This window comes from Aeromonas sp. Y289-2 (genome assembly GCF_027705925.1).
Classification (GTDB): domain Bacteria; phylum Pseudomonadota; class Gammaproteobacteria; order Enterobacterales; family Aeromonadaceae; genus Aeromonas; species Aeromonas veronii.
In genome coordinates this window covers 113929-170858 of record NZ_JAPDCH010000006.1, presented here as the reverse complement: position 1 = coordinate 170858, position 56930 = coordinate 113929, and the positions used below count along the sequence as shown (strand labels likewise).

The following is a 56930-nucleotide window of genomic DNA, read 5'->3' as shown; positions in this document are numbered from 1 at the left end:
TACCACGCTTCACATCCATCTCCGTTAGTTCACCGGATCTGTCATCAGGCCAACCTGAGGCACACCCGCATTCTTGAGGGCCACCATCAACAGGATCACCTCTTCGTAGCGCACGGCCTTGTCACCCGCGACCACCACGGGGGCATTCTGGTTGATCGCCAGATAGCCCATGGCTTTTTCGGTGATGTATTGCTGCATCGCCTCTGGCGTGCCGCTTGGCACCGGCTCATCCTCGGCTTCACCAGCCTTGATGACATACTCGCCTTCGGTATTGACGCTGACGATGAAGGGCGGCTTGGCATCTTCCGGCAACTGCTCGGACTCAGCCTGTGGCAGATCCACCTTGACCCCTTGCGTGATCACCGGCGTGACCGCCATAAAGATGATAAGCAGCACCAGCATGACGTCGATATAGGGAACCACGTTGATCTCGGCCACCTTCTTGCGCCGGATCCGCTGATAGGTTTGCATTACTGATCACCCTGCTGCTGTGCAATTTGACGGTTCAGAATGGTGGTGAACTCGTCCATGAAGTTGGCGTAGGCGTTCTCCAGCCGCTCGACCTTGTTGGAGAAGCGGTTGTAGAAGATAACCGCCGGGATAGCGGCAAACAGACCCATGGCGGTAGCGATCAGCGCTTCCGCGATACCCGGTGCCACCATCTGCAGGGTGGCCTGCTGCACCTGACCCAGGGCGATAAAGGCGTTCATGATCCCCCATACGGTACCGAACAGACCGATATAGGGGCTGATGGAGCCGATGGTCGCCAGCACCGGCAGGTTGGATTCCAGATCATCCACCGCGCGAGAGAGGGAGACGCGCATGGCGCGGTAGGTACCATCCATCACCGCATCCTGACCACGGGCACCGGCCTTGAGCAAGCGGGCATACTCCTTGAAGCCGGAGTAGAAGATATCTTCCATGCCTTCGATGTCATCGCGGCGGGAAGAGGACTCCTGATAGAGGCGATTGAGATCGACCCCTGACCAGAAGCGATCTTCAAACTGTTCCGATGCGAGATTGGCCGCCTTGATCGCCTTTGAACGCTGGATAATCAGCGCCCACGAGACAATAGACATGCTCATCAGGGTCATCATGACCAGTTTTACCAACAGGCTGGCTTGCCAAAACAGGCCAATAAACGAAATTTCAGCGTGCACTTAACAGCACTCCCTTGATTTTTTCAGGTATAGCTACAGGTTTCATTTGCGGATGACTGACACAGGCTATCTGTACCATGGCCTGGGTGATCAGTCGTCCATCAGCCGCCAGGATCTGCTGCGAAAAACGCAGGGATGCGCGTTTCACTTCAATCACTTGCGTTAATACATTCAATAGTTCATTAAAACGGGCCGCCGAGCGGAAATCGATCTCAGTTCGGCTCACCACGAAGGCATATCCCTCCTGCAGCCAGACGTCCTGTTCGACCCCTTTGGCACGAAGAAACTCGGTGCGAGCACGTTCCATAAACTTGAGATAATTGGCGTTGTAGACGATGCCCCCGGCGTCGGTATCTTCGTAGTAGACACGCACCGGAAACTCAAAGACTTCCCCCATAACAATCTGTGATCCATTCGACAGTCAGATGGGGGGCTATCATAGCGCAGGGCTGAATAGGAAAGAAGCAGGGGGAGACAGGGAAATCCTGCCTCCCCCCGTTTTTTATGAAAGGAAATATGAATGTGTCAGCCAGAGGCCATACAACAAACTGGGCCAGGCGAGCCAGGGGTTGAACAGCACACGTCCGGGCAGGCTTTTCAGATGAAAGCCAAGCCCGTTAAGTACGCCACAACAGACGGCCCACATCAGCCAGGGAGCAAGCCAGAGACCATGCTCGCTGGTATTGGCCGCGATCAGATTGGGGGCCTGTAAAATAGCGACGGCCAACAAGGCCGCCGCGAGTAACATCAACCCCTGCCACGGCTGCCGCTCCAGTGGAGCGGCCAGGCTGGCGAGTCGATCACTTGTTTTCATCGATCTGACGATCCATGTTCTCGGTGTGTTCCAGCCACAGCGCATTGATGATGCCAAATGCACAGGCCAGCAACAGCCCCAGGATCCAGGTGAAATACCACATTGTCAGCGCACCTCTTAATAGAGAGATTGTTGGTTATCTTCGATGTGCTTGTTGGTTACCCGGCCAAACATCTTGATGTAAGTCCAGATGGTGTAACCCAGCACAATCGGTACGAAGATCGCTGCAGCCACAGTCATCACCTGCAAGGTGTTGAAAGAGGCGGTAGCATCCCACATGGTCAGGCTCAGTGACGGCTCAAGGCTTGAGGGCATCACGAACGGGAACATGGAGAAACCGGCAGTGAGGATGACCCCGGCAATCGCCAGCGAGGAGCTGGTAAACGCCAGCCAGCCGATGTTCATGCGGGCAAACAGCGCAGTCAGCAGGCTCATGGCCAGGCCCAGTACAGGGGCTGCCACCATCCACGGATAGAGGGTGTAGTTGTTCATCCAGGCACCAGCCTGCAGGACAACTTCCTTGTTCATCGGGTTGGATACTGCGTCAGTCGCTGCAGCCTTGACGATGACATACCCTTCCATACCGCTTACCCACCAACCCGCGGCAGCAAACAGCACCAGGGTCAGCAGTGAGCAGATCATGGCGGCAGTGCGGGAACGTGCCAGCACTTCACCGTCGGTCTTCATCATCAACCAGGTTGCGCCCTGGGTGAGCAGCATGAACAGGCTCACCAGACCAGCCAGAATGCCGAACGGGTTAAGCAGACCAAAGAAGTTGCCGTGATAGGTCAACATCATGAACTGGTTAAACTCGAACGGAACGCCTTGCAGCAGGTTGCCAAAGGCCACACCAAAGACGATGGGCGGTACGGCGCTACCGGCGAACAAGGCCCAATCCCAGTTGCTGCGCCATTTGGCATCAGCACGCAGGGAGCGGTACTTGAAACCGACCGGACGCAGGAACAGCGCCATCAGCGTCAGGATCATGGCGATGTAGAAGCCGGAGAAGGTCGCGGCATACACCATCGGCCAGGCGGCGAACAAGGCACCACCGGCAGTGACCAGCCAAACCTGGTTACCTTCCCAGTGCGGCCCCATGGTGTTGAGCATCACGCGGCGCTCGACATCTTTCTTGCCAACGAACGGGAGCAGTGCGCCTACCCCCATGTCGAAGCCGTCAGTGATGGCAAAACCGATCAGCAGCACGCCGACCAGAGCCCACCAGATGACACGCAGAGTTTCGTAATCAAACATGGTCGCTCTCCTTATGCCTTGATCTGTTCAAAGTGATACTTGCCAGTCTTCAGGCTGCTGGGGCCAAGACGGGCATACTTGAACATCAGGTACATCTCGATAACCAGAAGTACGGTATAGAACAGGCAGATACCGATCAGAGAGAACCAGATCTCGGCTGCAGGCAAATTGGATGCAGAGAGGGAAGTCGGCAACACCTCTGCAATGGTCCACGGTTGGCGACCATATTCAGCAACAAACCAGCCAGCTTCGATCGCGATCCACGGCAGCGGGATACCCCACAGCAGACCCTTGAGCAGCCACTTGCGCTTGCCGATCTGGTGACGGGCACTGTCATAGAAGGCCATACCAATCAACACCAGCATCAGCATGCCGACGGCAACCATGATGCGGAAGGCGAAGAACAGCGGCAGTACCTGCGGGATGGAGTCATCCACGGCGGCCTTAATCTGCTCGTCGGTAGCATCGGTTACGTTGCTGGTGTAGCGCTTGAGCAGCAGACCGTAGCCCAGATCCTGCTTCACTTCGTCGAAACGAGCGCGGGTCTCGTCAGACTTGTCACCGGATTGCAGCTTGGTCAGCAGGTCGTAAGCGGTCATACCGTTACGAACGCGCAGTTCGTGCTCGCTCTTCAGATCCTTCAGACCGGTGACCTGACCGTCCAGAGAACGGGTCGCGATAATGCCCAGCGCATAGGGGATCTTGATGGCGTAGTCGGTGCGCATCTCTTCCTGATTCGGAATACCGAACAGGGTAAAGGCGGCCGGAGCAGGTTCAGTCTCCCACTCAGCTTCGATAGCGGCCAGTTTCACCTTCTGCACTTCACCTGTCTCGTAACCGGATTCATCACCGAGGATCAGCACGGACACGATGGAAGCCATACCGAACGCAGCGGCAATGGCGAAGGAGCGACGGGCAAACGCCACATCACGATTCTTCAGCAGGTAGTAAGAGGAGATACCCAGCACAAACATGGCGCCACAGGTATAACCAGCCGCCACAGTGTGGACGAACTTGACCTGAGCAACCGGGTTGAGCACCACGTCAGCGAAGCTCATCATCTCCATCCGCATGGATTCGAAGTTGAACTCGGCACCGACCGGGTTCTGCATCCAGCCGTTGGCGACCAGGATCCAGAGGGCGGAGAGGTTGGTACCCAGCGCCATCAACCAGGTGGCAGCCAGATGCTGATGCTTGCTCAGACGATCCCAACCAAAGAAGAACATACCGACGAAGGTGGACTCCAAGAAGAAGGCCATCAGCCCTTCGATAGCCAGCGGAGCCCCGAAGATATCGCCGACATAATGGGAGTAGTAAGCCCAGTTCGTCCCGAACTGGAACTCCATGGCCAGACCTGTGGTGACCCCCAAGGCAAAGTTGATACCAAACAACTTACCCCAGAATTTGGTCATGTCCCGGTAGATGGTGTTGTTGGTCATCACATAGACGGATTCCATGATCGCCAGGAGAAAGGCCATTCCCAGCGTCAGGGGTACAAACAAAAAGTGATAAAGGGCCGTCGCAGCGAACTGGAACCGCGATAGGTCTACCACATGCTCAGCAATCATGATGTTTCCTCACCGATTATTGGCACGGCTATTTTAAGTTTTAAGCACAAAGCTTCCGTTGGAGGTTATCGAATGAGCCTTATTGGGACGTGTCACAACAAAACGCGTTCAGTAACCACTGGCATTAACAACAAGGCAATACGAGAACACAAACAAAGCTAATGTTTAACAATTCCAAAACAATCAGCCTATATTTATTCTCGCCCATGATGACCGGGTTTTTATATCACCTTTATTTGATTGAAATCAATGTAAAAGGACCCGCCATACATGGCTTTGAAAGGCATTTTTAATCTATTTCACGATTATTGACGCGAGCCAGATCACAAAACACGATAAAGCGTAAAACATTGATTTAAATCAATTTAAGAATTTAACATCCCGCCACTCGGTTTAATTTGAAAAGCGTGAATGACGCGCCTTTTTCCATGTTATCCGAGTCAGGCAATCTGATTCGAAAACTCAATTTAAAATTGCAAAGAATGCATACTCATGCGAACCAATTTCATCAATAAAGACATTAGATAAACTAATTTGAAGAGTGCAATTTTTCTTGTTTGCCGGGGTCGATTCGAACTCCTACAATGCGCCTCGCAGTGAGGGCATACCCTTGGATACAGGCCGGTTAATCCGGGTTCACGGTACGTATTCGACGATCAATTTGAACCTGTCTATTGGAATCGAAGATGAAAAAGTTTGTTGCTAAAACCATCCGTTACTACAAGCTTTCCTTTGTTCAGCTCTATCAACTGAACCGACTCTGAGAGCTCGCGACGGCTCACCTGTTTATTTTCCGGTCTGTGTCCAGACGCACTCACTGTCTGTGAACATCCATCCTGAATTGTCTTTGCCCACCGCATCCGCCGTGGGCTTTTTTTGCCCGGATAATAAAAAACCGCCTTTGACGGCGGTTTCATGTTCAAACGACTGTTTTTACTTCTCATCTGGTCGCTGAAGACCGAAATGAACGTAGGCTCGAGTGGTCGCAATCCGTCCTCTGGGTGTACGTTGCAGATACCCTTGCTGGATCAGATAAGGCTCCAGCACATCTTCGATAGTATCTTTCTCTTCCCCGATCGCGGCGGCCAGATTATCGAGACCCACCGGGCCCCCCATAAACTTGTCTATCACAGCCAACAATAACTTGCGGTCCATGAAGTCAAAACCTTCGTTATCGACATCCAGCATGTCCATGGCGCGAGCAGCAATGGGGCCGTCGATCCGGCCATCGGATTTCACCTGGGCAAAGTCGCGCACCCGCCTTAACAAACGGTTAGCAATCCGCGGCGTGCCGCGAGAGCGACGGGCGACCTCAATGGCACCATCTTCCGTCATGTCGAGCCCCAGACAACGGGCGCTGCGGGAGACGATATCGGTCAGATCCTTGACGTTGTAAAACTCCAGCCGCTGGACGATACCGAAGCGATCCCGCAGCGGGCTGGTGAGTGAACCAGCCCGGGTGGTAGCGCCAATCAGGGTAAAGGGAGGCAGATCCAGCTTGATGGAGCGAGCCGCTGGTCCCTCCCCGATCATGATGTCGAGCTGGTAATCCTCCATCGCCGGATAGAGCACCTCCTCCACCACCGGGCTGAGGCGATGGATTTCATCGATGAACAGCACATCGTTTGGCTCGAGGTTGGTGAGCAGCGCGGCCAGATCCCCTGCTTTCTCCAGTACCGGGCCGGAGGTGGTCTTGATATTGACCCCCATCTCGTTGGCGACGATGTTGGCGAGGGTAGTCTTGCCCAGACCCGGCGGGCCGAAGATCAACAGGTGATCAAGCGCTTCACCCCGCTGACGGGCCGCTTCGATAAAGATCTCCATCTGTTCGCAGACGGTATCCTGACCGGTGTAATCAGCCAGCTTCTTGGGGCGGATAGCCCGGTCAATAATGTCATCCTCACGGGCGGCACTGGCCGAAATGAGGCGGTCTGCTTCAATCATCAACTACCTCATACCAGGCTACGCAGGGATTCACGGATGATATCTTCCACCGACATCCCCTCTTTGGCGATCTTGCTGACAATCTGACTCGCCTGCTGTGGCTTGTAACCGAGGGCCACCAGCGCACTGGCCGCCTCCTCGGTCACATCCGGTGCCCGCAATTCGGGCTCACTGGCTGGCAAGGTGACCATAGCCGGGGAGAAGAGGTCGTGACTGACCCAGCCCTTGAGGCGATCCTTCATCTCCACCACCAGCCGCTCGGCGGTCTTCTTGCCGACTCCCGGCAGTTTGACCAAAGAGCTTATCTCTTCACGCTCGACACTCAGCACGAATTGGGTAGCTGTCATGCCGGAAAGAATCGCCAGCGCCAGCTTGGGGCCGACTCCGTTGGTCTTGATCAGCTCGCGGAACAGCGCCCGCTCCTGTTTGTGGTTAAAACCATAGAGCAGCTGGGCATCTTCCCGCACCACGAAGTGAGTATGGATGGTCGCTTCCTTGCCGATCTCCGGCAAATCATAGAAGCAGCTCATCGGCATCTGTACCTCATAGCCAACCCCGCCCACTTCCAGCAGGACCTCGGGGGGCTGCTTTTCAATGACAATGCCTCTCAAGCGACCAATCACGGCTCTCTCCTCACCAATACAACTATTCGTAAATTGGCTCATAGCATAAAGAATAACTGGATAAGTATCCAGCATAGGGCAGCAACACCCGCGTAGTCAGAGAGGCTTTTTATCCCATTTTCCACCATGCTTGATCGGGTGCAGCCAGTGCACGGGATGTTTCAGCGCCGCACCGGCCCCCGAGCGGGGGATAAACCACTACACTAAACCCGTTCGGAACCGAAACTGGTGCCAATGTCGATACCAAGGAAGGCCATCACATGAAAATTGTTACCACCTCCAATCTGGGTCTTGCCATATTGCTCGGCTGTACGCTGGGCATGGGGGTCGTTGGCTGGTATGGCAGCCAGCGGCTAGCCAATCTGCTCTCCTATGTCCTGGGCGCCGCCTGGCAGACCGCCGACGGTGCCATGGAGGGCTCCATAGAGCTGGGCAACCAACAGCTACAGATTCAGAAGATGCAAAACGGAACCCCGCTCAATCGCGCCGAACTCGATGCTGCCAAGGCGGCGACCGATGATGCGCTGGCACGGGTCAGCCAAGGGCAGCTCATTGATGGTGCAGCCCTTGCCACCATGGAACAGCACAAGCAGGACTATCAACAGCAACAAGAGAAGCTGCTGGCGCTCTATCACGCGTATACAGAGGTAGATCAGGCACTGCATCATAACGCCGATCTGATGGCCCGCCTCTCGACCCAGCTGGAGGTGATCGGCGATGGCGCGGTCGAGGCGCTGACCCAATCCCCCGACCAGACCATCAGCTGGAACAGCGGCCTCTCCACCCGTTGGGAAGCGGCCGACGGGGGGATGGAGTCAAACATCGGCTTTTTACGCCAACTCTATGCGCTGGAGAAGATGCGCAGACAAGGAGTCACAGAGGCGATCAAGGCCGAGCTGAAAGAAGCGACCGAGTTCTACCACGAAGCAATCAACAGCATGCTCGGCACCGGGCTGTTCGATATCGAGGGAACCGGCGAATTTGCCGGCAAGACACTGTCGGCAGAGTATCGCGCCCTGTTGGCCCGGCATCAGCAACTGATGGGACAGTGGGTCGATGCGCTCGGCAGCTATCAGGCCCAGCAGTCCGCCTATGAGGTCAGTGCCGATGAGCTACGACAACAGCTGGTTGCCATCGAGGAGAGCGGCGATGCCACCGTCGAGGATCAGGTGGCCCAGCTCAACGGCATCATCAGCCAGACCCGAACCCTGCTAATGGGTGGCCTGTTACTGAGCCTGATCATGGTCACCCTCTGCGGCTTCTGGCTGACCCGCAAGCTGGTAACCCCGCTGCTGCAAGTGGACAAAAGGATGCAGGATATCGCCGCCGGCGAGGGAGATCTCAACGCCCGCATCAACCTGCAACGGGATGACGAGATAGGTTCGCTGGCCAACAGCGTGGATCGTTTCATTGAGAAATTGCAGAAGATGATCAGCTCCACCATGGACAACAACCAGCACATCAGCGAACACGTTCACACCTCGGTCAACCGGGTGGAGGCAATCAGCCAAAGCAGCCGCCAAACCGCCGAACATGCACTGGCCCTGCACCACGATAGTGAACAGATGGTGCAAGTCGCCACCGGTATCTCGGACAACTGCAGCATGGCGGCCCACAATGCCAATGAGGTGCGCCAGCTGACCACCGAGAGCAGCCAGTATGTCGCCTCCGCCAGCGCGGGCATGCAGCGGGTGGTACAGGAGGTGAGCGAGTGTGCCATCGCCATCAACTCCCTCAAGGAGCAGGCGGGTCAAATTGGCCAGATCATCTCCACCATCAGCGGTATCTCGGAGCAGACCAACCTGCTTGCCCTCAATGCGGCTATCGAAGCGGCCCGCGCGGGGGAGATGGGGCGTGGCTTTGCGGTGGTCGCGGACGAGGTGCGCACCCTGGCCAATCGCACCGCAACATCAAGCGCCGAAATTAGCCAGGTGATCAGCAGTATCCAGCAGCAGACCGAGACCGCCTATCTGATGATGCAACGCAACCTCAAGACGGTGGAGTCCGGCATGCAGGACTCCGAGAACACCAAGCAGATCCTGTTCAAGGTGGAAGGCGCCATCGACCAGCTGGCCGACATGGTGCAGCAGGTAGCCGTGGCTACCGGGCAACTGTCACACACCCTGAGCCACTCCTCTGACAAGGTCTCCGGTATCAGTCTGCAAGCCAGAACCGGCGAACAGGAGGCACAGGAGTGCCTGCAGCTCGCCTCCTCGCTCCATCAAGCCAGCCTGCTGCAACAGCGCCTGCTCTCCCAGTTCAGGGTCTGACCCCTTTCAATAGCAAAGATGCCACTCATATGAGTGGCATCTTTTTGTTACCGGTCGCTCATTCCTGCCGCCTTAACTTCCTCAACCTGCTATGGCCAGTTGAATAGCCAGGCTCAGCATGATGATGCCAACCAGCAGATCGATCCCCTGCTGCACCCGGCTGCGGGCCAACCAGGGCGCCAGCGCCGCGGCCCCCAGCGCCAGCGAGTAGAACCACACCAGCGAGGCTAGCATGGCCCCTGCAGCAAAGGCCGGACGCAGGGACTCACTCACCTGACTGCCAAGGGAGCCGAGCAACATCAAAGTATCGAGATAGACGTGAGGGTTGAGCAGCGTAACTCCCAGCGTCATCGCCAGCACGCTTTTGGCACCCATCTGCTGAGCAGAATCGGCAAGTCCCTCCCCTTTACCGCGCCAGGCACTGAGCAGGGAACGGCCACCAAACCAGCCGAGAAACAGCACACCACCCCAGGTGAGCAGCGCCATGCCGAGGGGGCTGGCGGCCAGCACATTGGCTCCGCCAAATACACCTATGGCAATCAGGATGAGATCGCAGAAACTGCAGAGCGTGGCCGTCAGCAGATGGTGATTGCGATGGATGCCCCGACTCAGCACAAAGGCATTCTGGGCGCCGATGGGGATGATCATGGCCAGACCGATGGTGAAGCCTTGCAGTGTCGTTGCGAGCATCATGGAGAGCACCGTTCGAAATGATGAATGAGCGGCACTATAGCGATGGTAGTTCCTTCTTAGAAATTCATTGATTTACTGATTGATTCATTTTGCTAATAAAAACCGGCATACCCAGCCGCTGTTCCAGCCCTTGTCAATTACCGGATCTGACAATTGTGACCCTCAGAGTGCGGCAGGAGAATCTGTTGCGCCTGTGGGCTCAGCCTACTGCAGCAATCTGGGGAAGTTGGTAACCACAACTTGCTCCAGATTGGGTAGCAACAGCCCCGTACTAACCCCTTTGGCAATGGCCTGATAGCGGTTCATGGAGCCGGTTTTGCGGGTGACCTGATTGAGATGGTAATTGACCGTGCGCTCCGTGATCCCGAGGATGCAGGCGATCTCGCTAGAGGTCTTCCCTTCGCTGGCCCAGAACAGGCACTCGGTCTCGCGCTCGGTCAAGGGGTCTTTACCCGCACTGTCCATCATGCTGAAACGCACCACCCGAATGGCCGCCTCGAAGATGTAATTGGACATCCAGGAGAGGACCGGCGAGGACTCCAGCAGCAGGTCGCTCGAGGCCCGCTCGGAGGTGATGAAGGAGAGAATACCGTTCTCCCCGGCAGCACCGTGCAGAGGGAAGGAGATGCCGTTACGCAACCCGAACTCGGCTGCCAACCCCATCACGTCCATGGTTCCCTCCTGCAGAAAACTGGCCCGCTCATCGAGGCGGTTCCAGTAAATGGGCAGCGTCTGCTTGCGTGCCAGCCGGATCACCGGATCGCACGCCAGCATGTTGTTTTCGGTATAGGCCTGCACCCAGGAATCGGGACACTGGTTGAACAGCACCACCTTGGGCCTTTGCATCGACATCGGCAGGATCAGGGCGAAGCGATAGTAGTCATAGCCCATCCCGAGCGTAAAGCGACCGATCAGTTCGGCCAGACGATTGCCGTCCGTCACCGAAGTGAAATGTTCGAGGTACTCAAGCAGTTGGTCTCTGTTCATATGAAAGCCCCCTTGGCCAGACATGTGATTATAACGGCGAATAGCAAGATAGAGGGTCCATAATGTTGGTTTTTAAAGGAAAATTGAGAGAACATCCACGAAACGAGGTGGAGAATGAACTCTATCGCTTTCGAAATCGCGTCTTTTCCGACCGGCTAGGCTGGGATGTCGAGTCTCATCGGGGCCTGGAGCGTGACAGCTTCGACACGCCAGACACCCATTGGGTTCTGATCGAGGACGAACAAGGGCTGTGTGGCTGTATTCGTCTGCTCAACTGTGCCGATGCCTATATGCTGCCCACCATCTTCCCCACCGCCCTTGCCGGTGAAAGCGCGCCACGCACTCCAGATGTCTGGGAACTCACCCGTCTGGCTATCGATGCCCAGCGCGCACCGCGCATGAGCAATGGCGTCAGCGAACTCACTTGCGTCATCTTCCGCGAGGTATATGCCTTCGCCCATGCCCACGGGATCCGGGAGCTGGTCGCCGTCGTCAGCCTGCCGGTGGAGCGCATCTTCCGCCGACTTGGCCTGCCCATCGAGCGGCTCGGTCATCGTCAGGCGGTCGATCTGGGGGCGGTAAGGGGCGTTGGCATCCGCTTCCATCTGGATGAGCGCTTCGCGCAGGCGGTCTCCCAGCCTCTGCTGGGCCATTATCAAACCAGCCATTATCCACTGCAGCAACCGTCACCGGTGCTGGCAGTTCACTCATAAAAAATCCCGGGAAAACAGACCCGGGATAAAGATGTCGCTACGATCTGCGCAGGGCTACCCCATGCGGCACCAGAGAGTATCCTCCCTCAATGGCCTGACCACTACTGTCAAAAATCACAGCGCAACGTCCCTTCCACCGCCCATTGTTGTCCCCTGCCGAGTGACGTAGAGTCAGCCCTTGGGCAACGGAAGGGAGAGAAGATGAAAGAGCTGGACTACAAACTGCTGCGGGCACTGGATGCGGTACTGCAGGAACAGAACTTCGATCGGGCGGCCAAGTCGCTCCATATCACCCAGTCGGCCATCTCCCAGCGGATCAAACAGCTGGAGCAGCAATTTGCCGAGCCGCTGCTTATTCGTAGCCAGCCGCTGCAGGCCACCGCGCTCGGCCAGAAGCTGCTGGCCCACTATCGGCAAGTACATCAGCTTGAGCTCGAACTGGCGGGGGAGCTGGCCCCCGACCAGCCGCAAGGGCCAATCCGGATCAGCATCGCCGTCAACGCCGACAGCCTGGCCACCTGGTTTTTGCCCGCCATTGCCCCCTTGTTGAAACAGCACCCCATCGAACTCAACCTGCTGGTCGATGACGAGAGCCGCACCCTCGACAAGGTGCGCGAGGGTCAGGCCTTTGGTGCGGTCAGCCTGCATCCCCAGCCGCTGGCGGGTTGCTGCGTCGACGAGCTCGGTGAGATGAACTATCTGCTTACCGCCAGCCCCGCCTTCGTTGCCCGCCACTTCCCTCGCGGCCTGACCCGTGAGGCGCTGGCCAAGGCACCGGCGGTGGCGTTCGATCAGCGCGATGACATGCATGTGAGCTTTATGAGGGAGCACTTCGGGCTGGAGCCGGGCGGTTATCCCTGCCATACGGTCCACTCGTCAGAGGCCTTCGTCGCCATGGCCGAACAGGGGTTGGCCTATTGTCTCATCCCCGAATTGCAGATAAGAGGCCAGCTGGCAGGCGGGTCACAGCTCAACCTCAGTCCCGACCACGTCCTGACGGAACGCCTCTACTGGCACCGCTGGGTACTGGAAAAAGGGGTTCACAAGCAGCTATCCCAACGTCTTATCGACCATGCCAGATCGCAGTTGAAACCACGCTGAGCAGGCCATTCACCTTGGCTTTGCAGGGCTAAAAACGTATAGTGCTGGGCGATCCTTCATCAGGTCTCCACCCAGGTTTTCACTTCAGGTTCCTCACTTATGTTCCAAGACAATCCGCTGCTGGCCCAGCTCAAGCAACAAATCCGCGAAAACATCCCGAAGAAAGAGGGTGTGATCCGCGCCTCGGACCGGGGCTTCGGCTTTCTGGAAGTCGATGAGAAGACCAGCTATTTCGTGCCGCCTCCCTACATGAAGAAGGTGATGCACGGTGACCGGGTGACCGCCCTGATCCGCACCGAAAAAGAGAAGGAAGTGGCCGAGCCGGATACCCTGCTGGAGCAGTCCGTCACCCGCTTCGTGGCCCGGGTCAAGATGTTCCGCGACCGCCTCAACGTGGTGGCCGACCATCCGCTGATCAAGGATGCCATCAAGGCCCGCGTCAAGAAGGGTCTGGATGAGAAAGAGTTCAAGGAAGGTGACTGGGTGGTGGCTACCCTCAAGCGCCATGCGCTGGTCGACGGCAACTTCTCTGCCGAGATCATCCAGAAGATCGCCGCCCAGGAAGATCACAATGTTCCCTGGTGGGTGGTGCTGGCGCGCCACAATCTGGCCCAGGTCGAGCCGGCTGATTTGCCGGAGTGGAAGGTGATCGAAGAGGAAGAGCTGCCCCGTCGTGACCTGACCAAGGTGCCCTTCTTCACCATCGACGGTGCCAAGACCAAGGATATGGACGATGCGCTGGCCATCACCAAGCTGGACAACGGCTGGGAGCTGCTGGTCGCCATCGCTGACCCGACCGCCTATGTGGCCGAAGGGAGCGAGCTGGACAAGGAAGCCGCCCAGCGCGCCTTTACCGTCTACATGCCGGGCCGCAACGTGCCGATGATCCCGCGCACCCTCTCCGACGAGCTCTGCTCCCTGAAAGAGGGTGAGGAGCGCAACACCCTGTGTGCCCGTCTGCTCATCGCCGAAGATGGTCTGCTACTGGAGGAGACCGAGTTCTTCGCCGCCCGCATCTGCTCCCACGCCCGTCTCAACTATGACGACGTCTCCGACTGGGCCGAGCATGGCAAAGAGCTGTCTATCGACGCAGGCGTACTGGCCCAGCTGCCGCTGATGAAGGCGATGACCGAAGCACGCATCGCGTGGCGCACCGAACATGCGCTGGTATTCCCGGATCGTCCCGACTACGACTTCGAGCTGGGCGAAAATGGCGAAGTGCTGGCCATCCACGTCGAGCCGCGCCGCATCGCCAACCGCATGGTGGAAGAGTCGATGATCGCCGCCAACATCTGCGCCGGTCGCGTGCTGGGCAAGAGCGTCGGTTACGGCATCTTCAACGTTCACACCGGCTTTGACGAAGAGTCCCTCGACGGCGCCATCGACCTGCTGAAGAGTGCCGAAGCCCCGTTCGAGCGCGACGAGATCGCCAGCCTCTCCGGCTTCTGTGCCCTGCGCCGCTGGATCGACAACCTCGACACCCGCTGGCTGGATGGCAAGATCCGCCGCTTCCAGAGCTATGCGCTGATGTCCTCCGAACCGGGCGCCCACTACGGTCTGGGTCTGGATGCCTACGCCACCTGGACCTCCCCGATCCGTAAATACGGCGATATGGTCAACCATCGTCTGCTCAAAGCCGTCATCGCCGGCAAGACCCCGGGTGAGCGCCCGAGTCAGGAGCTCACAGAGCATCTGACCGCCTGCCGCCGCCTGCACCGCATGGTGGAGCGTGACATCGGCGACTGGCTCTATGTTCGCTACCTGAAAGCCGCGGCTGGCACCGATCAGGTATTCAACGCCGAGATCATCGACGTGATGCGTGCCGGTCTCAAGCTGCGTCTGCAGGAGAACGGCGCTGTGGTCTTCCTGCCTGCCCGCCATATTCTCGACAACAAGGATCGACTGGAGTGCAACTGGGACAACGGTCGCGTCTATCTGGACAAGACCGAAGTGGTTTATGAGCTCGGCCAGATCATCGAGGTCAAACTGACCGAAGCGGTGGAAGAGACCCGCTCCCTTATCGCCAAACCGGCGGTGGATCTGGTGCCGGGCCCGGCACCGGAAGCCCCGGCGGCCGAGAGTGCGCCAGCCGATAGCAGTGAAACACCCGCTGAGGCTGCCCCCAAGGCAGAATAAGCCGCGCAGAATCATCTGATCTGCCGAGAGCCCGCCATCGTGCGGGCTCTTTTTTGCCCAATACCCCGCCTTACAAGCCGCCATATATACCGTTATGGCACACAGTTCTAGCCACGATTGGCAGAGAACACAGTGAATGTCTCCACCAGCAGGGCTGAAAGCAACCATTATGTGCGCCGCCTCTCCTTTCTGACATATTAATCAAGGAGAAATATGTCTATACTCGCTTGGGTACAATCCAAGGGATATTGGTATGCAGGAATGGGACCCGGAACACTTCACCAACTTCGCTCAGTTATGCGAAGTGAGCCTCGCCACCATCCGTGAAAAGACCGATGCCGAACGCCTCTACCTCTGGCTGAAAGCCCCCGAACCGCAGCTCTACAGTTTTCAGCTCGATCACGGGCTGACCACGCTTGATCTCGCCCATCTCGGTCAACTGACCCTGCCCCACCACCTGATCGACAAGGCGATGGAGAAGGGACAACTGGTGATCGAGCAGCTCCAAGCACCGCCGGATCCCGGCGAAAATGAGGAGCCCGCCCAGCCGCAGTTACGCGCCTGTTTCCCTCTCAAGCGTCACATGAAACTGGAAGGGGTCATCTATCTGGAGACCCGCCGCCGCATCGATCGCCTCTCCTCCCACCAGCGTCAGGGTATCCAGCTCCTTATTCACTATCTGACGGCCGAGCTCAGCAATCACCTGCTCTCCAGCCAGGTCAATCAGGAGCGGGACCAGCGGCTCCATACCCAGACCGATCTGGTACAGAGTCAGGCACTGCAGGGCTCCTTCCTCACCATGTTGCAGGCGCTGCATATGGTCAGCGTCACCCTCTCCCGCAGTCGCAGCGAGAACGATCTGCTGCGGGATGCCGTGCTGCTGGCCCGTAAGGAGCTGCAGTTCGATCGGGTTGCCATCTTCCTGATCGAACCCGATGGCAAGACCATGCGCGGCACCTGGGGCACCAGCGAAGAGGGCGAGCTGATGGATGAACACAACTTCATCAGCCCCATTCCGGATCACCCCACGGTGCAAGAGGCGCTCAGGCGCAAGGACTACGTACTGGTGATGGAAGATACCCCCCTCTACTACGAGAAGCAGCAGGTGGGCCGTGGCTGGAACGCCATGGTATCGCTATGGGATGGCACCACCCCCATCGGCTGGATCGCCGCCGACAACCTGCTCTGGCACCGTCCGCTCAAAGCCTATCAGAGCGAGATCTTCAAACAGTACGCAGCCATCCTGTCGCAACTGCTGATCCGCCAGCGCACCCAGGAGCAGCTAGAAACCCTCAACCGCCAGCTGGAGGCCCGGGTCGCCGAGCGCACCATGCAGCTGGCCGAGACCAACCGGGCGCTGGAGGAGGCCAATCACCGCCTCTCCCTGCTGTCGCTGGAAGATCCCCTCACCGGCATCGCCAACCGGCGCCAGTGGGACATCACCATGCAGCGGGAGTGGGAGTGGGCACGACGCACCCAGAACCTGCTGGCGGTATTGATGATCGACGTCGACGAGTTCAAGGCCTACAACGACCACTTCGGCCATGCCAAGGGGGATCTCTGCCTGCAACAGGTGGCCCATGTGCTGCGGGATGCAGAGCGGCGCTGTACCAATCTGGTCGCCCGTTACGGCGGGGAGGAGTTCGTCATTCTGCTCTGCGCCCCCCAACCCGGTGAGGCCGAACAGCTGGCCGGACGGATCCACGATGGTCTTGCCCGCTTGAAAATGCCCCATCCCGCCTCGCGGGTTGCTGATTTCATTACGGTTAGCATAGGCTTTAGCTATCTGGTTCCCTCCCAGGACGGAGCATGGCAGACCCTGACCGAACAGGCTGACCAGGCGCTCTACCACGCCAAGTCACAAGGGAGGGCCCGCACTCTGGCCTATCGGTGATCCCATGCTGTTGCGTCGCTACCCCATCTTCAATCGTCGCCTGGCTCTGGTGGCCTACGGCATCGACTATCAGCTCAGCTCACCGGCCGAATGGCCTTCACTGGCGCAACATTGCCGCCTGCTGGCGCAGGGGCGTCAATATCTGGTGCCCTTCACCCACGAACAGCTCGATGAACAGCGTCCCATGCTGCTGGATCAGGACGCGATCCCGCTGGTTGAAGCCTCCAGTGAACGCCAGCCCAACTCGTTCCCGGTGCTGGAGCAGTGGCGCGACAGTCGGCGCAGACTGGCGGTACACGGCGCCAACCGGGATCCACGCTGGCTCGGCGCCAGCCGCCTGCTGGTGTACTGGATGGGGGAAGAGGGGATCTGTCAACCCACCGAACACAAGCGGATGGCGCTGAACATCGAAACCTGGGCGGATTTTCTCCCGCTGCGGGAGGCGGGGGTCGACTTCTTTGCCGGCGGCTTTCTCGCCCGTCCCGAGCTGGTCAATCAGCGGGCCAACCAGCCCGATATGGCGCTGGTACAACAGATCCTCCAGCTCATCTGCCACGAAGAGTTCTCCTTCGCCCAGGTAGCCCGCCTGCTGGAGCAGGATGCCTGGCTGCCCGGCCTGCTGCTCACCTACGTCAACGCCCCCGGCTTCGATCATGCCGCCCCCATCACCTCGGTACCCCGCGCCCTCTCCTATCTGGGGGAGCAGGAGATCCGCAAGTTCGTGTTGATCAACGGTCTGGCCCGGGTGAGCCAGCACATGCCGGAGGCCTGCACCCGCATGGCCATCGCCCGCGGCCGCTTCTGCGAGTTGATTGCCCTCACCGCCCTCGGTAAAGCGGAGGCAAGCTGGGCCTTTCTGGTAGGACTGGTGCTCGATGGCTCCCTGCTGTCGGAGCCGCTGATGGCCCACCTGCCCAAGAGCGTGCAGCGCGCCATCGAACTGCACGAAGGGCCACTCTTTCATCTGTTTCAGCTGGTCAGCACCTATGAACAGGGCAACTGGGCCCTGCTGGAACAGCTTGCCCCCAAATATCAACTCGATCCGGCCCAGCTCACCCCCGTCTATTTTCAGTCACAAATGTGGGGGCAAGCGTTTCTCACCAGCTAGGTGATGGCGAGGCGGGGAGCCACTGGCTAGAATGGGTTCCCTTTTTTCAGAGACTGACCCGCACCATGACGCTTTCCGGATTCCAAGGCCTGGTCTTTGACCTTGATGGCACCCTGGTCGACTCCATGCCGCTGCACCTCGCCGCCTGGGAACATACCGCCCGCGAGTTTGGCTTTCACTTCGACGCCGACTGGTTCTATGAGCTGGGTGGCATGCCGAGCCGCAAGATAGCCCTGCTGGTCGCACAGGAGCAGCAGATCCCCCTCGATCCGCTCGAAGTCACCCGCTGCAAGACCGCCCACTATGTGGCCAACCTGCACAAGGCGACCGTCTTTCCGGCCATGCAGGCGCTGGTCGAGCGCTATCATGGCGTCATCCCGATGGGGATCGGCACCGGCTCGCCTCGCGTCAACGCCGAGGCGGTGCTGCGCAACACCGGGCTGGATCGCTACTTCTCTGTGGTGGTCACCGCAGACGATGTGGAGCTGCACAAGCCCAATCCGGACACCTTCCTGCTGGTCGCCAGCAAGCTGGGGGTCGAGCCATCAGGCTGTCTGGTATTTGAAGATACCGGTATCGGGGTACAGGCCGGAGAAGCGGCGGGTATGCAGACCTGCATGGTCAAAGAGGGCAAACCGGTCGGCATAACGGCGTAGTGCGGAAAAAATATCGCCCTGCAAGGGGCGATAACCGGAACCGGCTCTCATACGGGACATGAATGAAAATGAGAGCAGGTTCCGTCAGCCGCTGACGCAGGGCGCATCAACGGGGAGTGCGGGGCAGACGATTACTCGTTGTTGCCGCCGCCCTGATTGTCGTCATAACGACCCGGCGCACCGTGGGGGCGCGGCGCCATGGAGACTCGCGGCTTGCGAGCACGCTGGATGTTCACCTGCGGACGGCCGGTGTGCATGGCGATGGTGGAGATCTTGGCCTTGTAGACCAGCTGCTGGTTACCATGAGCATCGGTCAGCAGCACGCTGTACTGGTCGAACCCGCTGATGGTGCCTTCCAGCTTGATGCCGCTCACCAGAAAAATAGCGACCTGACTGCGGTTCTTGCGCAACCAGTTGAGGGCAGAATCTTGCCCGTTCCCGAGGGAGAAGGCTTGCTCAATCGTGGAGTAGCTGGGGGATTCAGTTGTCATAAATTATTGTCCCGCGGAAAAAAAGTGGCGTTTGATTGTGCTAAATGGGCACTGGCTTGTCAAAGTCATTCTCACTCCCGCCAGCAATAGCGGCCTCCGGGGGCTGGTCGCTGACCAGCACAACTGCGATAATCGCCAGCTCTGGCTCTACCACGGGCCTTATCTGGGGTTTTATCTTGCATCCGGTTTCACACCAACACCACACCACCTATGTCCATGATGCCACTGCCTGCGAAGAGTGTGACCTGCTGATACCGGCCACACCGCTCGAGGTGGGACAGGCCAGCTGCTGCCCCCGTTGCGGACACACCCTGAGTCGCCACCTGCCACAGCAGGAGTTGCGGCCGCTCTCCTACGGGTTCGCGGCACTTATCATGTTCGTGCTCGCCAATGCCTTTACCTTTATGTCCTTCTCGGCCAAAGGGGTGGGTCAGGAGATGACCTTTTTGCAGAGCATCACCACCCTGGTGGATGAGGGCTATCTGTTTCTCGGCGCGGTACTGAGCCTGACCCTGATCGGCCTGCCACTGGTTTATATGGGATCCATCATGCTGGTGCTGTGGCGGGTCGATAAAGATCTGCACAGCAATGCCCTGCGCTCCCTCGGCCGTCTGCTCTGCCGGATCAAACCCTGGCTGATGGTGGATGTCTTTCTGGTGGGGGTGCTCATCTCGCTGGTCAAGCTGATGGGGATGGCCGACATCAAGATGGGGCTGTCATTCTGGGCTTTCGTCGGCTACACGGTGCTGCTCATCAAGATGATCTCCTCGCTGGATCAGATGTGGCTGTGGCAGCGGCTGTTCGGCCCTACCGAGTCGCGGGAGATCGACCCGGAAGCGGGCGCGCTGGAATCAGGCCTGGTGGGCTGCCATATCTGTGGCGCTCTGAGCGAGGTGGGCAGCCACAGCTGCTCCCGCTGCGGCGGCAAGCTGCATGCGCGCAAGCCGGGCGGCCTGAACCGCACCTGGGCGCTGCTGTTTACCTCCGCCATTCTCTACATTCCGGCCAACGTCTATCCCATCATGGATACGGTGTTTCTCGGTGATGACAGCCCCTCCACCATCCTCGGCGGTGTGGTGCTGCTCTGGGCAATGGGCTCCTACCCCATAGCGGCGGTGATCTTTTTCGCCAGCGTGGTGGTGCCGCTGGTGAAAATACTGGCGCTATTCTGGCTTTGCTATATGGTGCAGCGCGGCAATGTCACCTCCCCCCTCGGCAAGCTCAAACTCTATCGCATGACCGAATTTGTCGGACGCTGGTCGATGATCGACGTCTTCGTGGTGGCCATTCTGGCGGGCCTGATCCGGCTCGACAATCTGATGACCATCTATCCCGGCCCTGCGGCCGTCGCATTTGCAGGTGTGGTGCTGATCACCATGGTCGCCGCCATGAGTTTCGACTCCCGCCTGATCTGGGATTTACAACAAGGAGAACGCGAACGTGAGTGAGCGTAAAAAAAGGTGGAAACCGGGCTCTGACTTTCTGAGCTCTGCCGCCGCAATCTGGATGGTGCCCCTGCTGGCGCTGTTCATCGGTCTCTGGATGCTGTTCCAGCACTGGTACTCCCAGGGCCCAAGCTTCACCCTGACAGTCGCCACTGCCGAGGGCATAGTCGCTGGCAAGACGGTGATCCGCTCCCGCGAAGTGGACGTCGGCCGCATCGAGGCCGTCGAGCTGAGCGATGACTACAGCCATGCCGTGCTGAAAGGACGGCTGACCAATGCTGCCTCCGGCATGCTGCGCGGTGACAGCCAGTTCTGGGTGGTCAAGCCCAGAGTGGGCCGTGAAGGGGTATCGGGTCTGAGCACCCTGCTCTCCGGCGCCTATATCGAGCTCGCCCCCGGCAAGAAAGGTCGGGCGCGGGACGAGTACGCCATGCTCGACAAACCGCCGCTCGCCTCCCTCGATGCCAAGGGGCTGCGTCTAACCCTCAGCAGTCGCGACACTCGCGCGCTTGGGGAAGGCTCCCCGATCAACTATCAGGGCTTCACCATAGGTCAGGTGGAAGAGGCGAAGTTCCTGCCGGAAAAGAGCGAGATGCAGTATCAAATCTTCATCCACGCCCCCTATGACATTCTGGTGAGCAGCAACTCCCGCTTCTGGATGACCCCGGGCTTCGAGGTCTCCATGAGCAGCGAGGGGATGAAGGTGAAGATGGATTCGCTGGAGAGCCTGATCGATGGCGGCATCACCATGGGTCTGCCACCCGGCTGGGCGCCTGGCGAACCGGTCAAACAGATGGAAGGGTTCACCCTGTTCCAGGATGAGGCGAGCGTGCTGGCCGGTAGTCTGGATCAGTTCATCGACTACGTCTTCCTGTTCGATGACAACGTGGGTGGCCTGCACCCGGGCGCGGCGGTGCAGTATCGCGGCATTCGGGTCGGTACCGTCATCTCCGCCCCCTACCTCATCGAGGACAAGGGCGTGCAGATCTTCAAAAGCCGCCAGATCCCGGTGCTGGCTCGCATCGAGGTGCAGCGCCTCTCCCACCGCTATGCCAAGGCGGAGAAGGATCAATGGCGAGCCCTGTTCGGCAAGCAGTTCAAGGAGGGGTTGCGTGCCAGCCTCAAGACCTCGAGCCTGCTGACCGGCGGCAAGATCATCGATCTCAACTTCTATCCGGACGCACCACGTTTCGAGCAGGCCAAGCTGGCCGGTTATCAGGTCTTCCCCACCGTGCAGGGCGGGCTGGATCAGATCGAGCGCAAGGTGAACCTCATCCTCGACAAGTTTGTCGACATGGACATGGCAACCACCCTGACCAAGGTCAACGGGTCACTCACCACCCTGGATGGCACCCTGAAGAACATCAGTGCAGTCAGCGCCAACCTGAACAAGCTCACCGCCAAGGATTCCACCCAGCAGCTGCCCGCCTCGCTCAACGAGAGCCTCAAGCAGTTGCAGGAGACCTTGCAGGCCTATGATGCCCAGTCGCAGACCAATCAGGACCTGCGCCAGTCGGTGCAGACCCTCAATCAGTTGATGCGCGAACTGCAGCCGCTGGTGCACTCCCTCAACGAGCAGCCCAGCTCGCTGATCTTCGATCGCGCGCATCCATCGGACCCTGAGCCCAAGCGAGGCAAACAATGAAAAAAGAGATCCTGACGCTGGCCCTGCTGGGCCTGCTGGCGGGTTGCAGCAGCCAGCCAAGTCTGCACTACTACTCGCTCGATGCCGACAACCAGCAACCCGTGACGGCACCTGCCCAACCGCAGCACCAGCTGGTGCTGCGCCCGGTGGCGCTGGCCAGCCAGCTCGACCGGATCAGTCTGGTCTATCAGCTGGAAGGGCAAGAGCTGCACTTCACCGAGTACCATCGCTGGGCCGGTGCGCTGGACGATCAGCTCAACCAGCTCACCCTCAATGGCCTCTCCACCCGCCTGCCAGGCTGGGTGGTGCGGCAGGATGGCGCCCGCAAGGGGCCGGTGCTGACCATTCTGGTGGAGCGCTTTCAGGGCCGTCATGACGGCAGCGCCGTGCTGAGCTGTCGCTGGCGCCTGCTGGCGGAAGATGGCACCGTGCTGCGCGATGCTCCCTTCCGTCAGGAGCGGGTACTGCCGGCCGATGGCTACAACGCGCTGGTGAACGAGCTGGGTCAGGGCTGGCAACAGCTGCTCGACCAAATCGCCGCCGAGGTGCGCCAGAGCGCCAGCTAATCGGCCATCCGCCGATTGCAGAGATAAAAAAACGACGCCAGCTGGCGTCGTTTCACATTGCAGCCCACCGCGAAAGAAAGTGTTGAGTCTATTTTTGAATCTTCGCAATCTAGCTGAAACCTGATGTCATAACGGAGTAGCACATTTCCGATATTCTGAAGGACTGGCCCCCACCCGTTTTTTGAACACTCGCGAGAAATAGAGCTGATCGTCATAGCCTACCTGCTGTCCTATGGTTGCCACCGACAAGGGGGTAGTTTGAAGCAGAAGTTTGGCCCGCATGATCCGCTGATCTTCCCGCCAGCGCACTATGCTCACCCCCACCTGCTCGCGGAACAGGTGGGCCAACCGCGAGGGGGACAAGAAGACCTGCTCCGCCAGCTCCTCCACCGAGATCTCGGCGCAGAGCGACTCGCTCAAGATCTGGCACGCCTGGTGAACTCTGTGATCTATGGTGGGGTAGGCACTGAGGGAGGAAGCCTCGTAACAGCGGATGAGCAGCCGCTCCAGCAGGTTCATGGCGAGCTGCTCCGACATGGGTCTGAGCTGCTGGTGGGTCTCTTCGATGTCGAGGAAGAGGGCGTCAAATTCGGCGAGCAGCTGGCTGTCAGCCAGTTGCAATCGCCCCACCCGCTCCGTCACCTGAGGCCACTTGAGCCAGTCGGCCCAGTAGGCCCGCGGCCGGAAATAGACCCAGCGGTGATACCACTCTCGGGCATCCGGCGCCCGGCCGTAATAGTGCACGGCCGCGGGCGGGAACAGCAGCAGGTCGCCGGGCTCCACGGTGAAGGCATGATCCCCCTGAAAGATCTGCCCCTTGCCCCTGATGGTCAGGTTGACGATGAAACCTTTCATACCCTGGGGCCGGTCGATGATGAAGTCGAGGGCGCTCCCTTGCTCTATGGGGGTCATGCCCGAGACCAGGAAGACGTCGAAGGCATAGCCCGGCAGCAGGGGGTTGAGTTGTTTCGGCTTCTCTTTTTGCATCGAGGACATGGCGGAAAACAGCGCTTGGGTAAAAAAATCGGCTTGGGCCATTGTAAAGACTCACCTTGGGAACGCGCTATCCGGCGCGTGGCGCCGTGTGAAATTGGTGAACTGGCTCACAACGGGATGTGTCGTAAGCCATGGGGTAACCCTCTGCAGGCACGCAGCACGCGGGCCTGCACCGGTTGGACAGGATCAGATGCGCGCCTTGCGGACCTGTTTGTAGCGGTCGAACAGCACGGCGGCGAGCAGGATGAGGCCACGCACCACGTACTGAGCAAACGGGGATATGTTGAGCAGGTTCATGGCGTTCTCCATCAGCCCCAGGATCAGCACCCCGGCGATGATGTAGGAGATCTTGCCGATCCCCCCCTTCATGGAAACCCCTCCCAGCACGCAGGCGGAGATCACCACCAGCTCGAAGCCAATGGAGGTCATCGGCTGACCCGAGGTCATGCGCGAGGCGAGTATGATGCCGGCGATGGAGGCAATCAGCCCGGTCATGGTGAAGATGATGATCTTGGTGCGCACCACGTTGACCCCGGCCAGACGCGCCGCCTCCTCATTGCCCCCCATAGCTAGGGTGTTGCGACCGAAGGTGGTCTTGTTGAGCAGCAGGCCGAACAGCACGAAGCAGACGGCGGTCAGCCAGACCGGGGTCGGGATGCCGAGCAGAGCGGAGTTGCCGAGCTCGAAGAAACGCTCCTCGACGATGCCCACCGCCTTGCCGTCGGAGATGATGTAACCCACCCCGCGCGCCATCTGCATTGTAGCGAGAGTGGTGATAAGGGCGTTGATCTTGAATTTGGCCACCACGATGCCGTTGATGAGGCCAAACAACACCCCCACCGACATGCCGGCCAGGATGCCCACCGTGATGCTCTCGGTGGCGTTGATGCCCACCGCGCAGGCGACGCCGGAGCAGGCAACCACTGAGCCCACCGACATGTCGAACTCGCCGGAGGCGAGGCAGAACAGCATGCCGCAGGCCACCATGCCCGACATAGAGACGGCGAGCCCGAGCCCGCGCATGTTGATCAGGCTGGCGAAGTTGGGTACCAGCACGCAGGCCAGCAGGAACAGGATGGCGAAGATCACCAGCATGCCGTATTGATCCCAGACGCGGGCCAGTTGCAGGCGGGAGCCGCTGGCAGTCGCGGCGCTGGCGGCCTGGCCGACTGAGGTAGTAGTTGTCATGGTATTTCTCCTGATAATTCCGGGTGCTATCTCGTTGCGGTCAGCAGATCAACGGGCCGGCATGGCCAGATTGAGCGCCTTGACCTCGTTGGCCTCATCGTGGGAAAGCTCGCCGGCGATCTCCCCCTCCCGCATGACCATGATCCGGTCCGCGATGCCCAGCACTTCCGGCAGCTCGCTCGATACCACCACCACGGCGATGCCCACCTTGGCCAGATCGTAAATCACGTTGTAAATCTCGTTCTTTGCCCCGACGTCGATGCCGCGGGTCGGCTCGTCGAGCAAGATGACCTTCATGTCCTCGGAGAGCCAGCGCCCCAGAATGGCCTTCTGCTGGTTGCCACCAGAGAGGTTCATGATGGCCTGCTGGGGAGACGGGGTCTTGACCCGCATGTCGCGGATCCGCAGCCTCGCGTTCTCGTCCTCCCACTGCTGGTTGATCCAGAAGCCCCCCCACGCGTGGTGACGGCGGGCACTGATGTTGATGTTCTCCTGCACTGAGTGAATGGGGATGATGCCGAGCGCCTTGCGATCTTCGGTACAGAGCATGATGCCGCTGCGAATGGCGTCGATGGGGCTGCCGATGACCACCGGCTTGCCGAACACCGCTATCTCGCCGCAGTGCATCTTGTTGGCGCCGAAGATGAGCTTCATCAGCTCGCTGCGCCCGGCTCCCACCAGCCCGAAGATGCCGAGGATCTCCCCACGTTTGACCTCGAACGATACCGGTGCCTTGAGCCCTGGTCCCATCAGGTTATCTACCTTGAGGCCCGCCTCGCCGAGCGGCCTTGGGCTGTAGCCATAGATGTCGGTCAGCTCACGCCCCACCATGGTCTTGACCAGCAGATCCCGGTCCACCTCGGCCATGGAGGCGAAGGTGCGCACGAACTGGCCATCCTTGAATACCGTGATGGCATCGCACAGGGCGAAGATCTCGTCCATCCGGTGGGAGACGTAGAGAATGACCTTGCCCTCGTCACGCAGTTGTCGGATGACCCGAAACAGCTGCTCGATCTCGCGGGACGACAGGCTGCTGGTCGGCTCGTCGAAGGCGATGACGCTGGCATCCCGGGTCAAGGCCTTGGCGATCTCCACCATCTGCCACTGCCCCAGCGACAGGTACTTGAGCGGCGTCTCGGGGGAGACATCCATGCCGAGGCGCGCCAGCTGCTTAGCCGCATCCTGATAGAGCTTCTCCCGATCGATGACCCCGCGCCGGGTCGGCAGTTGACCGAGGTAGATGTTCTCGGCCACCGTCATCTCGGGCACCAGGTGCAACTCCTGATAGATGATGGCGATCCCGCTCTCCAGTGCATCGACCGTGCTCTGAAAGACCCGCTCCTGGCCGGCCAGCTTCACCACCCCGGTGGTGGGCGACTGGAAACCGCTCAGGATCTTGAGCAGGGTGGACTTGCCTGCGCCGTTTTCCCCCATCAGCGCGTGCACCGTGCCATGCTGGCAGGAGAAGGAGACGTTCTTCAGCGCCTTGACGCCGGGAAACTCCTTGCTGATGCCACAAAACTCTAGATAAGGAACTGACTGATTCATGTTTCACTCCAGCCGACCGGCATGGCGTGCTTCGCCATGCCGGTCTCGGTGTCAGGGTTTAAATGGCGTCAATCACAGACCTTTCTTCTGCAGCTCGACCTTGAAGTTGTCGCGGGTGATGAGCACCACGTCGGTCACCTCGGTGAACTTGGCCGGTTCGGCGCCGTTGACTACCCAGTCATGGAGCATCTGGATGCTCTTGTAACCGTGCACGTCCGGGCTGGGCAACAGGGAGCCCAAGAAGCCGGTGGCGCTGGACTTGGAGAGCTCGTTCACCGCATCCACCCCGTTGATGCCTATGCCGATGACATTCTCGGCCTTGAAGCCCTGCCCTTCGGTGGCGCGCACGCCGCCCAGCACTGTGTTGTCATTCATGCCGACGATGAGCCAGTTCTTCACCTCGGGGTGCTGCACCAGCATGGAGTTGGCGGCATCCAGCGCCCCCGGAATGTCGTTGGCCTTGGTGGGTGAGCGGTAGATCTGGCCTTCGGGGAAACCGGCGGCCTTGAGCGCGCTCAGGGAACCTTCGACCCGGCGACGGGCAGTGTCGAGCTCGTCGGCGGTGATGGCGAGCACCCCGGTCGCCTTCACGTCCCACTGGCGTTTTTGCATCTCCTTGTAGAGCTCCTGGCCCTGGCGTTCACCAATCTTGGTGGCAGCCATCATCACCAGCGGCACCTGCTCCATGGGCTGGCCCTTGGCGTTGACGAACTGGTCGTCCACCGTGATGACCTTCAGATCCATGCTGTTGGCCTTGGCCATGATGGCGGCCCCGAGCTTGGGATCCGGGGTGCAGATGACGAAGCCCTTGGCGCCGTTGGCCGCCAGGCTGTCGATGGCATTGAGGGTTTTCTCACCATCGGGGACGGCGATCTTGATCACCTCGAAGCCGAGATCCTTGCCCGCCTTGTCGGCGAAGTTCCATTCGGTCTGGAACCATGGCTCCTCCGGCTGCTTGACCAGGTAGCCCAGCTTCAGCGCCTCGGCCGAGAAAGCAGAATTTGCCATACCAAGGGCAAACCCCATTGCGATCATGCTGTTAACGATTTTGTTCATGCGAGTGTCTCCAGGTGTTCTATCAATCCATGTATCCACGCAGTGCTGCTCATTGAGTCAATCAAATCGCAGCCATATAAAAACATGCTTAAACAGTACGTTATTGTTGTTGCTGGTTGAGCGAACCAAGTTGTAATCGTTTTCACATGGAAAAATGGAGAGCAGGATCACGCCATGAAATTGCAGCCGTTTTGTCTATGTTTTCAGCAAAATAATCACATATCCGATCTTCGATGGCCGTCACCCTCTTGCCGGCATAGCGTTTAAATCCATATTTCCAGCAGCCAATGGCTAACTGCCCGTCCGGTCCATCTCCTATGGTTCCTCACCAGTTACCCCTCATTGATGGTCAGGAGCACTTATGTCTGAGCACCCCAGGTCCGAGCAGATCACCATCGGACTCGATTTCGGCAGCGATTCGGTCAGGGCACTCGCCGTGCGCTGCCAGGACGGCGCCGAGCTGGCAACCCAGGTCGTCTATTACCCGCGCTGGCAGGCCGGTCGTTACTGTCAGCCGGTCACCAACCAGTTTCGCCACCACCCCCTCGACTATCTGGAATCCATGGAGCAGGCGGTGGTGGCGGTGGTGAGCCAGCTCACCCCGAGTCAGCGCGCCGCCGTGCGCGGCATCGGGGTGGACAGCACAGGCTCGACACCAGCCCCCATCGATGCGCAGGGGCGTGTGCTGGCCCTGCGTCCGGAATTTGCCGACAACCCCAACGCCATGTTCGTACTGTGGAAGGATCACACCGCCATCGAGGAGGCGGAGGCCATCACGGCGCTGTGCCACGGCGGCCAGTTCCCCGACTACAGCCGCTACATCGGCGGGGTCTACTCCTCCGAGTGGTTCTGGGCCAAGATCCTGCACGTCTCCCGAAGTGACGCGGCGGTGCGCACCGCCGCCTGCAACTGGATCGAGCTGTGCGACTGGGTTCCCGCCATCCTGAGTGGTACCCAGGCCCCGGCCGACATCCGGCGCGGGCGCTGCTCCGCCGGCCACAAGTCTCTCTGGCACCCGAGCTGGGGCGGCCTGCCCCCCGCCGACTTCCTTAATGCCCTGGATCCCCTGCTGACCGAGGATCTCGACTACCCGCTCTTTACCGACAGCTGGACCGCTGATCTGCCGGTCGGCACCCTGACCCCCGAGTGGGCGGAGCGGCTGCATCTCTCCTGCGAGGTGGTGATCGCCGGCGGCGCCTTTGACTGCCACATGGGGGCGGTGGGGGCCGGGGCCAGCAAAAATGCGCTGGTCAAGGTGATCGGTACCTCCACCTGCGACATCCTGATCGCCGACGAGGCCACCATCGGCGATCGGACCATTGCCGGGATTTGTGGCCAGGTGGACGGCAGCGTGGTGCCGGGCATGGTGGGGCTGGAGGCGGGACAATCGGCATTCGGCGACATCTATGCCTGGTATCAGCGCCAGCTCAGCTGGCCGCTGGAGAGCCTCGCCGCCCAGTATCCGGAGCTGCGCACCGCCATCGAGGCCCACAAGCGAGATCTGCTGCCAAGCCTCGCCGCCGCCTGGGAGCAGCAGCGCGATCTGGCCCACCTACCGGTGGTGCTCGACTGGTTCAACGGTCGCCGCACCCCATACGCCAACCAGCGCCTGCAGGGCACCGTCACCGGGCTCAACCTCGGCACCGATGCCCCCGATCTCTTTGGTGCCCTGGTGGCCTCCACCGCCCTCGGGGCTCGCAGCATCATGGAGTGCATGACCCACCAGCAGGTGCCGGTAGAGCAGGTGATCGCCCTTGGCGGCATCGCCCGCAAGTCGGCCACCGTGATGCAGACCTGCGCCGACGTGATGAACAGGCCCATTCAAGTAGTGGCCTCGGATCAGTGCTGCGCCTTGGGGGCTGCCATCTTTGCCGCCGTAGCGGCCGGGATCCACGACGATGTGGCCAAGGCCCAGCGCCACATGGCGAGCGCCGTGGAGCGCACCCACCAGCCTAACCCTGAGCGGGTCGCCGAATACGAACGCCTCTACCAGCGCTATCTTTCCTGGGGCGCCGCCGCCGAGCCGCTCTACAACCGGGGGGTACCGGCATGAACCTCAAGATGCTCAAGGAGCAGGTGCTCGTCGCCAACCTGGATCTGCCGCGCCACGAGCTGGTGACCTTCACCTGGGGCAACGTGAGCGGCATCGACAGAGAGCGCAATTTGGTGGTGATAAAGCCAAGCGGCGTCAGTTACGAGCGGATGCTGCTAGAAGACATGGTGGTGCTGGATCTGGCCGGCAAGCAGGTGGAAGGCACCTTGCGCCCCTCCTCCGACACCGCCACCCACCTGGTGCTCTATCGCGCCTATCCCGAGCTTGGCGGCGTGGTGCACACCCACTCCACCCACGCCACCGCCTGGGCCCAGGCGGGGCGCTCCATCCCCATTTTCGGCACCACCCAGGCCGACTACTTTCACGGCGAAATCCCCTGCTCCCGCCTGCTCACTCCGGGCGAAGTGGAGGAGGATTACGAGGGGCTGACCGGTCATCTCATCGTCGAGACCCTCAAGCAGACCCCCATTCTCACCATGCCGGGGGTGCTGGTGGCCAACCACGGCCCCTTCAGCTGGGGCAAGAGTGCCGAAGACGCGGTGCACAACGCCGTGGTGCTGGAGGAGGTGGCGCGCATGGCCTGGCTCACCGGCCAGATAAACCCGGGGGCACGCCCCCTGCCCGATTACCTGCTGGAGAAGCACTACCAGCGCAAGCATGGCAAGCACGCCTATTACGGCCAGACAAAAGCATAAACAGAGGACACCAAGATGGAATTGATGAAACAGCTGGAAGTGTGGTTCCTGGTCGGCAGCCAGCACCTATATGGCGCCGCCACCCTGAAGCAGGTGGCCGATCACGCCCACACCATCACCAGCCAGCTCAACGAGCGCGCCGGCCTGCCGGTCAAGATCGTGCTCAAACCCACCGGCACCACCCTAGACGAGATAAACGCGGTAGCCCGCGATGCCAATCACGACCAGCACTGCATCGGGCTCATGGTGTGGATGCACACCTTCTCCCCCGCCAAGATGTGGATCCCGGCACTCAGCCAGTTGCAAAAACCCCTGTTGCAGTTCCACACCCAGTTCAACCGGGATCTACCGTGGAGCGAAATCGACATGGACTTCATGAACCTGAACCAGACCGCCCACGGCGGCCGCGAGTTCGGTTTCATGGGGGCCCGGCTGCGGCTGCCGCGCACCGTGGTAGTCGGCCACTGGCAGGATGAAGAGGCCCACCGCAAGCTGGGCAACTGGATGCGGGTCGTCGCCGCCATTCACGACAGTCGCCACCTGAAGATCGCCCGCTTTGGCGACAACATGCGCAACGTGGCGGTCACCGAGGGCGACAAGATTGAGGCCCAGATCCAGTTCGGCTATCAGGTGAACTACCACCCGGTCGGCGATCTGGTGAAGGTGATCGACGCCATTCCCGCAAGCGACATCGAGGCGCTGCTGGTCGAATACGAAGAAACCTATACCCTCACTGAGGCGGTGCAAGCGGGCGGGCCTCTGCGCGCCTCCCTCTATGAGGCGGCGCGCCAGGAGCTGGGGATGAAGAAATTCCTCACCGACGGCGGTTTTGGCGCCTTTACCACCACCTTTGAAGACCTTCACGGCCTGCACCAGCTGCCGGGGCTCGCCTGCCAGCGCCTGATGCAGCAAGGCTTCGGTTTCGGCGCGGAAGGGGACTGGAAGACCGCGGCCCTGCTGCGCACCCTCAAGGTGATGGGGGCCGGTCTTGTGGGCGGCACCTCCTTCATGGAGGACTACACCTACCACCTGGAGGCAGGCAACAACCTGGTGCTGGGGGCCCACATGCTGGAGGTGTGCCCCTCCATCGCCGCCGGTAAACCCGTGCTGGATGCCCAGCATCTGGGCATAGGCAAGAAGGCCGACCCGGCACGCCTGCTGTTTGCCGCCCCCGCCGGCAAGGCGGTCAACGCCAGCCTGATCGATCTGGGCAACCGCTTCCGGCTGGTGGTCAATCAGCTGGAAGTGGTGGACTTGCCAGAAGCCATGCCCAAACTGCCGGTGGCGAGCGCCCTGTGGCAGCCCATGCCGGACCTGCAGACCAGTGCCGAGGCCTGGATCCTGGCCGGGGCCGCCCACCACTCTGTATTCACCCAATCGGTGGACATAGCGCAGCTGCGCACCTTCGCCGACATCATGGGTATCGAGTTCGTGGTGATTGACGAGCACACTCGCATCCCCGAGCTCAAGCAGACGCTGCTGTGGAATGAGGTGTACTACAAAGTGTGCAACTAATTAACCACTGGATGACTCACGATTTGTCACAGTGGATCTCTGCCCATATAAAAAAACGACGCCAGCTGGCGTCGTTTTTTTATGGGCGAGTGTCAGGCGATGACTCACGCCTTGGCGGGCTGGCTCAGGCGAGCAACCGCTTCGACGTGCATGGCGTGGAGGAGGAACATGTCAATCGCTCCGCGCCAATGTCCGATTACGCTTTCGCTGGCAAGCTCAGGCGGGCAACCGCTTCCACATGCATGGAGTGCGGGAACATATCGACCGGTTGCACCTCGTCCAGCACGAAGCCTTGCTTGACCAGCCAGGCGAGGTCGCGGGCCAGGGTCTGCGGGTTGCAGGAGACATAGACCAGACGGCGGGGCGCCATGGCGACCAGGGTCTGCAATACGGCCTTGTCACAGCCTTTGCGAGGCGGATCCATCACCACCACGTCAGCGGTCACGCCCTGGGCGTGCAGCTCGGGCATCAGCTGCTCGGCCTTGCCGACGTGGAATTCGGTGTGCTCGATACCGTTGAGGGCGGCGTTGCGGCGGGCATCGCTGATGGCGCTCTCCACCGACTCGATCCCCACCACCTTGGCGGCCTTGCCAGCCAGGAACAGGGAGATGGTACCGATACCGCAATAGATGTCGAACACTGTCTCGTTGCCGGTCAGCTCGGCGTACTCGAGGGCGCTGGAGTAGAGCACATCGGTCTGGGTCGGGTTGTTCTGGAAGAAGGAGAGCGGCGAGATCTCGAACTCGAGTTCGTGGATCTTGTCGCGGATCACCCCTTCGCCCAACAGTACCCGGTTGGTGGCCCCCAGAATGCGGTTGGTGCGCTCATCGTTGATGTTCTGCACCAGGGTAGTAACCGGTAGATCGCTCAGGGCTGCCAACAGTTCGGCTTCGAACGGTAACTCCTCGCCCAAAGTGACCAGCACCACCATCAGTTCGCCGCTCTTGAAGCCCTTACGGGTCATCAGGTTACGCACGCAGCCGCTGTGGTTTACTTCGTCATAGGCGGCGATGTCATGCGCGCGCATCCAGTTGCGCACCCGGGCGTTGAGCTCCACGTGCAGCGGATCCTGCACCGCACAGTCATCGGCGGGGATGAGATCGTGGGAGTGCTTGCGATAAAAACCGATCTCGGCACCGGCGTCACAGCCACGCACCGCATATTGCGCCTTGTTGCGATAGGCGAACGGGCTTTCCATGCCAAGGATATCCTTGACCGGGGTGTCACCCAGCCCGACCTGTTCCAGTGCGCTCTGCACCAAGGCCTGCTTGAGCTTGAGCTGGGCCGGATAGGCCAGCGGACGTACCTGACAGCCACCGCACTCGGTGTTGGGACAGAAATCGGCAACCCGATCGGCGGAGGGCTGGAGCAGCTCGGCAACCTTGCCGTGCAGATAGTTCGGCTTGACCTCGGTCAGCTCCACCAGCGCCTGCTCACCGGGCAGCAGACCTTCGACAAACAGGGGGCGATCGAACAGGCGTCCTTTGCCATCTCCTTTGTCGGTCAGTTCCAGGATCTCGATCTGGTGTTGATGTCCCACTAACGGCATGAGCGGCTCCAAAAGTACTAAAAATGGGGGGTGATGAACGCGGCAGAGCCATGCCCATCGAGAAAAGGTGGCAGAGTTTAGCGGAGATCCGGCCAAATTGCAGGCATAAAAAGCCTGCTTGTTGCAATGGTCATTGCCCTAGGCTAACTGCCGGGGGTGGCCACCTTTCGGGTTGCGGCAAATTTAGCCCTTGGGCCGCAACGCCCAGCCTGTTAAAATTCCGCCCTTGAAATTATCCTGGGCCCCGCGCCCGTTCTAGCTAAGGTCTACCGCGATGCGTACCAGCCAATATCTGCTTTCCACTCTCAAGGAAACCCCCTCCGACGCTGAAGTTGTCAGCCACCAGCTGATGCTGCGCGCCGGGATGATCCGTAAACTGGCCTCCGGCATGTATGCCTGGTTGCCAACCGGTCTGCGGGTACTGAAGAAAATCGAGAACATTGTTCGCGAAGAGATGAACAATGCTGGTGCCGTCGAAGTCTCCATGCCGGTGGTACAACCCGCCGAGCTGTGGCAGGAGTCCGGCCGCTGGGATGACTACGGTCCCGAGCTGTGCCGTCTGACCGACCGTCACAACCGTCCCTTCGTGCTGGGCCCGACCCACGAAGAGGTGATCACTGCGCTGGTACGTTACGAAGTGAACAGCTACAAGCAGCTGCCGCTCAACCTCTACCAGATCCAGACCAAGTTCCGCGACGAAGTGCGCCCCCGTTTCGGCGTGATGCGCGGCCGCGAATTCCTGATGAAGGATGCCTACTCCTTCCACATCGACAAAGAGTCTCTGGTCGATACCTACGAGAAGATGCACGCCGCCTACTGCAAGGCGTTCACCCGCATGGGTCTGAACTTCCGTCCGGTGCAGGCCGATACCGGCTCCATCGGGGGTACCGGTTCCCACGAATTCCAGGTGCTGGCCGAGAGCGGTGAAGACTTGATCGCCTTCTCCGACAGCTCCGATTACGCCGCCAACATCGAGATGGCCGAAGCACTGGCACCGGCTGGTGAGCGCCCTGCCGCCACCGCAGCCCTGACCAAGGTTGCCACCCCGAACGTCCACACCATCGACGAAGTGGCCGCTTTCCTGAACGTGGCACCGACCGCCATCGCCAAAACCCTGCTGGTACTGGCAGAGGAAGATGAGCACGGCAAGCAGGCCGTTATTGCGCTGGTACTGCGTGGCGACCACGAGCTGAACGAAATCAAGGCAGAGAAACTGGCTGGCGTGGCTAACCCGCTGACCTTCGCCAACGACGAGCAGATCAAAGCTGCCGCCGGTTGCGATGCAGGTTCCATCGGCCCGGTCGGCTTTGCCGGTCGCATCATCGTCGATCGCAGCGCTGCCCATCTGGCGGACTTCGTCTGCGGCGCCAACGAAACCGGCTTCCACCTGACCGGTGCCAACTGGGATCGCGACATCGCTACCTATGAAGTTGCCGACCTGCGCAACGTGGTAGAAGGCGACCCGAGCCCGTGTGGCCAGGGCAAGCTGCTGCTCAAGCGCGGTATTGAAGTGGGCCACATCTTCCAGCTGGGTACCAAGTACTCCGAAGCGATGAAGGCGAGCGTGCTGAACGAAGCTGGCAAATCCGTCACCATGGAGATGGGTTGCTACGGTATCGGGGTTTCCCGTCTGGTGGCTGCGGCCATCGAGCAGAACAACGACCAGTACGGCATCATCTGGCCGGACGCCATCGCCCCGTTCGAAGTGGCCATCGTGCCGATGAACATGCACAAGTCCGAGCGCGTAGCCGAACAGGCACAGCAGTTCTACGCCGAGCTGAAAGCGGCCGGTGTGGACGTACTGTTCGACGACCGTAAAGAGCGCCCGGGCGTGATGTTCGCCGACATGGAACTGCTGGGTATCCCGCACGCCATCGTCATCGGCGATCGCGGTCTGGACAACGGCGTGGTGGAGTACAAGTGCCGCCGCACCGGCGAGAAGCAGGAAGTGGCCATCAGCGACATCGTCGCCATGCTCAAGGCCAAGCTGGGCCGTTAATTCCGCCCCCTTACCTGAATAGAAAAGCGCGCCATTTGGCGCGCTTTTTGTTTCTGTGTGCTGACGACGGCAACCGGATGAAGGGTTGCCTCAGGGATTGCGACCGATAAAGAGGTCGGTCACGTGGCAGCTGCTTCTGGCTTCCAGCGCGTCGAGCATATAGGCCGCCGCATCTTCCGGGGTCATGAAGCCACTCGGGTCCACGTGATCCGAGTTGTCCCAGAATTCGCTGCGGATCCCGCTCGGATAGAGGTTGACCAGCCGCAGTGGCGAGCCTTTCAGCTCGGCGCGCAAGGATTCGAGAAAGCCGCGCATCCCCCATTTGGAGGCGCAGTAGAGGCTCTCGTTGGCCTTGCCCACCTGTGCGGCGGAGGAGAGCACATTGGCCAGCACTCCGCCTTTCTCCCCGATAAGCCGCACCGTCTGCTGGGCCACCAGAATGGTAGAGATGAGATTGCTCTCCACCACCCGGCGGATCTGCTCGGCGGTGTAGACACCGACCGGGCCAAACTCGCCCACCCCGGCGCAGTGGATCACCATGTCGGGCTGCCCGCCCCACTCCACCGCAGCGGCGAAGGCGACGTCGACCTCTTCATGGTGCGCCAGATCGGCGGCGATGCCGATCACCGCGCTGCCGAGCAGTAGCTCCTGCTCCTGCAGTCGCTGATAACGGCGCCCCATCATGGAGACCTGATGGCCCCGCTCAACCAGTCCGATGGTCAGCGCCCGGCCAAGACCAGAACCGGCACCTGTCACTATGATGTGGCCCATTATCGCTCCTCGTCGTCAGTTGACGGTCAGATTAGAAAGTGAATTCGCCGCCCATGAACCAGCCATCGACAGACTGATCGATATTGGCGAAGTCGACCTTGGCTTCACGCCAGCCGGCACGCAGCTTGATCGGCATGGAGGAGAACTTGTAGGAACCACCCAGACGGTAGTCATAGTTGTCCGCATCGTGAGTGCGCAGATCGCCGAAGAAGGCGATGCCGGAGCCCGGGATCTTCACTTCGCTGCCGGCATAGGCCATCAGGGTATCTTCGTCATAACCCTTGCGACCGAAGTAGACCTGCTCGCCATCGTAGTGACGGCCGGTCATACCCAGATCGATCTTGAACAGATCGTTGTTGAACAGACGGTAGTAGAGGCTCAGATCGTAGGCAGTCAGATCGTTTTTGAAGTTGCCGCCGGAGGTGCTGAAATCGGAGACTTCAAACTTGGCGTTCGGCAGGAAGATGATGCCGTGTTCCAGTTGCAGATAGCCGTTCCAGTTGTAGCTGTCGTCATAGCTGCCATCAGCACTGGTGCCATAAGCCTGACCACTGCCCTTGGCGGCCCATACGTCGGCACCGGCGGCAAAACGCCAGTCGTCAGCGGCCATGGCACTCTGGCTGCACAGAGCCAGCACAAAACCGGCAATCAGCGTCTTTTTCATTACGTCACTTCCTCTTGCATACATGGAAAAGAGCACTATTTTACTCGGTGCAGCCAAAATACCCAGCGTCAATCCTGAACAAACGACGACAAATGTCAGTGCTTCATATGCTTCATCTCTGCCATCGGCTCAATCGGCTTCACCGGCAGTGACAGCTCCAGCTGCTGACCATCATCCATGGTGAGGGTGAGCGGGAAAGGGGTCTGCTCGGAGAGCGTGCCCACCTCGAACAACATGATGTGCAGGCTGCCCGGTTTCAGCACCGCCTCGCCCTTGGCCGGGATCTCGATATTCTCGACCTGACGCATCTTCATCACACCATTCTCGTGCAGGTGAGTGTGCAGCTCGGCACGCCCCGCCGCCGCAGAAGCCGCCGCCACCAGCTTGACCGGCTGGTCGGCGTCATTCTTCAGCACCATAAAGGCGGCAGTGTTGGGGGAGCCCGGCGGCAGCAGCCGCACATAACCGTCGACAGCCTCGACCTTGGCCAGTGCAGGCGCCGTCATACCCAGAACCAGCAGAGAATAAAACGCACGTTTAAACATGGTTGAAATCCTTTTATGATGTTGTTAAACGGCGCCAAGGTTACCCCAGCGGCAACCTTTTTTGCACCTTTCAATAACAAGGATTTAGACATGGCCCCCATTCTCATTGCCGAGCAGCAGGATGGCTTGCTCACCCTGACCCTCAACCGCCCCGACAAGCGCAACGCCCTCAATACCGAGCTCTATAAGAAACTGGTGGCAGCGCTGCGAGAGGCGGCAGCCGATGAGGAGGTGCATGTCCTGCTGTTGCAGGGGCAGCAAGATTGCTTTACCGCGGGCAATGATCTGGCCGATTTCATGGGCAAAAGCGCGCTGGAGCCCGATGACCCCATACTGCAGTTCCTCCACACCCTAGCGGATTTCCCCAAACCCGTGATCGCCGCTGTTGGCGGCCCGGCGGTGGGGATTGGCACCACCATTTTGCTGCACTGCGATCTGGTCTATCTGGCGGATAACGCCCGCTTGCAGCTCCCCTTTGTCGAGCTGGGGCTGGTGCCGGAGTTTGCCTCCAGCCTGCTGCTGCCGCGTCTGGTGGGGCACCTCAAGGCAGCCGAGCTGTTGCTGCTGGCCGAGGCGATTGATGCCGAGGAGGCGCTGCGACTCGGGCTCGCCAACAAGGTGGTGGCGGCCGATGGATTGCTCTCCCTTGCCCGCGAGCAGGGGCTGAAGCTGGCGGCCAAACCGCCCAGAGCGCTGCAAAAGAGCAAGGCGCTGCTGAAACAGGAGCTCAAACAGGCGGTGCACTTTGTCATCGATCTGGAAGCGCGCGCCTTCGCCCAAGCACTGCAAGGGGAAGAGGCGCAGCAGCGCATCGCCCAGAAACTCAAACGGCGGGGCTGAGCCGCACCCACATCCGTTCAGTTGAGGCGAAAACGGCCGATCAGCTCGCAGCCCTGCACCTTGTCCTGCAGCTGGATCAGCCGGGCAATTTCCGGATTGGGGTGGCGCTTGAGAAAGGCGAGCAGGGCACCACGACAGCAACCCAGCTCGCTGATCAGCGCCTCGCACTCCCGGTTGGGGCATTGTGGCACCAGCGCCGTCACCAGCTCGGAGGCGAGTTTCAGGTAGCGCAGCTCGTAAGTCGGCTCATCCATCGCCCGCCAGAAGTCGGCCAGCCGGTGACAGGTGGCGACTCGCATGGTGGCCAGCTCGGTCAACTCGACCTGGGTCATCTCGTAAACATCCCCCAGCGCCTGCTGATAAAAGCAGATCGCCGCCCCCAGCGAACCGGCCTGCCAGGCACGCTCCGCCTCCAGCATGTATCGTTGCCAACTTTGCGGTGTCATTTCGCTCTCCCGAGTCCGTCATGGTGGGAGTGTTATCATGGCTAATTGAGAATAAATATCAACCAGAGGGTTAGTGCAGGATCTCTGCGCAACCTTGGCAAACCCGGCGCCCGACCTTATGATCGCGCCCTTCCCTCTTCTTTGGAGCACACCACAATGCGACCTCGCCTCCCGCAGATGCTGGGCTGCTCCCTGCTCTGCGTGCCCCGCATGCTGGTCTGGATCTATTAGCTGCGCTCAAGCGAACGCAACCCATCCGATCCATTCAGCAAAGGAGTACCAATATGAGCACCTGCCAACACTGGTCGCAGGTCGAATACCTGCACCTGACGGTGACCAACCCCAATATCTGCCTCAAGGGGCAGCACAGCTACTACTCGGGTGCCTGGGATGGCCCCTTCGAAGAGGTGGCGGTGCGCTACCTCCATGGCGATCCCTTCAGCCGCAGCCCGGACAACGGCTGGGAGCCACTCTGGCATATCGACCGTCTCCATATCGGCGACTATGTGCAGATTGCCGCTGGGGTAAAGATCATCATGGGCGGCAACCACACCCACAACACGTCCTTCATCAGCACCTATCCGTTCGCCGATCTGGCGGCGCTCAAGCGCAGCTACCGCCCCGCTGGCGATACCCGCATCGGCAACGATGTCTGGATCGGCATGGAGGCAATGATCATGCCCGGCGTCACCATCGGCGACGGCGCCATCATCGCCGCCCGTTCGCTGGTCAATCAGGATGTGCCGCCCTATGCCATGGTGGCGGGCACCCCGGCCAGGGTGGTGCGGATGCGCTTTGGCGAGGAGGAGATTGCCCGGCTACAGGCCCTCGCCTGGTGGGATTGGCCGGATCAACAGGTCAACGATCTGCTACCGCTGATCCAGCAAGGTGACGTCGCCCTGCTTGAGCAGGCGGCTGCCCACTGGGCGGAGCGCCATGAGTGACCACCGCCAGCCAGCAGTAACAAGCTGACAGCAGAAGGGCGACCCCGGGGTCGCCCTCTTTTATCTCCGGCATGCTCTGGATGCCCTCATCGCACATCCACTCATTGCGCGCTTTTGGACTGGTTGAGGCTGCACTGCTTGCCGGGATAACCGGGTAGATCCTTGGCATCGCTGCCGCAGGCAAGCCGTTTGGCCTGTTGCAGGCGGGCCGCCAGATTGGCGCTGTCCACCGGCATCCACTGCATCTGCTTGCCGAGCCAGCTGGCCCAGGCAAACTCGACGAAATAGACCTGTTTATCCTTGCGAAAGTAACCCGCATTCTGCAGCAGTCCGGCGAGGGTGCGATAGGGGTAATCAGGCAGCTTGTCGATGCTGGTCGGCAACTGCTCCGGGGTCAGCGGCTGCCCCTTCTCATCCTTGAGCCAGGCCCAGTGGTTGTTCTGCATCTGGCTCCAGAAGTTGGCCTTGTCCTGCAGGCGGCCAATCACCTTGACCCGGGCATCCTTGACGCCCTGCTGCCACAGCGCCTTGGTAAGATGGTGCCTGTCCACCAGCCAGTAGCTGCCATCCGGCGCAATCACCACGGGGATCTCTTTCTTTTTCATCAACTTGTCGAGCTGCTTTGCGCTCATGTCCGCCAATGTGGCCTGGGTTTCATCGACCTGGATCTGGCCGACGCCCCCCTGGGTCGGGTGCAAGGCATCGATGCCGATCTCGCACCAGTTGCCCACCGCCGTGTCGCTCTGGCACGGGGCCAACGCCCAGGCACCCTGGCTCAACACACAGGCCAGCAATAACCATGCTTTCATCGTTTGACACTCCTCACCACATTGAACTGCACAGACGCCGGGAACGCTCTTCTACCCCGATTGGGAGTGAGAGTCGAATGCTGGCGGTCAGACCAGCAAACGGGATATCATGATTTCCCATCTGTCGGCGATATTTTCTCGCCGAGTTTTCTCCCCGCTTCACACTATTTGAAGGATCCGACCCATGAAAGGATGGACCCCCTTGCTGGCCCTGCTGGGCTGTGCTGCTGTCCAGGCTGCCGATATTCCCGCCGGAACACAACTCGCCGCCGAACAGATTGTCGTTCGCCACCTCAAGGATGAACCTGCGAGCCTGAGCCCGCTCAAGCTGGTCGGCCTGCCGGAGTTGCAGGTACTGCGGGATCTGTTCGAGGGGCTGCTGACCCAGGGGCCGGATGGCAAACCGGTTGCCGGGGTGGCGGCCAGCTGGGAAAACAAGGGCAACCAGTTCTTTACCTTCCATCTGCGCCCGGATGCGCGCTGGTCCAACGGCGATCCGGTCAAGGCCGGCGACTTCGTCTACGGCTGGCGCAAGCTGGTCGACCCGAAAGAGGCGGCCACCTTCGCCTGGTTTGCCCAACTGGCCCGTTTCGACAAGGTGGACGAGATAGTCGCTGGCAAATTGCCTGTCAGCGAGCTGGGGGTCAAGGCCCTCGATGATCACACCCTGCAGGTGACCCTCTCCCAGCCGGTGCCCTACTTCCTGAACCTGCTGAGCCACCCCAGCCTGTCGCCGCTCCATCAAGCCAGCATCGAGCAGTACGGCAACCTGTGGACCCACCCCGGCAAACTGGTGGGCAACGGTGCCTTTGTGCTGAACAACCGGGTGGTCAACGAGAAGCTGGAGCTGACCCCCAACCCTTATTACTGGGATCGGGCCCATACCGTATTGACCAAGGTGATCTTCATGCCTATCAATCAGGAGAGCGCGGCCACCAACCGCTATCTGTCGGGCGACCTGCATATCACAGAATCCTTCCCCAAGGAGCAGTACGACAAGCTGAAGCAGCAGATCCCGAATGAGGTCTACACCCCGGATCAGCTCGGTACCTACTACTACGCCTTCAATACCCGTCAGGCACCACTGAACGATGTGCGGGTGCGCAAGGCGCTCTCCTACACCATCGACCGCGCCCTGATCGCCGACAAGGTGCTCGGTACCGGCGAGAAACCTGCTTATCACTTCACTCCGGATGTGACCGCCAGTTTCACCCCGGCCGCCAACCTGCTCTCCACCGGCAGCCAGCCGGCGCTGGACAGCAAGGCCAAGTCCCTGCTCAAGGAGGCCGGTTACGGCCCGGACAAGCCGCTCAAGCTGACCCTGCTCTACAACACCGCGGAAATTCACAAGAAGATGGCGCTGGCGATTGCCAGCATGTGGAAACAGAAGCTGGGCGCAGAGGTCGAGCTGACCAATCAGGAGTGGAAAACCTATCTCGACAGCCGCCAAAGCGGGCAGTTCGAGGTGATCCGCTCCTCCTGGGTCGCCGATTACAACGACCCGTCAGCGTTCCTCGGCCTGTGGGGCTCTCGTCACAGTGGCAATATGGCTGGCTTTGCCAATGCCCGTTATGACCAGCTGCTGGCAGAGGCGGCCAGCACCCAGGATGCCGCCAGCCGCAGCAAGCTGTTTAGCGAGGCGGAGGCGATCCTGCTGGATCAAGCCCCCATCGCCCCCATCTACCAGTACACCAATGCCCGCCTCATCAAGCCATGGCTCAAGGGCTACCCCATCAACAACCCGGAAGATGTGGCCTACAGCCGCCAACTCTACCTCGTCAAACACTGAGACCGGCCACAACGATGCGAGACCCTGCGGGGCCTCGCTATTGATACTGTTCACATCCCGATTTCCAGCCTAAAATGCCGCCCCTTCTGTTCAATTAATCTTCAATACCCAGTCAGACATGCGTTATTTGATACTGCTCTCGTTGTTGTGGACCCTGCCTGCGCAGGCCAGTAGCGAATCCCAATGCCAGCAAGAGTTTGTCGGCTGGATGCTGCATCAGCAGCAACAGTTCAGCGATCGCAAGTCTGACAAGATGGAGCGGCGCCGGGCCGAACGGGCCATCGAGTTGGCTCGTCAGGAGTACGACAAGCAGGCCAGCTTCTGCAAAACCATGCAGCTTGTACATGAGTACAAAGATGATGATCCTCGCCTCGCCCCAAGAAAGGGTGAAGTTCACGATTTCACACCGGCCAGCTGACCCTCACTTCATCAATTCATTGTGTTGATTAATTGACCCAAGCCAAGTTCGGGGCACTGAAGAGCCTTAGAATGATTAACTGAGAACGACAATAAAAACATAGTTATCAGTTATTTGGCTTTTTCAGGAACGACACATGACCAAACTCCATCAGGAGGGGGAGATACACTTCCCCGACAACATCGCACTCATCTCGACCACGGATCCCGCCAGTCATATTACCTATGCCAACCAGCACTTCTGTGATGTGGCCGGGTACGGTGCGACCGAAATGGAAGGAGTACCCCACAATCTGGTGCGACACCCCGACATGCCCAAGGCGGCCTTCGCCGACATGTGGCAGCGGCTGCGACAGGGCAAAAGCTGGATGGGGCTGGTCAAGAACCGCGCCAAAAGCGGTCAGTTCTATTGGGTAAACGCTTACGTCACCCCGATCCTCAATGCGCAGAAGGAGATCGTCGAGTTCCAGTCGGTGCGCACCAAACCCGCCGCCAGCGATGTGGCCTGGGCCGAGCAGCTCTATGGCCTGTTGCGCAGCGGCAAGGCGCTTCCCTGGCTGAGCCGCTTTCACTTTGAACCGGGTCAGCTGACCCTCTGGCTCTCCGTTTCTGCCTTGTTCACCACCCTTGCTACCTTTGCTACCGGCAACCTGTTATGGCTGCTGCCCACCGCCTTGTTGCTGTTGGCACAGGCAATCCACGGCTGGCGATTGCAGCAACGGCTGGCTCATCTGCTCACCCTTGCCGATCAAGACAAGGGAACCCACCTCTGTCAGGTGCTCTACACCCGACGGCACGACACCCTGGCGGCCGTCGAGCTGGCCCTGCGGATGAAGCAGGCCGAGCTCAAGGCCGTGGTCGGGCGCAGTGCCGACACCAACCAGCAGATCCTGCAGGCAGCCGAAGATGACCGGGGCAATATCCAGACCATCGATACCCACCTACAGCAGCAGCGCGCCCACAGCGAGCAGCTGGCGACCGCCATCACCGAGCTGAGCCACTCCATTCGCGATGTGGCCCACAGTGCCCATGAGGCGAGCAATCTGGTCATAGAGGTACAGCAGGTCTCCGACGAGGGGCTGCAAGCATTGGCGACCACCCGCTCCGCCGTCAACCAACTCCATCAGGAGCTGGATGCCAACCACGCAGTGCTGGCCCAGCTCACCAGCGACAGCCAGAAGATCAGCGGTATTCTGGAGGTGATCAGTCAAATCGCCGACCAGACCAACCTGCTCGCCCTCAATGCGGCCATCGAGGCCGCCCGGGCGGGCGAACAGGGGCGCGGCTTTGCCGTGGTGGCGGATGAAGTGAGGGCGCTGGCCCAGAAGACTCGCGCCTCGACCAGCGAGATCCACGAGATGATCCAGGCGCTGCAACAGACTACACGACAGCTGTCGGACGGGATGACGCAAGGGGCGCAGACCTCGGTGCGCTGCCAGCAGCACGCGGGCACCACCGCCGACGTGCTCACCCAGATCAACCGGATGCTGGGGCTGGTAACCCGCACCAGCGACGAAATCGCCCAGGCGGTAAGTCAGCAGGCCGACGTCACGGCGACCCTCGATGAAGGGGTGCACCAGATCCACCAGCTGGCCAGCCACACCGCCGACAACAGTAGGCTGGCCCTCGATGGCATCACCCTGCTGGTAGAGCGGCTGCAGGACCTCTCGCGGCTGATCAACCAGTTCAGACATTGAAGCGACAGAGATCAAAAAAGCGCGTCAACTGACGCGCTTTTTGGCTGCTCTTGCCTTGGCACAACTGGCTTATTCGGCCGTCTCGCTGGCGGCAAACTCCGGCACCTTGGCCATGGCATCCAGCACCACCTGAATATCCGCTCCCGGTTTGCAGGCGTTCTCGCTCAGGTGACGACGCCAGGCGCGGGCCCCCTGCATGTTCTGGAACAGCCCCAACATATGGCGGGTCATGTGGGAGAGGTAGTTGCCCTTGGCCAGCTCCTGCTCGATATAGGGCAGCATCATCCGCACCACCTCGTGGCGGCTCGGCACAGCGTTGTTCTGACCGAACACCAGATTGTCCACCTGCGCCAGAATGTAGGGGTTCTGATAGGCTTCACGCCCCATCATGACGCCATCGACGTGTTGCAGGTGCTCCAGAGTCTGCTCCATGGAGGTGACACCGCCGTTGAGGGCGATGGTGAGATCCGGGTAATCCTGCTTGACCCGATAGACGCGGGGATAATCGAGGGGCGGGATCTCGCGGTTCTCCTTGGGACTCAGGCCGCTCAGCCACGCCTTGCGGGCATGGACGATAAAGGTGTCGCAACCGGCATCGCGCACCTGTTCGATGAAAGCCTGCAAAAACTCGTAAGAGTCCTGATCGTCGATACCGATACGGGTCTTCACCGTCACCGGAATATCGACCACATCGCGCATCGCCTTGACGCAGTCTGCCACCAGCGCCGGTTCACCCATCAAGCAGGCGCCAAAGCGGCCGTTCTGCACCCGATCGGAGGGGCAACCGACGTTGATGTTCACCTCGTCATAGCCGCGCTCCTCGGCCAGCTTGGCACAGCGCGCCAGATCGGCCGGATTGCTGCCACCCAGTTGCAGGGAGATGGGGTGCTCCTGCTCGCTGTAACCCAGATAATCCCCCTTGCCATGGATGATGGCGCCGGTGGTCACCATTTCGGTATAGAGCAAGGTCTGGCGGCTCATCAGTCGATGAAAGTAACGGCAATGCCGATCAGTCCAGTCCAGCATGGGGGCAATGGAAAAACGCTGCGCCTGCATAAAAATCATCCGGGTTGGCTAAAGAAAGGGGCGGATTTTATCACAACGTGAAGCAGCCCCAGAAAATGAATTTTGTCGCCGCGCCATGCGAGGCCCTGTGATAGTATCCGGCTAATAGAAAGGGTATCTGCGCGATCATGAATCAAGACCAACTTTTACAACGAGCCGAGCGACTCTGTATACAGCGAGGGATCCGCTTCACCCCGACCCGACGTCAGGTATTTCGCCTGCTGGCGGCACACGGCAACGCCATCAGCGCCTATGATTTGTTGGCCCAGCTGCAACAAACCGAAGCCAATGCCAAGCCGCCAACCGTCTATCGGGCACTCGATTTTTTGCTCGAACAGGGCTTTGCTCACAAGGTGGAATCTCTCAACGCGTTTATCTTCTGCTGCCACTTCGATCACGCTCACCCGATGCAGTTGCTGATCTGCGACGAGTGCGGGGATGTGGTCGAGCTTCACGATCCGGCGATCGATAGCGCGTTTTCCGAGCAGGCCCACTTGCATGGTTTTACTATTACCAATAAGACGATAGAGGCACATGGCCAATGTGCCCGTTGTACGCCCACTGTAGGAAGTCATCATGAAGGCTGATTTTGTAAATCCGTTCCTGCTATCCCTGCTCAATGTGCTCTCGACCATGGCACAGCTGGAACTCAAACCGGGCAAACCGAAACGCAAGATGGATGAGCTGGCGCGCGGCGACGTCTCCGGCCTGATCGGCATGGTCGGCCCGCAGACCCGTGGCTCCCTCTCCATCAGCTTCGAGAAGGGGCTGGCACTGGAGATCATGCGCCGCATGCTGGGGGAAGCTCCCGCCTCCATCAACGAAGAGGTGACCGACATGGTCGGTGAAATCACCAACATGGTGACCGGCGGTGCCAAGCGGATGCTGGGCGAGAAGGGCTACGAGTTTGACATGGCGACCCCCATCATCGTCTCCGGCCCCAACCACACCATTACCCACCGTGCCGATGGCACCAAGATCATGATGCCGTTCGAATCCGATTTCGGTCGCGCCACTATCGAAATTTGCTTCGAGTAACCCTATGTGGAAAGCATTGAAATGGATTTTCATCTGCTGGGCCCTGCTGTTGATCCTGTCGGACATTCAGATCAGCACCTCCCTCTACAAGTACGAAGATAACCGGGTGCTCATCAACTTCCCGCGCTGGGAAGCCAAGCAGCCCTGGGGCACCTTCGAGTGGCATGCCGGACGGGTAGAAACCCACTGGTATGGTCTGGAGGGCAAACCCAAGCCAAAAGGCCCGCAAATCTGATCCGGTAACGGATCCGGCAGAAACAGAAGAGGCCAGCTGATGCTGGCCTCTTTGCTATCTCGTTGTTCCTGAATCAAGCCGCTTCAGCAGCCAACTTCCCGCTTGGTCGCACCAGGATGCCGACGATGCAGGCCAGCAGAGTCGGCAGCAGCCAGGCAAGCCCCTTGTCGAACAGCGGTAGGAAGGCAAAGCCGTCCATCGCCATCCCGGCAGCCCCCAGCCCATCGAGGCAACCAAACAGAAAGGCGACCGTCAGCACGCCGCGAAACGCCAGCCGTGGCTGGGCAAACCATCCCTTGAGGAAGGTCACCAACACCTGCGCGATGGCAACCGGATAGATGGCCACCAGCACCGGAATCGAGAGGCCGATCAGCTCGCTCAGCCCCACATTGGCCACCAGTGCACAGAGCGCCCCCAGCAGCATGACCCAGTTGCGATAGGCCCAACCTGTAAGGCCATGGAAGTAGTCGGCACCGGCACAGAGCAGGCCGACCGCACTGGTAAAACAGGCCAGGGTGATGATGGCAGCCAGAATAAACTGACCCGGTTGGCCAAACAGACTCTGGACGTAAGCATTGACGATGGCCCCACCATTGCTGATATCGCTTGCCACCCCACCGGCGCTGTTGCCCAGCTGAAAGAGCGAGACATACACCGCCGACAACCCGACCGCCGAGATCAAGCCTGCAATGGTCAGATATTTGAACTGACTGCGATAATCCTCGATCCCCTTCTGACGCAGCAGACCTATGATCAGGGCACCAAACATCAGGGAGGCCAGGGTATCCATGGTGTTGTACCCCTCCAGCATTCCTTTGGTCAGGGCTGCATCTATGTACTCACCGCTGGCATCAGGCATGGTGCCCTGCGGCGTCATAAAGACCCCGACCGCCAGAATAAGCAGCATCGCCATCAGGGCTGGGGTCAGATACTTGCCGACCGCATCGAGCAGCTTGCCCCGATCGAGCGCCACCAGGATCACCAGCGCAAAGAAACTCAGGGTGTAGATCAGCAGCCCCGCATGACCGGTATCGCCAAGCCAGGGCTTGAGCCCCATCTCGTAGGCGACCAGACCGGTGCGGGGAATGGCAAAGGCGGGTCCCATGATGATATAGATGGCGATGGCCAGCGCCGTCGCCCCCCCGGCGGGCAGATAGCGGGTCATTCCGGTCCAGCCACTCGCGCCGCCCCCCGAACTCCCCTTGGCCACCGCAATCAGGGTGATCAGCGGCAAGCCCACCGCCGTCAGCAAAAAACCGCACATGGCGGCCAGCAGATGCTCACCAGCCATAAAACCGGCCAGCGGCGGAAAAATAATATTGCCAGCCCCCAGATAGAAGGCAAACGTCATAAACCCCAATCCGAATACGTCGGACAACTTCAATGATTTCGTCAAACTCAACCTCATCTGCCTTATCAGCTTGTTATTGATTGCACCCACTGCCTGGCAGATAACCGGTAACAATACCTCTCGCCCCCACACGGCCCGCGGACCGGATGAGGCGCACCACCTTTAGCATAAAGAAGAGGAGTTCGATCTCAATCACCAATTAATATCTTGAAACAATTTACTGCTGCGGAATTAATCGCCGAACAACTCGGCGCTCCATAAACAGGTGTCACACGTGGCGTATGGGAGGCAAGAAGAGGGGAACGAGTTATAGCGGCAAGATACGGCTGTCAGATGCTATCTGCATACGGTGACAATTACGGCAGTGTAAAGCGAGGCGAGAAACGAGGCTCACAGAAAACAAAAGAGCCTGCACGGGGCAGGCTCTTGGCAATATCACATCGGGTGTGATCAGGCAGCTTCGGCAGCCATCTCGGTCGGACGCACCATCACGCCAACTACGCAGGCCAGCAGGGTCGGCATCAGCCAAGCGAGGCCCTTGTCGAACAGCGGCAGGAAGGCAAACGCATCCATCTTCATACCGGCAGCACCCAGACCATCCAGGCACCCGAACAGGAAGGCAACCATCAACACGCCACGGAACACCAGACGGGGACGGCCGAAATAACCCTTCAGGAAGGTGACCAGTACCAGCGCCACGGCAACGGGATAGATGGCAACCAGCACCGGAATGGAGAGGCTGATCAGCTGGCTCAGACCCACGTTGGCCACCACGGCACAGATAACGCCCAGCAACACCACCAGCTTCTTGTAAGCCATGCCGGTCAGATTGTGGAAGAAATCGGAACAGGCAGAGATCAGGCCCACGGCAGTGGTGAAGCACGCCAGAGTGATGATGGCCGCCAGAATGAACTGACCCGGCTGACCAAACAGGCTCAGTACGTAAGCGTTGACGATGGCGCCACCGTTACTGACATCGGTCGCCACACCGGCCGCAGTGTTGCCCAGCTGGAACAGGGAGACGTACACCACGCTCAGACCAACGGCAGAGATAAGGCCGGCAATGGCCAGATACTTGAACTGGCTCTTGTAATCGTTGATGCCTTTCTGGCGCAGCAGATCGACGATCAGGGCGCCAAACATCAGGGACGCCAGGGTGTCCATGGTGTTGTAGCCTTCCAGGATCCCTTTCACGAAGGGGCTGTTCTGATAGTCACCGGACGCGTCAGGCATGGAGCCTTGCGGCGCTACGAATACCCCGACCGCCAGAGTCAGCAGCAGCAGCATCAGTACCGGAGTCAGGTATTTGCCGATGGCGTCCATCAGCTTGCCCTGGTTCATGGAGACCAGAATGGCCACACCAAAGAAGATCACGGTATAGGCCGCCAGACCCGCCTGCCCCATATCACCGATGAACGGCTTGAGGCCCATTTCGTAGGCAACCAGACCGGTACGGGGCGCGGCAAAGGCCGGGCCGATGATGATATAGATGGCAACGGCCAGCGCAGTCGCGACACCGGCAGGCAGCAGTTTGGTCATGCCAGCCCAACCGTTACCGGCTTTCGCCACGGCCAGAATGGTTACCAGAGGGAGACCCACGGCAGTGACCAGGAAGCCAAACATCGCCAGGGAGAGGTGCTCACCAGCCATGTAACCGGCCAACGGCGGGAAAATGATGTTACCGGCGCCCAAGTAGAAGGCGAAGGTCATAAACCCTAATCCGAGTACATCGGACAATGTGAGTGATTTCGTCAAGTTCAACCTCGTCTGTCTTGTAAATTATTGCTTGTTATAGTTTTTATCGGTCGCTGACCGGGTGTGTTCAGGGGGTATAAAAAAAGAGCCCCGCATGTTTTTTCATCGCAACCAGTGGTTTTAGCTGGTCTGGAGCGGGCGCTCGATCTGGAACCAGCATAATGGCGTGAAAAAATAGTTCAAGACGAAATTTACATCTTCAAATAGAAGGGGTTGGTCAGTTGGATATATCTGTCGGAATAGGCCCCATCAGCAGAATGGATCACAATTTCACCCCTCTCACACCTGTTTAATCCTCTGCCAAGTAGCAATAAAACACGATTTGCCTCTTTACCATCTCTGGTGATAACAGCTGTATAACAAATGCCATGCAGATCATAATTCGCCGAAATGCATAAAATTTCATCGGACATCGCCGTCGGCAGCACCAGCGCCACCTGCCCGTTCGGGCTCAGCAAACGATTGCAGGCCGCCAGTAATGCGTGGCTGTCGAGGGCGCCGGTATGGCGGGCCAACGCCCTCGCCGGATCGCTAAATGACTGGCCTGCGACGAAATAGGGAGGGTTGGAGACGACAAGATCGTAAGGGGCGGCCTGATAATCCTGAATGGCACTCTCTATGACGGTCACCCGATCGGCCCAGGGAGAGGACGCCGCATTCTCCCGCGCCTGGCTGGCCGCATTAATATCCAGCTCGACCGCATCAAGACGGCAGTCAGATCTGCTGCGCTGGGCCAGCATCAGGGCGATCAGGCCGCTGCCGGTGCCGATATCGAGCACTCGACGCGCCTGTTCGACCGGCGCCCAGGCACCGAGCAAAATGCCATCGGTGCCTACCTTCATGGCGCAGCGATCGTGATTGATATGGAACTGTTTGAAGGTAAATCCGCGACTACGTCCCATCTGGCCCCCGTCATCTGCAAAAATGGTGGGCGATTATAGCGGCTAAGACACACTCACCAATAGGAGCCGACGAGATAATCGCCTATAATCTGCCGTTTCCTTAATGACCGAGTATTGCCATGAGCCAGTCCTTTGATGATTTCGACCTGCACCCCGCCCTCAACCGGGCCTTGGCCGAGATGGGATTCACCCGCCCCACCACCATCCAGCAGATGGTGCTGGAGCCAGCCCTGGACGGCCGCGATATTCTGGCATCCGCTCCGACCGGTACCGGCAAGACTGCCTCCTTCCTGCTGCCGGCACTCCAGCACCTGCTGGACTTCCCGCGCCGCAAGCCGGGCCCCTGCCGCATGCTGATCCTGACCCCGACCCGCGAACTGGCGCTACAGGTCACTGCCCACGCCAAGGCGCTGGCGGCCCACACCAACCTCAGCATCGAGACCATCATCGGCGGCGTCAGCCATGAAGAGCAGTTGCCTGCTCTGACCAAGACCACCGACATCGTGGTGGCCACCCCGGGCCGTCTGCTCGAGTACATCGAGAAAGAGGAGTTCGAGAGCCACGACATCGAAGTGCTGGTGCTGGATGAAGCGGACCGCATGCTGGACATGGGCTTTATCAAGGATGTGAACCGCATCGTGGCAGAGGCGCGCTACCGCAAGCACACCATGCTCTTCTCCGCCACCCTGGAAGGGGCCGGCCTCGAGAAGTTCGCCAACGAGATCCTCAAGGATCCGGTGGAGCTGCACGCCGAGCCGCCCCGCAGCGAACGTCGCCCCATCACCCAGTGGATCCATCTGGCTGATGACGCCGCCCACAAGCTGGCGCTGCTGACCCATATCCTGAAAGATCCGGAAACCCAGAAAGCCATCATCTTCGTCAAGACTCGCGAGCGTCTGGCGGAGCTCTCCGGCCAGCTGCAGGCTGCAGGTATCTCCTGCGCCTGGATCCGTGGCGAGATGGAGCAGAGCAAGCGTATCGAGTCGATCCGCAAGTTCCACGAAGGGGAAGTGCCCTTCCTGATCGCCACCGACGTCGCCGCACGCGGTATCGACCTGCCGAACGTCAGCCATGTCATCAACTACGACATGCCCTACGGCGCCGATGTCTACGTCCACCGGATTGGCCGTACCGGCCGCGCCGGCAACCGTGGCTGTGCCATTAGTCTGGTAGAAGCCCACGACATGGCGATGGTCGCCAAAATCGAACGCTACACCGAGGAGCGCCTCAAGCGCCGGGTGATCGACGAGCTGCGCCCGAAACACAAAGAAGCGCGGGTACCGGTGAAGAAGAAAAAGCCGATCGACAAGAAGAAGTCCGCCAAGAAGAAAAAGAAGAAGTGATCGCCTGGCGATAAAGAGAAGGGCCATCCCGCGGGATGGCCCTTCTGCATTCTGAATCACTCTGACGAGTGGTTATGCCACCACTCTGCGCATCCCCATATGGGGGATATCATCTTCGAGATAGCCTTCCCCTTCCGCCACAAAACCGTGTTGGCTGTAGAAGCCTTGCAGATGGGCCTGCGCCCCCAGCCAGATGCTGTGGGTCGGCCAGCGCGCCTCACACGCCTTGACCGCCTCGCCGATCAGCTTATGACCGAGACCACCGCCACGCGCCTTGGGTGAGGTCACCACCCGACCGATGGCGGCACCGCTCTCATCGCCGATGCCGGGCGCCATGATCCGCGCATAGGCGGCCAGCAGCTCGCCCTGATAGCCGAGCAGGTGCCAGACCCCGTCGCGGCGATCGAGCCCGTCCAGATCCTGAAAGGGGCAGGTCTGCTCCACCACGAACACCTCGGCCCGCAGCGCCAGCAACTCATACAACTCGTCTGTGGTCAGTTCAGACCAGGGTTTCAGGATCCAGTTCATCGGCAACTCCTTATCAGTTCGGCCTGCCAGCATAATCGTGGCGCCTGCGCCCTGCATTAACCTTTGTTAAGTTCTTTCAGCCGTTTGCGAATGCGGCTCAGGCTGACTGGCTGGCGTGATGCCGAGACGGACTGTATAAAAGGCCTGAAATCTGGTGGCCACACAGTTCCTCATGGAGCATCGGCGACACTACTCCTTGTTCAGCGCTTTCAACCGCTTGCGAATGCGACTAAGACTGATGGGAGTAATGCCAAGATAGGCGGCAATCTGGTGGTCTGGCACTCTGGCATCAAGCGCGGGAAAGCTGTCGAGAAAGTGCTGATAGCGCGCCTGCGGGCTGCCGGTCAGCAGCAACAGCTCCTTCTCCTCCTTGATGCGCAACTGCACCTCTAACAGGTGCTGGTACCAGCGCGGCCAGCCGGGCAGCTGGCGCAGGTCAGCCAGACTGAACAGCTGCAGACGGCAAGACTCCAGCGCCTCCACGCTGTAGCGGGCTGGCTCGCCACTAAGCAGGTGGTGGAAGTCGAGAAACTCGTCCCCCTCCCAGTAGAACTCCTTGATGTACTCGCGGCCATCCGCCAGCACCAGCTTGGCCCGCAGCAGCCCCTGCTCCACCCTGACCAGCAGCTCCGGGCTGTCACCGGCGTGCCAGAGGCAGCTTTTCGGACTGAGGGTCAGCGGGCGGGCAAAAGAGAGGAGGCGCGCGGCCTCCTCTTTATCTGCGACCTGCGCCCAATCGAAGGGGGGTCTGTCAGTCAGCATGATTAACCGCGACGCTGACGCACGGCTTCAAACAGGCAGACGCCGGTTGCCACCGAAACGTTGAGGCTGGATACCGCCCCCGCCATCGGGATGCTCACCAGCTCGTCGCAGTGCTCGCGGGTCAGACGACGCATGCCCTTGCCTTCGGCACCCATCACCAGCGCCATCGGGCCGGTCAGTTTGGCCTGATAGAGGTCGTGATCGGCCTCGCCAGCGGTGCCGACGATCCAGACGCCGCGCTCCTGCAGCTCGCGCAGGGTGCGTGCCAGGTTGGTGACCTGAATAAGCGGCACCACTTCGGCGGCGCCACAGGCAACCTTGCGCACGATCGGGGTCAGGCCGGTGGCCTTGTCCCGCGGCACGATCACCGCATGGACCCCGGCGGCATCGGCGCTGCGCAGGCAGGCGCCGAGGTTGTGCGGATCGGTCACGCCATCCAGCACCAGCAGGAAGGGCTGGCTCTGTTGTGCCGCCAACTCGTCCAGCAGGCTGGCCAGATCGTGCTCGGCGAGCTTCGGCGCCTCTTTCACCCGGGCCATGATGCCCTGGTGATTGTTGCCTTCCGCTTTGTCATCAAGGGTCTTGCGGTTCACGCTCTGCACGCGCAAGCCGAGGGACTCCAGCTCGACCAGCAGGGGTTGCAGCCGGTCGTCATCCCGCCCCTTGAGGGCCCACACTTCGATGAAGCGCTCCGGGGTGCGCTCCAGCAGCGCGGTGACAGCGTGAATGCCGTAGATCAGTTCAGTACTCATTTAGTGCTCTTGGCCTTATCGCGAGCCTTTTTGCTCGGTCGTCTGTTGCTCGGTTTGGCGCGGCCACCCTTGTCGGATTTGCCGTGATCCTTGCCCTCTTTACGTTTTTCGTGGCGTTGGGCGCTCTTGGCCTTCTCTTTCTTTATCTCGGCCTGCTTGCGCGCCATCTCTTTGGCGTTCTTGCCGGTGGCCTTGAGCGGCTCTTCCACCATCACGAAGTCGATCTTGCGATCGTCCAGGTTCACGCCCATCACCTTGACCCGCACCTTGTCACCCAGACGGTAGCGACGGCGGAAGTTCTCGCCGATCAGCTGCATGTGCAGGGGATCAAACTGGTAGTAGTCGTTGGTGAGGGTGCTGACGTGCACCAGACCATCGATGTGGATCTCCGCCAGACGCACGAAGAAGCCAAAGCCGGTGACGCTGGCGATAACGCCGTCAAACTCGTCACCCACGTGATCCAGCATGTACTCGCACTTGAGCCAGTCGGCCACGTCGCGAGTGGCATCGTCGGCACGGCGCTCGGTCATGGAGCAGTGCTCGCCCATCGGGTCCACTTCTTCCAGCTGGTAGTGATAACCACCGCTCGGGGTCCACTTGTGGCGCAGGTTGCCCTGTTGCTCCTTGGCGGTCTGATACTTGATCGCCCGGTGCAGGATCAGGTCTGGGTAGCGACGGATCGGCGAGGTGAAGTGCGCGTAGGACTTCAACGCCAGACCGAAGTGACCGATGTTGTCAGCCTGATAGATGGCCTGACGCATGGAGCGCAGCAACATGGTGGAGAGCAGCTCCGCATCCGGGCGACCTTCAAACTTGGCGGCCAACTCGGCAAAGTCTTTCGGCTCGGGCTCGAGACCGCCCTTGAGCTCCAGACCCAGTTCGGCCAGGAAGTCACGGAAACCGGTCAGACGCTCTTCACCAGGACGATCGTGTACCCGGAACAGGGCAAAGGCTTCGTTCTTCTCGATATAACGAGCAGCAGCCACGTTCGCCTGGATCATGCACTCTTCGATGATCTTGTGGGCGTCGTTGCGCACCAGCGGCACGATGCGGTCGATCTTGCGCTGGGCGTTGAAGATGAAGCGGGTCTCCTCGCTCTCGAACTCCACCGCGCCACGCTGGTGACGGGCATGCTTGAGCGCCTTATAGAGGTTGTTCAGCTCTTCGATGTGGCCAACCAGCGGATCATACTGCTGACGCAGCTTGGGATCGCCATCGAGGATCGCGGCAACCTTGGTGTAGGTCAGACGGGCGTGAGAGTTCATTACCGCTTCGTAGAACTTGTAGCCGGACATGCGACCAGCGGCGGAGATGGTCATCTCGCACACCATGCAGAGGCGGTCTACTTGCGGGTTTAGGGAACACAAACCGTTGGAGAGCACCTCCGGCAGCATGGGCACCACGAATTCGGGGAAGTAGACGGAGTTGCCGCGCTGATACGCTTCGGCATCCAGCGCCGTGCCGGGCTTCACGTAAGCGGAGACATCCGCAATGGCAACCCACAGACGCCAGCCGCCACCACGCTTGGCTTCACAGAAGACGGCGTCATCGAAGTCACGGGCGTCTTCCCCGTCGATGGTGACCAGCGGCAGGGCGCGCAGGTCGATGCGGCCCTCTTTGGCTTTCTCAGGCACCTGCTCGCCGAGACCGGCAACCTCTTTGGTCACCTCTTCCGGCCAGGTGTGCGGGATACCGTGGGTACGCAGGGCAATTTCGATCTCCATGCCCGGCGCCATGTTCTCGCCCAGCACTTCCAGTACGGTGCCGACGGCATTGATGCGGGAGGTGGCGCGCTGATTGATGCGCACAACCACGACCTGGCTCTGACGAGCCCCTTTGTTTTCCCCTGCCGGGATGATGATGTCCTGGCCGATACGGCTGTCATCCGGCACCACGAAACCAACGCCATTCTCGACGAAGTAACGGCCGACAATGTCTGCCTCACGGGACTTGAGCAGGCGCACCAGACGCGCTTCCTGACGACCCTTGCGGTCAATCTCGGTCGGCTGCACCAGCACGTAATCGCCATGCATCAGGCGTTGCATCTCTCGGTTGTTCAGATACAGATCCGGACCACCACCTTCCGGACGCAGAAAACCGAAGCCATCCTTGTGGCCGATTACATAACCTTTGACCAGATTCAGGCGATCCGGCAGGGCATAACATTGGTTGCGAGTGAATACCAGTTGTCCATCACGCTCCATGGCGCGCAGACGACGACGCAAGGCTTCCAACGGCTCTTCATCTTTCAGCTTGAGGACCTTGGCCAACTCTTCACGGGACATGGGCTTTTCATGGCCCTTGATGAGTTCCAGGATCAACTCGCGACTGGCGATGGGGTTATCGTATTTTTCGGCCTCGCGTTCGAGGAAAGGATCTTTTTGAGACATAAGCAGGCCTTAGGGTAGGTGGTAACGGTGCCATTATATCGGAGGGGGGGGCGAATGGCATCCATCGGCTGCCTTTTGGCCAATCTCTCTGTCATACTATCTTCAGTTCGCTGGCATGATGAGACACAGAACTCATGAGTAAGGACACATTTGCCCAATCCGCCGCCTATCTCAAACAGGCGGTTCCCTTGATGATCAAGTACCAGATCCCCACGACGCC

At 59.8% G+C, this 56930-nt stretch carries 55 protein-coding genes (2 of these 55 only partly in view); 24 read left to right on the top strand and 31 right to left on the bottom strand.

Features of this window, described 5'->3' with window-relative positions; translation table 11 throughout:
* The 10 genes from tolA to ruvA all read right to left on the bottom strand — a co-directional run.
* On the bottom strand, nt 1-19 hold the beginning of the coding sequence (tolA, locus tag OKC43_RS11485) for a cell envelope integrity protein TolA (protein ID WP_013723471.1). Its footprint begins 1115 nt before the window's first position; 19 of the gene's 1134 nt are visible here — the first part of the coding sequence; its start codon is at nt 17-19; its stop codon lies beyond the left edge, outside the window.
* A 5-nt stretch (nt 20-24) separates the two neighbouring features.
* Nucleotides 25-471, bottom strand: coding sequence for a protein TolR (tolR, locus tag OKC43_RS11480; protein WP_204380651.1), 447 nt, complete (start codon nt 469-471; stop codon nt 25-27).
* Entirely contained in the window at nt 471-1160 is a 690-nt protein-coding gene (gene tolQ / locus OKC43_RS11475; protein WP_005335735.1) for a protein TolQ, read from the bottom strand. The genes tolR and tolQ overlap by 1 nt, the downstream gene beginning before the upstream one ends.
* The gene (ybgC, locus tag OKC43_RS11470) at nt 1150-1557 is read right to left on the bottom strand and encodes a tol-pal system-associated acyl-CoA thioesterase (protein WP_005335737.1); all 408 of its coding nucleotides are present in this window, start codon (nt 1555-1557) and stop codon (nt 1150-1152) included. Before ybgC ends, tolQ begins: the two co-directional genes overlap by 11 nt.
* A gap of 105 nt (nt 1558-1662) precedes the next feature.
* Entirely contained in the window at nt 1663-1974 is a 312-nt protein-coding gene (locus OKC43_RS11465; protein ID WP_235657032.1) for a cyd operon YbgE family protein, read from the bottom strand.
* Nucleotides 1961-2077, bottom strand: a complete 117-nt coding sequence (gene cydX / locus OKC43_RS11460) for a cytochrome bd-I oxidase subunit CydX (protein WP_005304933.1) — start codon at nt 2075-2077, stop codon at nt 1961-1963. Before cydX ends, OKC43_RS11465 begins: the two co-directional genes overlap by 14 nt.
* A 14-nt stretch (nt 2078-2091) precedes the next feature.
* A complete protein-coding gene (gene cydB, locus OKC43_RS11455) occupies nt 2092-3228 on the bottom strand; it encodes a cytochrome d ubiquinol oxidase subunit II (protein ID WP_005335741.1) in 1137 nt (378 codons plus the stop codon).
* An 11-nt stretch (nt 3229-3239) separates the two neighbouring features.
* Nucleotides 3240-4796 (bottom strand): cytochrome ubiquinol oxidase subunit I, encoded by a 1557-nt coding sequence (locus OKC43_RS11450; protein ID WP_005335743.1) that lies wholly within the window; start codon nt 4794-4796, stop codon nt 3240-3242.
* Between the two features lie 933 nt (nt 4797-5729).
* Nucleotides 5730-6740, bottom strand: a complete 1011-nt coding sequence (gene ruvB, locus OKC43_RS11445; RefSeq protein WP_236272717.1) for a Holliday junction branch migration DNA helicase RuvB — start codon at nt 6738-6740, stop codon at nt 5730-5732.
* Nucleotides 6741-6748: 8 nt separating this feature from the next.
* Nucleotides 6749-7363 carry a Holliday junction branch migration protein RuvA gene (gene ruvA / locus OKC43_RS11440; protein WP_005335746.1) on the bottom strand — a complete coding sequence of 205 codons (615 nt, stop codon included), beginning with the start codon at nt 7361-7363 and terminating at the stop codon, nt 6749-6751.
* 260 nt (nt 7364-7623) lie between these two features.
* Between ruvA and OKC43_RS11435 the strand changes: the two genes are divergently transcribed.
* Nucleotides 7624-9633, top strand: a complete 2010-nt coding sequence (locus OKC43_RS11435; RefSeq protein WP_236272716.1) for a methyl-accepting chemotaxis protein — start codon at nt 7624-7626, stop codon at nt 9631-9633.
* A gap of 81 nt (nt 9634-9714) precedes the next feature.
* Here the strand turns inward: OKC43_RS11435 and lysE are convergent, their stop codons facing one another.
* Together lysE and OKC43_RS11425 are read right to left on the bottom strand one after the other, a co-directional pair.
* Nucleotides 9715-10323, bottom strand: coding sequence for an L-lysine exporter (gene lysE / locus OKC43_RS11430; RefSeq protein ID WP_236272726.1), 609 nt, complete (start codon nt 10321-10323; stop codon nt 9715-9717).
* Nucleotides 10324-10530: 207 nt separating this feature from the next.
* On the bottom strand, nt 10531-11313 hold the full coding sequence (locus OKC43_RS11425; RefSeq protein WP_236272715.1) for a LuxR family transcriptional regulator: 783 nt from the start codon (nt 11311-11313) through the stop codon (nt 10531-10533).
* 62 nt (nt 11314-11375) lie between these two features.
* Between OKC43_RS11425 and OKC43_RS11420 the strand changes: the two genes are divergently transcribed.
* The 6 genes from OKC43_RS11420 (at nt 11376) to OKC43_RS11395 (ending at nt 18921) form a co-directional block, all read left to right on the top strand.
* Entirely contained in the window at nt 11376-12026 is a 651-nt protein-coding gene (locus OKC43_RS11420) for an acyl-homoserine-lactone synthase (protein ID WP_042081537.1), read from the top strand.
* A 201-nt stretch (nt 12027-12227) separates the two neighbouring features.
* Complete coding sequence (locus OKC43_RS11415; protein WP_236272713.1) at nt 12228-13127, top strand: LysR family transcriptional regulator ArgP; 900 nt, start codon at nt 12228-12230, stop codon at nt 13125-13127.
* 99 nt (nt 13128-13226) lie between these two features.
* On the top strand, nt 13227-15263 hold the full coding sequence (locus OKC43_RS11410) for an exoribonuclease II (RefSeq protein ID WP_139472442.1): 2037 nt from the start codon (nt 13227-13229) through the stop codon (nt 15261-15263).
* A gap of 253 nt (nt 15264-15516) precedes the next feature.
* The gene (locus tag OKC43_RS11405; protein WP_236272712.1) at nt 15517-17157 is read left to right on the top strand and encodes a sensor domain-containing diguanylate cyclase; all 1641 of its coding nucleotides are present in this window, start codon (nt 15517-15519) and stop codon (nt 17155-17157) included.
* A 4-nt stretch (nt 17158-17161) separates the two neighbouring features.
* Nucleotides 17162-18265 carry an EAL and HDOD domain-containing protein gene (locus tag OKC43_RS11400; protein WP_005363003.1) on the top strand — a complete coding sequence of 368 codons (1104 nt, stop codon included), beginning with the start codon at nt 17162-17164 and terminating at the stop codon, nt 18263-18265.
* Between the two features lie 65 nt (nt 18266-18330).
* Entirely contained in the window at nt 18331-18921 is a 591-nt protein-coding gene (locus tag OKC43_RS11395) for an HAD family hydrolase (RefSeq protein WP_040066974.1), read from the top strand.
* Between the two features lie 131 nt (nt 18922-19052).
* On the opposite strand, the gene hfq is transcribed toward OKC43_RS11395, so the two are convergent.
* On the bottom strand, nt 19053-19412 hold the full coding sequence (hfq, locus tag OKC43_RS11390; protein WP_005335772.1) for an RNA chaperone Hfq: 360 nt from the start codon (nt 19410-19412) through the stop codon (nt 19053-19055).
* A gap of 176 nt (nt 19413-19588) precedes the next feature.
* Between hfq and OKC43_RS11385 the strand changes: the two genes are divergently transcribed.
* The 3 genes from OKC43_RS11385 to OKC43_RS11375 are packed head-to-tail and all read left to right on the top strand — an operon-like array spanning nt 19589 to nt 23068.
* Nucleotides 19589-20860, top strand: coding sequence for a paraquat-inducible protein A (locus OKC43_RS11385; protein ID WP_236272711.1), 1272 nt, complete (start codon nt 19589-19591; stop codon nt 20858-20860).
* Nucleotides 20853-22502 (top strand): intermembrane transport protein PqiB, encoded by a 1650-nt coding sequence (gene pqiB / locus OKC43_RS11380; RefSeq protein WP_005335774.1) that lies wholly within the window; start codon nt 20853-20855, stop codon nt 22500-22502. Before OKC43_RS11385 ends, pqiB begins: the two co-directional genes overlap by 8 nt.
* Entirely contained in the window at nt 22499-23068 is a 570-nt protein-coding gene (locus OKC43_RS11375; RefSeq protein ID WP_236272710.1) for a PqiC family protein, read from the top strand. Before pqiB ends, OKC43_RS11375 begins: the two co-directional genes overlap by 4 nt.
* 126 nt (nt 23069-23194) lie before the next feature.
* On the opposite strand, the gene araC is transcribed toward OKC43_RS11375, so the two are convergent.
* The 4 genes from araC to OKC43_RS11355 all read right to left on the bottom strand — a co-directional run bounded on the left by araC (nt 23195) and on the right by OKC43_RS11355 (nt 27856).
* The gene (araC, locus tag OKC43_RS11370) at nt 23195-24106 is read right to left on the bottom strand and encodes an arabinose operon transcriptional regulator AraC (protein ID WP_409010836.1); all 912 of its coding nucleotides are present in this window, start codon (nt 24104-24106) and stop codon (nt 23195-23197) included.
* Nucleotides 24107-24250: 144 nt separating this feature from the next.
* Complete coding sequence (araH, locus tag OKC43_RS11365) at nt 24251-25252, bottom strand: L-arabinose ABC transporter permease AraH (protein ID WP_029303215.1); 1002 nt, start codon at nt 25250-25252, stop codon at nt 24251-24253.
* Nucleotides 25253-25300: 48 nt separating this feature from the next.
* On the bottom strand, nt 25301-26800 hold the full coding sequence (gene araG / locus OKC43_RS11360; protein ID WP_042081552.1) for an L-arabinose ABC transporter ATP-binding protein AraG: 1500 nt from the start codon (nt 26798-26800) through the stop codon (nt 25301-25303).
* Nucleotides 26801-26872: 72 nt separating this feature from the next.
* Nucleotides 26873-27856, bottom strand: coding sequence for an arabinose ABC transporter substrate-binding protein (locus OKC43_RS11355; protein WP_011705778.1), 984 nt, complete (start codon nt 27854-27856; stop codon nt 26873-26875).
* A 361-nt stretch (nt 27857-28217) separates the two neighbouring features.
* Between OKC43_RS11355 and OKC43_RS11350 the strand changes: the two genes are divergently transcribed.
* From OKC43_RS11350 to araA, 3 genes are read left to right on the top strand one after another with little or no spacing between them, the layout of a single operon-like run.
* Nucleotides 28218-29909, top strand: coding sequence for a ribulokinase (locus OKC43_RS11350; RefSeq protein ID WP_270659244.1), 1692 nt, complete (start codon nt 28218-28220; stop codon nt 29907-29909).
* Nucleotides 29906-30604 carry an L-ribulose-5-phosphate 4-epimerase gene (locus tag OKC43_RS11345; protein WP_236272616.1) on the top strand — a complete coding sequence of 233 codons (699 nt, stop codon included), beginning with the start codon at nt 29906-29908 and terminating at the stop codon, nt 30602-30604. Before OKC43_RS11350 ends, OKC43_RS11345 begins: the two co-directional genes overlap by 4 nt.
* Before the next feature lie 15 nt (nt 30605-30619).
* A complete protein-coding gene (gene araA, locus OKC43_RS11340) occupies nt 30620-32119 on the top strand; it encodes an L-arabinose isomerase (RefSeq protein WP_236272615.1) in 1500 nt (499 codons plus the stop codon).
* Between the two features lie 196 nt (nt 32120-32315).
* On the opposite strand, the gene rlmD is transcribed toward araA, so the two are convergent.
* Nucleotides 32316-33668: a 23S rRNA (uracil(1939)-C(5))-methyltransferase RlmD gene (rlmD, locus tag OKC43_RS11335; RefSeq protein WP_139429745.1), complete on the bottom strand. Its 1353-nt coding sequence runs from the start codon at nt 33666-33668 to the stop codon at nt 32316-32318.
* Between the two features lie 274 nt (nt 33669-33942).
* Between rlmD and OKC43_RS11330 the strand changes: the two genes are divergently transcribed.
* Complete coding sequence (locus tag OKC43_RS11330) at nt 33943-35667, top strand: proline--tRNA ligase (protein ID WP_236272614.1); 1725 nt, start codon at nt 33943-33945, stop codon at nt 35665-35667.
* A 90-nt stretch (nt 35668-35757) separates the two neighbouring features.
* Here the strand turns inward: OKC43_RS11330 and OKC43_RS11325 are convergent, their stop codons facing one another.
* The 3 genes from OKC43_RS11325 to OKC43_RS11315 form a co-directional block, all read right to left on the bottom strand.
* Nucleotides 35758-36438 carry an SDR family oxidoreductase gene (locus OKC43_RS11325; protein WP_108541256.1) on the bottom strand — a complete coding sequence of 227 codons (681 nt, stop codon included), beginning with the start codon at nt 36436-36438 and terminating at the stop codon, nt 35758-35760.
* Nucleotides 36439-36469: 31 nt separating this feature from the next.
* On the bottom strand, nt 36470-37102 hold the full coding sequence (locus tag OKC43_RS11320; protein ID WP_236272613.1) for a TIGR04219 family outer membrane beta-barrel protein: 633 nt from the start codon (nt 37100-37102) through the stop codon (nt 36470-36472).
* Between the two features lie 95 nt (nt 37103-37197).
* Nucleotides 37198-37647, bottom strand: coding sequence for a copper chaperone PCu(A)C (locus OKC43_RS11315; protein WP_111900228.1), 450 nt, complete (start codon nt 37645-37647; stop codon nt 37198-37200).
* A 90-nt stretch (nt 37648-37737) separates the two neighbouring features.
* On the opposite strand from OKC43_RS11315, the gene OKC43_RS11310 reads away from it, so the two are divergent.
* A complete protein-coding gene (locus OKC43_RS11310; protein WP_236272612.1) occupies nt 37738-38487 on the top strand; it encodes an enoyl-CoA hydratase-related protein in 750 nt (249 codons plus the stop codon).
* Nucleotides 38488-38504: 17 nt separating this feature from the next.
* On the opposite strand, the gene OKC43_RS11305 is transcribed toward OKC43_RS11310, so the two are convergent.
* Nucleotides 38505-38933, bottom strand: a complete 429-nt coding sequence (locus OKC43_RS11305) for a DUF2753 family protein (protein WP_005335785.1) — start codon at nt 38931-38933, stop codon at nt 38505-38507.
* Nucleotides 38934-39217: 284 nt separating this feature from the next.
* Between OKC43_RS11305 and OKC43_RS11300 the strand changes: the two genes are divergently transcribed.
* Nucleotides 39218-39877, top strand: a complete 660-nt coding sequence (locus OKC43_RS11300; RefSeq protein WP_236272610.1) for a CatB-related O-acetyltransferase — start codon at nt 39218-39220, stop codon at nt 39875-39877.
* 101 nt (nt 39878-39978) lie between these two features.
* Here OKC43_RS11300 and OKC43_RS11295 read toward each other — a convergent pair whose 3' ends face one another.
* Entirely contained in the window at nt 39979-40686 is a 708-nt protein-coding gene (locus OKC43_RS11295) for a ParB-like protein (protein WP_236272609.1), read from the bottom strand.
* Nucleotides 40687-40870: 184 nt separating this feature from the next.
* Here OKC43_RS11295 and OKC43_RS11290 point away from each other — a divergent pair, with 184 nt between their 5' ends.
* The 3 genes from OKC43_RS11290 (at nt 40871) to OKC43_RS11280 (ending at nt 44589) form a co-directional block, all read left to right on the top strand.
* Nucleotides 40871-42475 carry a peptide ABC transporter substrate-binding protein gene (locus OKC43_RS11290; RefSeq protein WP_236272608.1) on the top strand — a complete coding sequence of 535 codons (1605 nt, stop codon included), beginning with the start codon at nt 40871-40873 and terminating at the stop codon, nt 42473-42475.
* A gap of 118 nt (nt 42476-42593) precedes the next feature.
* On the top strand, nt 42594-42893 hold the full coding sequence (locus OKC43_RS11285) for a hypothetical protein (protein ID WP_139743104.1): 300 nt from the start codon (nt 42594-42596) through the stop codon (nt 42891-42893).
* A 136-nt stretch (nt 42894-43029) separates the two neighbouring features.
* Nucleotides 43030-44589, top strand: a complete 1560-nt coding sequence (locus OKC43_RS11280) for a methyl-accepting chemotaxis protein (RefSeq protein WP_236272607.1) — start codon at nt 43030-43032, stop codon at nt 44587-44589.
* A gap of 69 nt (nt 44590-44658) precedes the next feature.
* Here the strand turns inward: OKC43_RS11280 and dusA are convergent, their stop codons facing one another.
* On the bottom strand, nt 44659-45645 hold the full coding sequence (gene dusA / locus OKC43_RS11275; RefSeq protein ID WP_064335427.1) for a tRNA dihydrouridine(20/20a) synthase DusA: 987 nt from the start codon (nt 45643-45645) through the stop codon (nt 44659-44661).
* 137 nt (nt 45646-45782) lie between these two features.
* Between dusA and zur the strand changes: the two genes are divergently transcribed.
* Genes zur through OKC43_RS11260 form a run of 3 tightly spaced genes read left to right on the top strand, consistent with a single transcriptional unit; the run spans nt 45783 to nt 46927 of the window.
* Nucleotides 45783-46241: a zinc uptake transcriptional repressor Zur gene (zur, locus tag OKC43_RS11270; protein WP_236272606.1), complete on the top strand. Its 459-nt coding sequence runs from the start codon at nt 45783-45785 to the stop codon at nt 46239-46241.
* Nucleotides 46231-46692 (top strand): chemotaxis protein CheX, encoded by a 462-nt coding sequence (locus tag OKC43_RS11265; protein WP_005343179.1) that lies wholly within the window; start codon nt 46231-46233, stop codon nt 46690-46692. Before zur ends, OKC43_RS11265 begins: the two co-directional genes overlap by 11 nt.
* 4 nt (nt 46693-46696) lie before the next feature.
* Entirely contained in the window at nt 46697-46927 is a 231-nt protein-coding gene (locus OKC43_RS11260; protein ID WP_005335809.1) for a hypothetical protein, read from the top strand.
* 73 nt (nt 46928-47000) lie between these two features.
* Here the strand turns inward: OKC43_RS11260 and brnQ (OKC43_RS11255) are convergent, their stop codons facing one another.
* From brnQ (OKC43_RS11255) to OKC43_RS11245, 3 genes are all read right to left on the bottom strand, one after another.
* Nucleotides 47001-48278 (bottom strand): branched-chain amino acid transport system II carrier protein, encoded by a 1278-nt coding sequence (gene brnQ / locus OKC43_RS11255; protein ID WP_236272619.1) that lies wholly within the window; start codon nt 48276-48278, stop codon nt 47001-47003.
* Between the two features lie 450 nt (nt 48279-48728).
* On the bottom strand, nt 48729-50033 hold the full coding sequence (gene brnQ / locus OKC43_RS11250) for a branched-chain amino acid transport system II carrier protein (RefSeq protein ID WP_041236099.1): 1305 nt from the start codon (nt 50031-50033) through the stop codon (nt 48729-48731).
* 191 nt (nt 50034-50224) lie between these two features.
* Nucleotides 50225-50935 carry a tRNA1(Val) (adenine(37)-N6)-methyltransferase gene (locus tag OKC43_RS11245; protein ID WP_236272605.1) on the bottom strand — a complete coding sequence of 237 codons (711 nt, stop codon included), beginning with the start codon at nt 50933-50935 and terminating at the stop codon, nt 50225-50227.
* A gap of 119 nt (nt 50936-51054) precedes the next feature.
* On the opposite strand from OKC43_RS11245, the gene srmB reads away from it, so the two are divergent.
* A complete protein-coding gene (srmB, locus tag OKC43_RS11240) occupies nt 51055-52278 on the top strand; it encodes an ATP-dependent RNA helicase SrmB (RefSeq protein ID WP_236272604.1) in 1224 nt (407 codons plus the stop codon).
* A 72-nt stretch (nt 52279-52350) separates the two neighbouring features.
* On the opposite strand, the gene OKC43_RS11235 is transcribed toward srmB, so the two are convergent.
* From OKC43_RS11235 to rnr, 4 genes are all read right to left on the bottom strand, one after another.
* Complete coding sequence (locus tag OKC43_RS11235; protein ID WP_236272603.1) at nt 52351-52806, bottom strand: GNAT family N-acetyltransferase; 456 nt, start codon at nt 52804-52806, stop codon at nt 52351-52353.
* Nucleotides 52807-52995: 189 nt separating this feature from the next.
* Entirely contained in the window at nt 52996-53568 is a 573-nt protein-coding gene (locus OKC43_RS11230; RefSeq protein WP_236272602.1) for a Crp/Fnr family transcriptional regulator, read from the bottom strand.
* Nucleotides 53569-53570: 2 nt separating this feature from the next.
* On the bottom strand, nt 53571-54320 hold the full coding sequence (gene rlmB / locus OKC43_RS11225) for a 23S rRNA (guanosine(2251)-2'-O)-methyltransferase RlmB (RefSeq protein WP_236272601.1): 750 nt from the start codon (nt 54318-54320) through the stop codon (nt 53571-53573).
* Nucleotides 54317-56710, bottom strand: coding sequence for a ribonuclease R (rnr, locus tag OKC43_RS11220; RefSeq protein ID WP_236272600.1), 2394 nt, complete (start codon nt 56708-56710; stop codon nt 54317-54319). Before rnr ends, rlmB begins: the two co-directional genes overlap by 4 nt.
* A gap of 134 nt (nt 56711-56844) precedes the next feature.
* Here rnr and OKC43_RS11215 point away from each other — a divergent pair, with 134 nt between their 5' ends.
* Nucleotides 56845-56930, top strand: the beginning of a protein-coding gene (locus OKC43_RS11215; protein ID WP_019445736.1) for a GGDEF domain-containing protein. The gene runs 937 nt beyond the window's last position; 86 of the gene's 1023 nt are visible here — the first part of the coding sequence; its start codon is at nt 56845-56847; the stop codon falls past the right edge of the window.

Coding starts and splice junctions, on each gene's coding strand:
- OKC43_RS11315 (WP_111900228.1), bottom strand. CDS start 37,647: ATGTTTAAACGTGCGTTTTATTCTCTGCTGGTTCTGGGTATGACGGCG.
- OKC43_RS11285 (WP_139743104.1), top strand. CDS start 42,594: ATGCGTTATTTGATACTGCTCTCGTTGTTGTGGACCCTGCCTGCGCAG.
- ruvB (WP_236272717.1), bottom strand. CDS start 6,740: ATGATTGAAGCAGACCGCCTCATTTCGGCCAGTGCCGCCCGTGAGGAT.
- OKC43_RS11420 (WP_042081537.1), top strand. CDS start 11,376: ATGTTGGTTTTTAAAGGAAAATTGAGAGAACATCCACGAAACGAGGTG.
- lysE (WP_236272726.1), bottom strand. CDS start 10,323: ATGCTCGCAACGACACTGCAAGGCTTCACCATCGGTCTGGCCATGATC.
- OKC43_RS11415 (WP_236272713.1), top strand. CDS start 12,228: ATGAAAGAGCTGGACTACAAACTGCTGCGGGCACTGGATGCGGTACTG.
- OKC43_RS11290 (WP_236272608.1), top strand. CDS start 40,871: ATGAAAGGATGGACCCCCTTGCTGGCCCTGCTGGGCTGTGCTGCTGTC.
- OKC43_RS11400 (WP_005363003.1), top strand. CDS start 17,162: ATGCTGTTGCGTCGCTACCCCATCTTCAATCGTCGCCTGGCTCTGGTG.
- zur (WP_236272606.1), top strand. CDS start 45,783: ATGAATCAAGACCAACTTTTACAACGAGCCGAGCGACTCTGTATACAG.
- OKC43_RS11280 (WP_236272607.1), top strand. CDS start 43,030: ATGACCAAACTCCATCAGGAGGGGGAGATACACTTCCCCGACAACATC.
- OKC43_RS11345 (WP_236272616.1), top strand. CDS start 29,906: ATGAACCTCAAGATGCTCAAGGAGCAGGTGCTCGTCGCCAACCTGGAT.
- OKC43_RS11320 (WP_236272613.1), bottom strand. CDS start 37,102: ATGAAAAAGACGCTGATTGCCGGTTTTGTGCTGGCTCTGTGCAGCCAG.
- OKC43_RS11425 (WP_236272715.1), bottom strand. CDS start 11,313: ATGAACAGAGACCAACTGCTTGAGTACCTCGAACATTTCACTTCGGTG.
- araA (WP_236272615.1), top strand. CDS start 30,620: ATGGAATTGATGAAACAGCTGGAAGTGTGGTTCCTGGTCGGCAGCCAG.
- OKC43_RS11260 (WP_005335809.1), top strand. CDS start 46,697: ATGTGGAAAGCATTGAAATGGATTTTCATCTGCTGGGCCCTGCTGTTG.
- OKC43_RS11410 (WP_139472442.1), top strand. CDS start 13,227: ATGTTCCAAGACAATCCGCTGCTGGCCCAGCTCAAGCAACAAATCCGC.
- OKC43_RS11405 (WP_236272712.1), top strand. CDS start 15,517: ATGCAGGAATGGGACCCGGAACACTTCACCAACTTCGCTCAGTTATGC.
- rnr (WP_236272600.1), bottom strand. CDS start 56,710: ATGTCTCAAAAAGATCCTTTCCTCGAACGCGAGGCCGAAAAATACGAT.
- araC (WP_409010836.1), bottom strand. CDS start 24,106: ATGGCCCAAGCCGATTTTTTTACCCAAGCGCTGTTTTCCGCCATGTCC.
- OKC43_RS11465 (WP_235657032.1), bottom strand. CDS start 1,974: ATGAAAACAAGTGATCGACTCGCCAGCCTGGCCGCTCCACTGGAGCGG.
- OKC43_RS11350 (WP_270659244.1), top strand. CDS start 28,218: ATGTCTGAGCACCCCAGGTCCGAGCAGATCACCATCGGACTCGATTTC.
- cydX (WP_005304933.1), bottom strand. CDS start 2,077: ATGTGGTATTTCACCTGGATCCTGGGGCTGTTGCTGGCCTGTGCATTT.
- brnQ (WP_236272619.1), bottom strand. CDS start 48,278: ATGACGTTTGCCTTCTATCTGGGGGCTGGCAATATTATTTTTCCGCCG.
- dusA (WP_064335427.1), bottom strand. CDS start 45,645: ATGCAGGCGCAGCGTTTTTCCATTGCCCCCATGCTGGACTGGACTGAT.
- rlmD (WP_139429745.1), bottom strand. CDS start 33,668: ATGCCGTTAGTGGGACATCAACACCAGATCGAGATCCTGGAACTGACC.
- hfq (WP_005335772.1), bottom strand. CDS start 19,412: ATGACAACTGAATCCCCCAGCTACTCCACGATTGAGCAAGCCTTCTCC.
- rlmB (WP_236272601.1), bottom strand. CDS start 54,320: ATGAGTACTGAACTGATCTACGGCATTCACGCTGTCACCGCGCTGCTG.
- OKC43_RS11230 (WP_236272602.1), bottom strand. CDS start 53,568: ATGCTGACTGACAGACCCCCCTTCGATTGGGCGCAGGTCGCAGATAAA.
- OKC43_RS11245 (WP_236272605.1), bottom strand. CDS start 50,935: ATGGGACGTAGTCGCGGATTTACCTTCAAACAGTTCCATATCAATCAC.
- OKC43_RS11295 (WP_236272609.1), bottom strand. CDS start 40,686: ATGAAAGCATGGTTATTGCTGGCCTGTGTGTTGAGCCAGGGTGCCTGG.
- araG (WP_042081552.1), bottom strand. CDS start 26,800: ATGAATCAGTCAGTTCCTTATCTAGAGTTTTGTGGCATCAGCAAGGAG.
- OKC43_RS11375 (WP_236272710.1), top strand. CDS start 22,499: ATGAAAAAAGAGATCCTGACGCTGGCCCTGCTGGGCCTGCTGGCGGGT.
- OKC43_RS11265 (WP_005343179.1), top strand. CDS start 46,231: ATGAAGGCTGATTTTGTAAATCCGTTCCTGCTATCCCTGCTCAATGTG.
- OKC43_RS11330 (WP_236272614.1), top strand. CDS start 33,943: ATGCGTACCAGCCAATATCTGCTTTCCACTCTCAAGGAAACCCCCTCC.
- tolR (WP_204380651.1), bottom strand. CDS start 471: ATGCAAACCTATCAGCGGATCCGGCGCAAGAAGGTGGCCGAGATCAAC.
- ybgC (WP_005335737.1), bottom strand. CDS start 1,557: ATGGGGGAAGTCTTTGAGTTTCCGGTGCGTGTCTACTACGAAGATACC.
- OKC43_RS11235 (WP_236272603.1), bottom strand. CDS start 52,806: ATGAACTGGATCCTGAAACCCTGGTCTGAACTGACCACAGACGAGTTG.
- cydB (WP_005335741.1), bottom strand. CDS start 3,228: ATGTTTGATTACGAAACTCTGCGTGTCATCTGGTGGGCTCTGGTCGGC.
- araH (WP_029303215.1), bottom strand. CDS start 25,252: ATGACAACTACTACCTCAGTCGGCCAGGCCGCCAGCGCCGCGACTGCC.
- OKC43_RS11305 (WP_005335785.1), bottom strand. CDS start 38,933: ATGACACCGCAAAGTTGGCAACGATACATGCTGGAGGCGGAGCGTGCC.
- srmB (WP_236272604.1), top strand. CDS start 51,055: ATGAGCCAGTCCTTTGATGATTTCGACCTGCACCCCGCCCTCAACCGG.
- OKC43_RS11300 (WP_236272610.1), top strand. CDS start 39,218: ATGAGCACCTGCCAACACTGGTCGCAGGTCGAATACCTGCACCTGACG.
- OKC43_RS11450 (WP_005335743.1), bottom strand. CDS start 4,796: ATGATTGCTGAGCATGTGGTAGACCTATCGCGGTTCCAGTTCGCTGCG.
- OKC43_RS11325 (WP_108541256.1), bottom strand. CDS start 36,438: ATGGGCCACATCATAGTGACAGGTGCCGGTTCTGGTCTTGGCCGGGCG.
- OKC43_RS11395 (WP_040066974.1), top strand. CDS start 18,331: ATGACGCTTTCCGGATTCCAAGGCCTGGTCTTTGACCTTGATGGCACC.
- OKC43_RS11435 (WP_236272716.1), top strand. CDS start 7,624: ATGAAAATTGTTACCACCTCCAATCTGGGTCTTGCCATATTGCTCGGC.
- OKC43_RS11310 (WP_236272612.1), top strand. CDS start 37,738: ATGGCCCCCATTCTCATTGCCGAGCAGCAGGATGGCTTGCTCACCCTG.
- OKC43_RS11355 (WP_011705778.1), bottom strand. CDS start 27,856: ATGAACAAAATCGTTAACAGCATGATCGCAATGGGGTTTGCCCTTGGT.